The sequence below is a fragment of the Paenibacillus sp. F411 genome (genome assembly GCF_017582705.1).
Taxonomy (GTDB): domain Bacteria; phylum Bacillota; class Bacilli; order Paenibacillales; family Paenibacillaceae; genus Paenibacillus_AQ; species Paenibacillus_AQ algicola.
In genome coordinates, this window is sequence record NZ_JAGFIP010000009.1 from 115,344 (window position 1) to 173,014 (window position 57,671).

Below are 57,671 nucleotides of genomic sequence, written 5' to 3' on the forward strand. Positions count from 1 at the left end.
AGGGCGTCCATTACTATGGACGGGTTGAGCGGGTTGAAGAGGTATACCGCCCAAGCTATATCGTCGTCTCGCCGCTTCATGCCGGCGGCGGCACAAAGCTGAAGATTCTGGAAGCGATGGGCTTCGGGCGTCCGATCGTGGCTACAGGGGAGTCGGTATACGGGCTAGGCTTAACGCCCCAGGAGCATTATGTGCCGGCCGAGACCGCCGGAGAGTTCGCGGCGGCCTGTGAGCGGCTGGCGGAATCGCCGGAGCTGGCCTTTCGTCTCTCGGATCAGGCGCGGCAGGTATTCATAGAGAAGTATACGTTTGAGATGACAGACTACCCGGGCGGGTCGAAGTCGTCACTGTAAGCTTACGCAGCAGGAAAGTGAAGTGGGAGTGGGACAACATGAAGGTATTGATAGATCCGGAGATTTTTTTCTATGGCCGGTGCGGCATGGTCCGCTACTATAGCGCGCTGTTTCAAGAGCTGGAGCGAAGAGGGGTAGAGATGGATCTGCCGCTGCTGCGGTCACAAAGCGACTTTATCTCGGGCAGGCTTCAGTGGCTGGATCGCGCCAAGCCGCTTCTGGACCGACTGCCTTATGGCGGCAAGCTCTATACGTTCGTAAACAAGATGTCCAAGGCGTGGTACCGCCAAAAGGTGAAGCAGGGACATTACGATGCGCTGTTCATGACGTCGCCCGTGTTCGAGGATTCCTTTCTGAACGACCTGCCTGGTGGCAAGCCTTCCTTCATGGTCGTCCACGATACGATGCGCTGTGTGCTGGGTCCTGACGGATTGTATGATCCTGCAGGCAGTAATGCCGATCGGCTGGCAAGCCTGATCCACCGGGTGAGTAAGGTGTTTGCCATTTCGCATCAGACCGCGCAGGATATCGTGTCTTTGACGGGGACAGAGCAGCCTCATATGACGGTGATCCATACCGGAAATTTGCTGTCCTTGAAGGCGGAAAGAGCAGTAGAGGGCCTGCCTTCCCGGTATTTGCTGTTTGTAGGAGACCGTACCGGTCGCAAAAATTTCCGTTTCCTGCTGCAGTCTCTCTCCCGCTGGCTGCGGGAGGAGGAGAGAGACCTGCAGCTGGTCTGTACGGGACCAAGCAATCCGTGGGAGCAGGATCTGCTGGGACGTCTCGGCCTGCAGGAGCGAGTGACCTTCGTGGAAGCGCCGGATGAGGTGCTGGTGTACTTGTACCGCCATGCGGAGGGATTATTATTCCCCTCCCTGTATGAAGGGTTTGGGCTGCCGGTGCTGGAGGCCATGTCCCTCGGCTGTCCGGTGGTTACCTCCGGTCAGGGCGCTCTGCTGGAGGTCGGAGGTGAGGCTCCGATCTATGTAGATCCCTGCGATGCGGCCTCGATTCTGGAGGGCGTGAAGCAGCTGATGCAGGATGAACATCGGCAGCAGAGGATAAAGGCCGGGCTGGAGCAGTCTCGCAGGTTTACCTTGTCTCGCATGGCGGATCATTTTCAGCAGGAAATGGAAGAAGTGCTGCGAGGCGGTGACAGAGTAGAGCGTTCAGGGCAGGAGGATCAGACATGATCGCCTTTTGTACCGTCATTACAATGGACTATATGGACCAGGCTGCGGTGCTGTTTCAATCGCTGGCGAAGCACCAGCAGGACTACCAAGGCTTTGCGCTGGTGATTGACGCCGATTCCGTGAGCGACCTCCCTGCGGACTTGCCGTATACGGTCGTTCTGCTCGAGGAGCTGGACATTCACAATCTGGACCAGATGGTCATTTACTACAATGCATTTGAATTGTGCAATGCGGTAAGGCCATCATGGATAAAGCACCTGATGCTGCATTACAACAGCAGTAAGGTCATCTATCTGGATTCCGACATTTATGTCACCTCGTCGTTCGACGAGGCGCTGAGCCTGCTGGATACCTGCCTGTTCAGCTTCACACCGCATATTACGAAGCCGCTGCCGCTGGATGGTCAGCAGCCGGATGATCTGCAGCTGCTGCAGGTAGGGCTGTATAACAGCGGCTTCTGGATGTTTAGGCAGCATGAACGCTCTTTAGAAATGCTGGACTGGCTCATCAGCCGGTTTGAAATTTACTGCTTCGATGACTTGAGCCGGAGAATGTTCTGCGACCAGAAGCTGCTGCCTATGCTGGTTCACCATTACGCCGAGGATTTCCGGAGGCTGGATGCGCCCCAGTACAATATTGCGCACTGGAATATGTTCCAGCGGGAGCTGTACCGTGAGGATGGCCGGTATTGGGTGGACGGTAAGCCGGTCGTATTTGTTCACCTCAGCGGGTTCAAGCCAGATCAGCCCGAGGTGCTGACACACCATCTGCACCGCATGAGTCCGGAGCTGCTGGAGGTCATCCAGCCTCTTCTGCAGGAATATGCCAGCCTGCTGACTCGCGCCGCCGCTGTGTTACAAGAGAAATCGGTCCCGGAGCTTAGGAGCTCCAAGCGGCTTGTCCGATCGCCAATCCCCGAAGTCACCAGGGAATACAAATACCTGCGCGAGCCTCGGACGGGATGGATTCTGACGGATTTTCGCAGAAAATATTATTTCCAGCATCGAAGTCTGGAAGGAGTCAAGAGACTGGAGCGGCGGGCATGGTTAAAGAAGGCGATAAAGCGCGGTCTGACCGGCTGGATTATCCGGCGATAACAGGCTGAAGGGTATAATGCACTACAAATGATCTGATAGACTCATTAAAGGGTGATTCTAAAGTCATATAATAGGCATGGAGACTTAGGTTGGCTTGCTATAGAACTAGAACTACAGCATGACAGCTTTAGTTTTTACACCATTAGATGAACCGGAGGAAACCATGTCTGTAAAAAAAGTAACAATTCTGCTTCTGTGTATGATCTTAATGCTGCCTTTCTTCAGGAATATGGAAATGCCCGAGGTAGCTGCGGAAGGCATTCAATCCATTTCTCTAAAGGAGTCGCCGTATTCCTTGGGCGAGGGCTGGACGATGAATGAGACCTTCATTGCCCAACCCCCTTATGCACTCGCAATCGGACGCCAGGAATATATCGCTGTCGGTCCGAACGGAACCATTATGAAGTCTAAGAACGGCAGGGACTGGAAGGCATTGTCTTCATTCGGGAACTACCACCTGACTGCTATTGAATGGGATGGCAGCAAATATGTGATGTTTGGCTCCAATACAAAATATGCAAGAAATGCTGGGCATACACCATCCGAGGCCTTTATGTCGAAGGATGGCTTAACGTGGAGCAAGCTGTCCTTTGAGCCGGGTGAGCCAATCGTGAGCCTTATCTGGGGTAAAGGGCAATTTGTTGCTGTAGGAAGAAATCACGTATACACCTCGAGCAACGGTGAAGCATGGACCAAGACGCTCCAGTTGAGCGCTTCTTATGGATCCCGTCCTGTGAAGTATGTCAACGGCACTTACTTTATTCTTGGGCACGAAGAGAAAAAAGTGTACATGTCCAAGGATGGCGTGAAATGGACTGCTAAGCCGCTGGATACAAAGGCGGGCATTAACGATTTGGTCTGGACCGGGAAGCATTACCTGGGGGTTGGCAACGGTATATATACCTCCAAGGACGGAGTGTCCTGGACGAAACAAAGTAAGTCGCCAAGCGGGGTGTCGCTGCAATCCATTTATAAAAGCGGAAGCAATTACATGGCGATCGGGTTTGGATCCAATTTCAGCTATGGAGAGCAGGTTCTATACACCTCAAGCAACGGAACCACCTGGTCCAAGAAGGACATATCTCATGTGCCCTACGTATATACGATGTATCCGGTAACCGGCGGATTTGCCGGTGTTGGCTCCAATAATATGGATGGAGGTCTCTCGGATGGCATTTATTCCATATTTACGAGTGACGGCAAGAAGTGGAGCTACAGACTAGCTGGAAGCAGTGACTTCAGCGCTATTGCCACCAACGGGAAAAGAACGGTAGCCGTTGGCCTGAACGGCAGTGTGATTTACACGCTGAACGGGACGCAGTGGAATAGCAGCAACCCGTTCTCCTTTGATAAGAAACAGGGAAGAGCCCATCTATTCGATGTGGCTTGGGGGGCAAACCGATTTGTTGCAGTCGGCAATGGCGGGGTGTACGTGTCTTCGGATGGGGCAAGCTGGAAGTTTGTACGCGTCCCTTTCAAACATTCATATGGAGGCTTGAGAAAAATTGCTTGGACGGGAACATTTTTTGTCGCATCAGATCAAGTCAATGGCGTGTTCACGTCGAAGGACGGTCTGAAATGGACGCAAGCAGGCAGCGTCAGTTCGTCCGGAACCTGGCTAACCTCTATGGTATGGGATGGAAAACGGGTCATAGCTGCCTTTCAAATCTACAATAATGGGAAGCAGTATACAAAAATCATGCAATCCACCAATGGTACGGCCTGGACCGAGCTCGCGCGGCTGAATGTAAGTGAGGTCCACATCGCCTGGAATGGGAAGAGCTATATTGCCGTTTATCCCTATGATGCTACAAAAATGTGGGTATCCAGGGATGGCAAGATGTGGTCCAAGGCAGGACAAGGACTGGATTACAATGATCGTTTCGAGTTTGTGACCGCATTTGACGGTCAGTTCTTTGCCTTTAATGATTCTGTGAAGGAAATAAACGGAGAATATATGATCTATAATTCCTATTACCTTTCTAAGGATGGAGTGAAATGGGAGGAATCTCGGCTGCCAGATGCTGATTCTGAGCTTGACCGGACTCATAACAGGCTGATGACCGATGGTGTTAAAGCCCATGGAAAATATATATTTGTCGGTGTGAACGGCCAGATTATGACCAAGGACCCTATTCATTAATTCAAAATAACAAGCAGCCCCGCCAAAAGTGCTTCCACTTCGCGGGGCTGCTGTTATAGAGAACCGGCACGGCGCCTGTGACGAACCGCTAGTCCGCAGCGTTACAGGCCTGCGTAACGCGCCTGTCTATTATAGCTGTCCGGGTGTTCCCGGACTCTAGTGCATACCTTGTCCCGTTTGCGGGGCCTTGGTGTACCCGTTCAGCATGCTGTTCATATCCTGCTGCATCAGCTGCGGCACCTGATAGTAGCCATGCTTGTTCTGATACAGGAAGATCTCATAGCTCATCTCGATAAAGTTCGGCACACTGTCCGCCATAATGCGGCGCAATACCGGGTTAGTCATCTCCAGCGCGGTCATGGCGAGCAGGGTAGCCAGGGCTTTCGTGTTGCCTAGCATATAAGCCGACAGCCCCTGATCAGACAGCTGATTGACCGAGGCATTCGGCTTCTTCGGCTGGCTGGGCTTGATGCCGTACACGATCTCGTTATTCTGCGTCATTGTATACTGCTGCGTGGGCACTCTTGGGTCCTGCCCTGTGGAGAAGGAGTCTACCATAGTGTTGTACGCCTGAATGACGAAGCTGTGCTGCCGCTCGTTGATTCCCTTCAGCTCAGGGTCCTGGATGTGCTGCTGGTACATTTGATACTGATCCAGCATATTGATCATGCCGGCCAGCACCTCATGAGCGTCAAAAATCTCATGCCCCCCGTGATTGTTAAACTGCGATGTGCCGGGCTGCATGTTCGGTGTCATGGCGGACTGGGGGCTGTTATTCTGCATATGCATGGATGGTGTGTTCCTCCTTGAGTTGAGTGATGTTCCCCTCTATCCTCTCCCGGTTTCACATATCCATGCATGAACATTGTGTACATAAAATAACGCTCTTGAGCCACGATAAAAGCAGATCAACTGAAGGAAGGCAGGTCAAATCATGCTACCCACCAAGCCCATTCAGCCCAGCTGCAGGTCCGAGCACGGCGAACTGGAGGCCGTGCTGCTATGCTCGCCATCGGTACTGGATGTTCCGGATTTACAAACGGCAGAGGATGTACAATGGAATGCGCCTGTCGATCAAGCCAAGGCTCATGAAAGCTTTGCCAGCGTGCGGGATACCTTACGGGCCGAAGGCGTCCATATTATTGATTATTCTACCGAGCTGACGGAGGAGGAGAGCCAGCTGAGCCGGCAGCTGATCAATCGGTTTTTTGTGCGGGATCTGGCCTGTGTATTCGGCGAGATCATCCTTCCAGGCGAGCCGGGCATCTCTATGCGCCGGCCGGAGTATATCCATGCACACCGGCTGCTGGAGACATGGTTCCCGAAGCAGTTTCACATCACGGCTAATAATAATATGCCTGCCCTGGAGTTTGGGGATTGCCTCGTGCTGAACCAGGATGCCGTCTGGATTAACGTGGGCCTTAGATCCAACATCACGAGTGTAGACGTGATCAAGGATACCCTGTTTCAGGCCGGCTTCTCCGAGATCGGTATCATAGATCTGCCGCGCCGTCCTGATACCCTGCACCTGGATATGAACTGCAATGTGGCTCATGAGGATCTCATTCTGTCCAAAAGCTATGTGCGCTACTTTCCGCTTCATGTGCTGACCCGAAGCGGCGCGCGGTACGAAATGCCGGAGCAATTCCTGAAGCGCCACGGCTTTGAGGTGTACTGGATCAAGGACTGCAAGACCGTACCGGATATTAACTTCCTGAATGTAAACCCCGAGACGCTGCTGATCAGTAAGGATGCACACAAGCAGATGCTGACTCGCCATGAGAAGCTGGACAAGAAAAACATTATTGAAGTGGACGTCACAGAGCTCGAAAAAGGCGGCGGCGGCATCCGCTGCATGACACTGCCCCTGGTGCGAAAAGCTACTTGAGAATACGGGATATGGTTTGCTTCATCCGGGTGAACGGGCATTTGGATGGGCTGCTGTTATCATCGCTGAGAAAATATTGCTTCCATTCATGATTGTCATCCTGGCCGTACCATTTCAGATCGGGATGACCGGGGAACCCGTCGTATTCCACCAGACGCTTGCGGATCAGCTGCTTCATCTTGCGACCCAGCACGGTGGAGGCGTTCATCTCATCAAACACCCAGCGGGGCTGAAACGCCAGCAGCATGCCCGGAAAATGACGGCTTCGCCGCTCCACATGCGCCGGGGTCGCGCAAAATGCAAAGTAAGGCTCCCCCTGAAAACAGAACTCCCAGCCCGGATCGGTCGGATCGGTCGGGATGCCTTCGGGCCACTCCCGGGGATCCAGTGAGGTGACCTCATTCAAAAGCTTCCAGAACAGCGACCGATAATCCTCGACAGTGCTATCCTGCAGCAGCTCTTCTGGCGTCTCCACAAATACCGCTAATGAAGCGTAGTTACCGGTGCTGCGGGATATTTCGCCGTAGGCTCCGAGCGCCTGAGCCAGCTGTTCGGCCGAGCCGGGATTCCGGGGATCGCCGATAAATGCGTACCGCAGATGGTTCATCAGAAAGCCCTGTCTTCCCGGAATGCAGGGATACGTATTGTCACTGTCCGCAATGATGGAGGCGAAGGATGTGAAGGCTTCCCGCTTCCAGGGAGGCAGGGTGTCCAGCTGCGCCTCCAGCTCTTTTTTATCCACGAGGATTTCCACTTAGTATTCCCTCCTTCTTTATACCGATACGATATTAAGAAGGAGCGGAATGGGTGACTGTCTATACATAGGTTTTTTAATGGGGAGTCGAAACAGAAGATTTGAAATTCACCGAGATAGGAAAAATTTACTGTTGGAGTGCCGAATTCTGTAGTAGACTACCAATGTTAATTTGAACAATGCTTGCTGAATCGCTAGCTAGAGGAGAGGACAACATGATGAAAAAGCTTATACTGCCCATGATGGCGTCTGCTGTACTGCTTGCAGGGTGCTCGTCCGGGGATACGGCTTCCCTTGAGAAAGAAGTGGAAGATCTGAAACAGGAGGTCGCGGCGCTCAGAGACATCCTCGGCGTCACGCCGGTTGTGTCCGCAGGGGGAAGCGGGGACCAGAGTGAAGCCAAAGCTCCAGCTGGAGAGGGTGGATACGTGGCAGGACAGCCTTTTAAATTTGAAGGTGTAACATATACCTTCACGGTAGGTGAGCGCCAATCGCAGTTAAGCGATAAGGTGCCCGCGGATGACGGCAAGGAATTTTATATCGTGAATGCAGACATTCATAATACAGGCAATGAGGACTATGCTTACAGCCAGGCCAGCTTTAGCGTGGTCACCTCATCTGGTGAAATAGAAGACAATTATTTCTTCATCGATACAAAAGATCAACATGATGAGCTGGGTCATGGCGATCTGGCACCGAACGGAAAGAAATCGGGATGGATCGCGTTCCATATCCAAAAGGGCGACCAGCCGTCCGAGCTTCGATACGAAGCCAGAACCTTTGCCGAGAACAGCAAGTTCAAAGTCCAGCTGCCATAGAACAAGAACCTCCCTTGCGGATGACGGGTCAGAGCGTGAAACCCGGTGCAGGGGAGGTTTTTTCATGCTTCTCAAGGCGCTGTCGTGGGTGACTAGATGCTGAGCATACCGACCAAAGGCCAGATGCTCTTGACGACGTTCATTCCGATCTTGATCATCGGCATATAACGGTTGACCGTATTGAACAGGCCGCCCATGCCGCCCGCCGCGCCTGCTCCAGATGGATTTGCCGTTGCGCTGCTCTCCGGCGTTCCACCGGGATTGCCCTGCGGCGGGCGCCCCGGAGGCCCGAACACTGGCCCTCCAGGGTAGCCCCCGAACGACGGCCCGCCAGGGCCGGGGCTTCCCATTGGCGGGCGCCCGCCGTATCCGAACGGGGTGAGGCCGGGATAGCCGCCAAACATCGGCCCTCCTCCTGCGAAGCCCGGCATCGGACCGAACAGGCCGGAGGTGGATGCCCGTTTCTTTGCGCGTTTCTTCGATTTGCGTTTGCGGGGATTAGGGTGTCTCGGCGGGCTTCCCGTGGCCTGAGATAACGTGACATGCTTCTTGGTTAGTGTCTCCAGGGTTCCGATGCAGTAGCTTCCATCGTCCAATAGCAGACAGACCGGCTGCCCGATCCACTGCTTTGCTGCTGTGTACGTCACTACACTTCCTCCTTTCTCGCCAGTACACCGGTTACATGAGCATTTTATTCGAATCAGCGCACACTTGTATGGACGCTTGTACGTAGCGAGCCAAAGGTTGGGCCGCGGCGGCAGCACAATCCTGAGGATAAGGTTGCCAAAATCTCACGGTTTCGTTATGCTACATTTAGAGCTGAATAGCGCGGGTGCTGGATGAAGTCCGGCTGAGATGGGAGCCTTGTGCTCCGGACCGTTCATCTGATCCAGGTAATGCTGGCGTAGAGAAGTCCATTCGAATTGTTCAAGCCATTCGTGTATTCTCGAATGGCTTTTTTTGCATATTTCAGCGTGTAGATCTGCTGCATCAATATCCAGCACAGAAAGGAACATGAGTATGAATGAGCGTTATTCCAGGCAGATGCTGTTCCCGCAGGTGGGTGCTGCAGGTCAGGAGAAGCTGCAAGCCAGCAGGGTGTTGATTGTCGGCATGGGGGCACTGGGCACGGTACTGGCGAACCATATGGTCCGCTCGGGGGTAGGCCATGTACGTATGGTGGACCGGGATTATGTAGAGCCCAGCAATCTGCAGCGGCAGATGCTATTTGATGAAGAGGATGCGGCGCAGGCGCTGCCCAAGGTGATTGCGGCCCGAAACAAGCTGGCGCGCATCAACTCCGAGATCCAGATTGAGGCCGTATTCACGGACGTAACGCCTGATAATGTGGAAGGGCTGCTGGAGGGAATGGAGCTGGTGCTGGACGGCACGGACAACTTCCACACCCGCTTTCTGCTGAACGATGCCTGCTTCAAGCACGGCGTTCCTTTTGTATATGGGGGAGCGGTCAGCTCGCGGGGCATGAGCGCCATTCTGGTGCCGGGCGTTACGCCATGCCTGCGCTGCTTCATCCAGTCCGCAGACTCTGGCGGCCAGACCTGCGATACGATCGGGGTCATCTCGCCCATCGTTGATATTGTGGCTTCCTACCAGGCGGTGGAGGCGCTGAAATATCTCGTCGGGGACACCGGGGCGCGGCGAGAGAGCCTCATTACGATGGACGTGTGGCATAACCAGTACCATGCCATGAAGCTGGGCAAGGCCAGGGAGCAATGTCCATGCTGCGGACTTCATGAATATCCTGCGCTTACGCAGGAGGCCAATACAGAGCTCAGCCTGTGCGGCCGGGAGTCGGTACAAATCTCGGGCCACGAGCCGTTCTCCCTGTCGGTGTGGGAGGAGCGGCTAAGACCTGCCGTGCGTGAGCTGAAGGTGAATGAGTACTTGCTGCGGGCGTCGTTAGCCGATGGGGAGCGGCTGGTGCTGTTCGCCGATGGGCGGGTGCTCATTCAGGGAACCGATGATTTGGTTCGGGCGAAGAGTCTGTATGCCCGTTATGTGGGCCATTAAACAATCGTGACAGGGGAGAGGAAGCAAATGATGCCAGATTTCAGGCTGTACGCTATTACAGGCGAGAATTTTCACCCTGGACGGAGCCTTCTTGAGGTCATGGAGGAAGCGATTCAGGGAGGAGCCGATATTATTCAGCTTCGGGACAAGACAAGTCATAAGGATGAGTTGCTGCAAAAAGCGAAGGCGCTGCGGGCACTGACGCGCAAATACGGCATTCCGTTTATCGTGAATGATCATGTGGAGCTGGCTCTTGAAACCGATGCCGATGGTATTCATCTGGGACAGGGAGATATGCCGATCCTGCAGGCGCGTCAGCGGGTAGGGAACAAGATTATCGGCATTTCCACCCATGCGGTGGAGGAAGCGCTGCTGGCGGGACAGCAGGGAGCAGATTACATCGGCGCGGGGCCGGTGTACGCCACACAGACTAAGGCGGACGTGGTGGCTCCGGTCGGACTATCGTATATTCGCGAGGTGGCGGAGAAGAGCCGGGTCCCGTTTGTGGCGATTGGGGGCATTAAGCTGAGCAATGTGGACGAGGTGATCCGTGCGGGCGCAACGCGCATCTGTGCCGTCAGTGAAATTGTCGGCAGTGAGAATGTGGCGGGCACGTGCCGGGCATTCTTGGCCAAGCTGGATCAAGGAGGCCAAGGAGTATGAAGCTGATAATTAACGGCGGCGAGCGTGAGGTGGATGCCCGGACGATGGCGGAGGTGATCGACCGGCTTGGCCTGAGCGGCAAGCCGGTGGTAGCCGAGGTGGACGGCCATGTGCTGGTGACCGAGGAGTGGGAAGCTTTTCCGGTTTCGCCGGGCATGGTGATTGAGCTGGTTCATTTTGTGGGAGGGGGCTAGAGATATGCTCAAGGATACATGGCGTATTGGAGACTGCGAGATGACCTCGCGCTTCTTTCTCGGAACAGGGCTGTTTCCGAGTCCGTTCGTGCAGCAGGAAGCGATTGCGGCTTCGGGAGCCGAGGTGCTGACGTTTGCGATTCGCAGAGTCAATCTGGAGTCGGTGGAGGATGACTCGATCCTGCAGCATGTGGAGCCGGATTCATTCACGTTTCTGCCCAATACATCGGGAGCCCGTACCGCCGATGAGGCAGTCCGGATTGCAAGGCTGGCGCGGGCGTCCGGTCTCAGTGACTGGGTTAAGGTCGAGATCAGCGCGAGCGACAAAACCCTGCTGCCAGACCCTATCGAGACGCTCCGGGCGACAGAGCAGCTGGTCAAGGAGGGCTTTACGGTGCTTCCTTATATTTCAGATGACCCCGTCATCTGCCGCAGGCTGGAGGAGGCGGGGGCGGCCGCGATTATGCCGGGCGGAGCGCCGATCGGCACGGGCCTGGGCATCCTGAATCCGTACAACCTGGGCCTGATTATCGAGGAAGCATCGGTTCCGGTCATTGTGGACGCAGGCCTTGGCACCGCGAGCGATGCAGCGCTGTCGATGGAGCTGGGCGCCTCTGCGGTATTGATGAATACGCCGGTAGCGAAGGCTAAGGATCCGGTCGGCATGGCGCTGGCGATGAAGCTTGCGATTGAGTCCGGGCGGCTGGCCTACCTATCCGGCCGGGTGCCGAAGAAGCGCTATGCATCTGCAAGCAGCGGCCTGGAGTCCATGATGCTGAAGCCTGCTTCCGCCGGCGACTTCGGGAGCTAGGAGGACCCCATGAACGATTGGATCATTATGGGCGGCGGCATTGTCGGCTTATCCTGTGCGCTGGAGCTACGGCTTCGCGGAGCCCGGGTCCAGCTGCTGGAGACCGGAATCTGCGGCGGCCAGGCCTCCGGCGCGGCGGCTGGCATGCTGGCCCCGTATTCCGAGAATCCGGAGTATCCGGATGAGTTCTTCATGCTCTGCCGGGAAAGCCTGAACCGGTATCCGGCCTGGCAGCAGCTCGTGCGTGAGCTGTCGGGCCGCGATTTTGAATATACCGCCTGCGGCAGCCTGTATGCGGTCTATCATGAAGCGGATCTGCTAGGCCTCAGAAGCCGCATGAATTGGCAGCGGGAGTATGGCTCAAGCGCCGTTATTTTGCAGGGAGCAGAGCTGCGGGAAGCGGAGCCCGGCTTGTCGCCTCAAGTGGCAGCCGCGCTGTGGACACCGGAGGAGAGCCATATCTATGCACCGGATTTTGTGGCTGCGCTGAAGGATGCTTGCCTCAAGGCCGGGGTTCTCATTCGGGAGGGACTGGAAGCGGTGCAGCTGAAGGAATGGGAACAGGGCATCAAGGCAGTGGCCCAAGGTGGAGAAGTCTTTCAGGGAGACCAGCTGCTGGTCTGCACGGGAGCCTGGGCAGGCGAGCTGGCAGATGAGCTGGGCATTCGGATTCCAGTTCAGCCGATCCGGGGACAGATCTGTGCGTATGCCTGGGGAGAGGAGCGCACGCCCTTGCGCCACATGGTGTTCTGCAATCAGGGCTATCTGGTGCAGAAGAGCAATGGGACTCTGGTGTGCGGAGCTTCCGAGGATATTGCGGGGTTCGATACCAGCGTGACGGACAAGGGCATCCAGCGCCTGCTGAAGTGGAACAAGAAGGTGCTGCCTGCTCTGGAGCAGGCCGAGCCGTTCCACCGCTGGGCGGGCCTGCGCCCGTCCACGCTGGATGGCCGCCCGCTGCTGGGCCGCCTGCCCCAGGCGGAGCGCGTGCTGTTTGCGGCAGGACATTACCGCAACGGCATTCTGCTGAGCCCCGTCACCGCGGCACTGGCGGCCGATTACGCGGAGGGCAAGGAAATGCAGGCTTGGCACGAGGCGTTCCGGCCAGACCGGTTTGGAGCAGCCACCCGGGCTTAGTGAAGCGGTGAACGTTCTTTATGAGGTGGAGAAATGAGGCTCTTGCGTTGCGGAGCACAATCTCCGCCTTTTTTTGGCTGTATCGGTACCTCGGGTTCGATATGTCAAGGGTCTCGCTATATTTTACCGACGAATCAGATAAGGCATCCGGGAGCTATGCTATGATTGTCAGGAGCACAACGATATCTGAGGGTAGGTTGAGGTAGCAATGAATCGATTAACCATAGGCATGTTCGCACATGTGGATGCAGGCAAGACCACACTGGCCGAGCAGATGCTGTACCATACAGCGAGTATTAAGGAGCGGGGGCGTGTCGACCATCAGGATGCGTACCTCGACAGCCATGCTATTGAACGGGCACGGGGCATTACGGTGTTTGCCGATCAGGCGATGATGACCTATCAAGGGACGGTCTATGATCTGGTAGACACCCCGGGACACGTCGATTTCTCCCCGGAGATGGAACGGGCCGTGAGCATTATGGACGCTGCCATTCTGGTGGTCAGTGCCGTTGAAGGGGTGCAGGGCCATACCGAAACGGTATGGCAGCTGCTGCATCAGCACGCTATTCCAGTGTTCTTCTTCATCAACAAAATCGATCGGGAAGGCGCAGATGTCGCCCGGGTGATGGACGAAATCCGGCAGCATCTGACCGGGGATGCCCTGCTGCTGGAAGGGCCGCTAGATGACAACAGCCTCAGCGAGTCGGAGACTCTGCTTGAACAGCTGGCCGAGCGGGATGAGGAGCTGCTGGAGGCGTATTTGGCCGGAGAGCGGGACGGGGCCTTCTGGCTGCAGGCACTTCAAGGCCTGGTGAAGGGGCACCGGCTTTTTCCGTGTGTCCAAGGCTCTGCGCTGCAGGATCAAGGGATACAAGAGTTTTTAGAGCAGCTTCATCTGCTCGCCACAGCACATTATGACGAGGCGGCCGACTTCGGAGGACGCGTCTACAAGATCCGCCATGATGACAGCGGCATCCGCTGGACGTATATCAAGGCAACGAGTGGGATCCTAGCGGTGCGCGATGAGCTGCGTTGCTGTGTGGAGGCGAGTGATCCGTACGAGAAAGTGACACGTCTGGCAAGAGTTAACGGCAGCAAGCTCCAGATGGTCGAGCAGGTCCGGGCTGGCGAGCTGTTCGCGGCCGCCGGGCTTTCCTGCCCAGCGGCCGGGGATGGTGTAGGCATTGTGAAGAACAAGCTGCATTATGATATGGTGCCGACACTGACCTCCAAGGTGATATTTGAGGCATCGCTGAACGTGAAGGAGGTGCTGCAGGCCTTTTACATGCTGGATGCCGAGGACCCTTCGCTGGCCGTCATCTGGGAGGAGAGCCTGAAGGAAATCCATGTTCATGTGATGGGAGTCATTCAGCTGGAGGTGCTGCAGCAGCTGGTGGAGGAACGTTTTGGCTTACGAGTGAGCTTCGGTCCACCGGAAATACTGTACAAGGAAAGTATTATGGAGCCGGTCATCGGCTACGGTCATTTTGAGCCGCTTCGGCATTATGCGGAGGTGCATCTGCGGCTGGAGCCGGGAGCGCGGGGCAGCGGCATCACATTCGAGAGCGTCTGCCATGTCCAGCAGCTCAGCAGCGGGCACCAGAATCTGATCCGGACGCATCTGTATGAGCGGGAGCATCATGGCCTGCTCACTGGCATGCCGCTGACGGATGTGCATATTACTCTGCTGCAAGGAGCCGGTCATCTGGAGCATACCCATGGCGGCGATTTCCGGGAAGCGACGTTCCGCGCGCTGCGGCAGGGGCTGGAAAAAGCGCATAATGTGCTACTGGAGCCGTATTACGATTTCAAAATCAAGGTGGAGCTCGAAGCCATGGGACGAGTGCTGTCGGATGTTCAGCGGTGCTCCGGCACTTTTGAAGCGCCGGAAATGTCGGCTTCCCATGTCGTCATCCGGGGCAGGGTGCCGGTGTCTACGTTTATGAATTACAGCACGGAGCTGGCTTCGTTCACGCACGGCAAAGGGGTGCTGCAGCTTCGGTTCGGCGGCTATGGCGACTGTCATAACGAGCAGGAGGTCATTGAGCGCAAGGGCTATATTAAAGAGGCTGATCCGTTGTATACTTCCACCTCGATTTTTTGTGCGAAAGGCAGTGGATATGCAGTTCCTTGGGATGAAGCGGAGGCTAAAATGCACCTGCTGTAGCCACAAAAGCCAAGATGAAAAACATCAAAAAACAGCCTCGAGGCAGCAATCCTGCGTTCGAGGCTGTACTTGTTCTACGGCTGCATGCCGTTATCAATCCGGTTCATGAACTCTTCTGCCGCACTGTAGCCCAGCTGCTTCAAATACCAGCTGTTCGCAGCAGCTTCAATCAGGCCGCCGACGTCGCGGCCGGGCTGCAGCTGAATCTCGATGTAGGGAACCTTGACGCCAAGATAATCGCTGTACTTCTGCTCGACCTCCAGCTCATTGTTCAGCGCCCGGTCCTGCCAGGACGTCAGCTCGATATCCAGCACGATGCGGGATTCATCCTGAAAGGCCGTGCGTCCGTATTGCCGCACCACATTAATGAGACCAATGCTGCGCAGCGCGAGAAATTCGCGGGACGTCTCGTTATGAGTACCCAGCAGGGTAGCCGGTCCCAGCTTCTTCAGCACAACAATATCGTCGGCGACCAGCCGGTGACCCCGGCGGATCAAGGTGTGGGCGGTTTCGCTTTTGCCAATGCCTGATTTGCCGCGGAGCAGAATACCGATGCCGGCCACATTGAGGCAGACCCCGTGGATGGAAATTTCCGGTGCGAGCTCCTTCGTCAGATAACGGTCGAGCTTCGCGATAAATTCGGTCGTGGACTCTTTCGTCCGCAGCAGCGGAATGCCTTCCTCCTCACAAAACAGTGTAAGATACGGAATGTCCTGCTGATCAGCCGTGACGATAAAGCAGGGTGGATGATAATGAACAATATTCCGGATATGCAGCACGCGCTCTTCCACCGTGAGCGTGAGCAGATAGGTAATCTCCTTGCGTCCAAGCACCTGTACCCGTTCCATTGGAAAAAAATCAAAGTAACCGACAAACTCCAGCCCCGGCCGGTGCACTTTGGAGCGGGCAATGCTTCGGTCGGTATGACCGCTTCCAGCCAAGACCTCCAGTTGAAAGGCGTTGGCCAGGCTCTGAACCGTGATGGATTTCATGGTGACTCCCTCCTGCAGCTTGTCTTTCTTCTCACTTCCCTATATTCCACAGCCAGGACGCAGATTCCTGCCGGGTTCACGTTCTTTGCAGGAGCGGTCCGTGCTGGTCTGGACGGCAGAACATGGTATAATCACAGCAACAGCACTAACATGTAGGAGGCAAAGGGATGAGAGAAGAGCTATTGACACAGCTTGAGGACTGGCATGAGGAGGACGAGTTCCAGCGCATTGCAGAGGCTATTGAAGAGATTCCGGCTGAAGAACAGGATTATGAGCTGATCAGCCAGCTCGGCAGAGCGTACAGCAACCTGGAGCGCTATGAGGATGCCATTACCCAGTTTCTGCGGATCGAGGAGGAAGGGCAGGAGGATCCCTTGTGGCATTACCGGATCGGACTGGCCTACTACTATGCGGAGCGCTATGATGAAGCCGAGCAGGCCTTTCGGGAAGCGGACCGCCTTGAGCCGGGCGATGAGGATACGCTGGAGTTTCTGGAGTGGATTGAGCAGGAGCGGGAAGCGTCTGCGGAGCCGGACCTCGATGAAGAGGAGGCAGAGCCCGCCGAGCAGGCTGTGACAGCCGGAGCTCCATCCTTCCGCACCTATCAGCCGGCGGCTGCGCTGGACCTGGAGAAGGACCCGCTCAGCTTCTGGAACGATGACGCTCCGGCGGCAGAGCTGTACCGATTAGACACTCCCTCAGAGGAGCTGATCGCTTCCGTGGAGGAGGAGCTGGTCTTCAAGCTGCCAGAGTCCTACGTGTCCATGATGAAGCTCCACAATGGCGGAGCGCCCCGAAACCGGTTCTACCCCGTGGAGGCTGCGCCGGGACAGGCCATCGAGATCACCGGCATCCTTGGCATCGGACGGGAGAAGAAGCACTCTCTGTGCGGCTCCTTTGGCAGCCGCCATATCATTGAGCAGGGCGGCTACCCTGAAGTCGGAGTCGTGATCGGCCAAGGTCCTTCAGGCTATGATTGCATCATGCTGGATTACCGCGAGACCGGCAATGACGGCGAGCCGGCAGTGATCCATGTGGATCGGGGTCATGGCTATGCGGTGACGAAGCTGGCCGAGAGCTTTGCGGATTTCATCAACAGGTGGGCCCGGGGCTAAGCCGAGGGGGATAGAAGCTCCTTATTCTTGTATACACCGTGCGTGAACAATAACAGGCTGTCTCCCAAGGGTTTTAGGTCCCGGGGGACAGCCTGTCCGCAATTAAGGGGAAAGTATCTGTGTTCTTCGAAACCAGAGAAGGAGCAGCGCAGCCAGTCCCTCGGCAACGGGAAATGACAGCCATACGCCGTTAATGCCCAGCACCCGTGGCAGCAACCAGAGCAAGGGCAGCAGAAACACGAAGCTTCTCAGCACAATTAACAGGCTGGCGGACTTGATCTCTCCGATGGACTGGTAGTACGTAAGATAGACGAAGTTGAATCCGAGAAACAGATAGCCGATGAAGAACAAGGAAATGCCTTGTACCGCCAGCGCCTGCACGTCCGGCGATTCCAGCCCGAACAAGGAAACGAGCAGCGAGGAGGCGGTCAGACCCGTGGTCAGCAGCAGGATGCCGATAATCAGGGAGGTTGTTTCCCCGATTCTCACGCTCTCGCGAATCCGCCCCTGCTGCTTCGCTCCATGATAGTAGCTGATCATAGGCTGGAGAGCGGCTTCAATACCGAAGAAAGTCAGAAACATAAAGCTGTGCAGATAGTTAATGACTGAGAATGCAGCTACGCCGTTCGTTCCGAGCAGGTTCACTACAGCGAGATTGTATCCGGCCACGAGCACAAGCACTCCTGTTTCTGTAAAAAAGCTGGGGAAGCCGAAGGCAAGCATGCTGCCTAGAGACCTCCAGGACCACTGAAAGGACAGTCTGCCCAGAAGGGTCTTCTTTTTGAAAAAATGCATCAGCAACACGAGGATGCCGAAGAAGCTGGCGGTTACAGTGGCCAGCGCCGCACCCCTCACTCCAAGGCCCAGCGTAAAAATCATGATATAATTCAGGCCAATATTGACTACAGCCGTCAAGCCCAGTGCCACCATGGACAAGCCTGGGCTGCCGTCATTGCGGACGAAGATACTCAGCACCTGCTGCAGCGCCATCAGCCAGCCCAGCTGAAACAGGATCTTGAGATAATCGGAGGTATGCGGGAGCGTATCCTCATTGCTGCCAAGCAGCAGGGCGATGTCTTCAATATTGAACGCTCCGATGAGGCCGAGCGCGATAGACAGCGCCAAGGAGCTGGTGACGGCCAGGGTGAAGACGCTTCGCGCCTTCTCCGCCTGGCGTCCTCCGATATGAATGGAATAAAGCGTGCCTCCGCCAATCCCGATCCACAGGGCGATAGCAAAAATAAGCGAGAACACCGGCATCGCCAGATTCACGCCGGCCAGCCCCTCCGCGCCGACGCCGTTGCCGACGAACACCCCATCAATCAGGATGTTCACCGACATGAGCATCATCCCGAGCAGCGAGGGGAAAAAATAACGAAAGAACACCTTCTTAACGGAGTCCTGCTGTAAGCTTTGGTGAGTTTCCATCTGAATGCTTCCTCCTGTCATGAGCTACAAGAGAAATGATAAACCTTCAAGTAACTTGAAGGTCAATCTTTTTTTATGACAGGGATTTGAATCCAGGTTAAATATTCGTTATGGTTCTGAATGACCGATTCATCGAGCAGCGTGATTTCTACAGGAGCCCCGCGGGGAACATATCCGTCCTTCTCCAGAGTGCTCAGCAGGGTGGTATAAGCAGCCTTGGGGGTTTCATAAGGTCCACTGCGCGGATAACAGGCATATATCCCTTCCTCTAGATAGGAAGGCTCCGTGTGCTTGCGTGCAGCACGGTCATGAAGCAGCTCGAACAATGCACGGTACTGGACGGCCCCCTCTTGCTTCAGGCTGCCCAGATCGACCATGGCACCGAAATCTCCTGTAAAAAAGCCCTCGTAGCGAATTCCGGCGGACGATAGCTCCTCCAGATCGCGAACATACAAATCATTAAATTGCTGCGTCAGATCAATCGGCGTGTCGTTATAGAAGTAGGAGATGGCTCGGGCCGGAAACCAGCGATAGGTCAGATTCGGCCGAGCCCGGAGTGCCAGCCCCTCCTCCAGTGTGGCAACCTTTCTGCGAATGGTTGAGGCGGCGGCCTGCAGGGAGGCGATCTCCTGCTCCACCTCTTGAAGCCTTCGTTCCAGCAGCTCTTTCGTATTCTCGGGAGTGCGCCGGGCCAGCTGCTGCTGGATATGCTGGATCGAGAAGCCGTTTTTCTTCAGAAAAATAATCGTGTCCAGCACTGGAAACTGCTCTACCGTATAGTAGCGGTACTGGCTGACGGGATCGGTATATTTGGGCTGAAAGATGCCTACCTCATCATAGTAGCGAAGCGTCGAAGCGGACAGCTGAAACAGCCGGGCGACCTCTCCGATGCGAAATCGATTTTTCATAGTCACAATGCTCCTTGGGTGTACAGGTTCAATACTTTAAGGTGAAGTGGAGGGATGCAGCATGGCGCTGTCACAGGTTGATCATGATGGACGGAAGGATAAAATGCAAGTCGCCCGCTTGGCCATGGGCTGCTTCTGGTCCCCGGAGGCATTGTTCGGTGCGCTGCCAGGCGTCATATCCACCCGGACGGGCTATGCCGGCGGCAAGCTGAAGGGGCCAACCTATCGGCAGATGGGAGATCACAGTGAAAGTGTGGAGCTTTATTTTGATCCCGGCCTGATTTCTTATGAGGAGCTGCTGCGTATCTTCTGGAGGCATCATACTCCAGAGGTCATTAATGACTATAAGGGCCGGCAGTACCGCTCTCTGCTTCTGTACAGTGGAGAGAATCAGCGGAAGGCGGCGCTGGATGTTTTGCAGGAGCTGGCAAGCGCAAGCGGCAGAGCGCCTGCAACGGAGCTTCTGCCCTTTGAGGCCTTTTATCCTGCCGAGGATCGGCATCAGAAGTACTATTTGAAGCGATTTCCGGATGCGATGGGTAAGCTGGAGCAGCACTTTGCTTCTCTGGAGGACCTGCAGCGCTCTACGCTTGCAGCACGGTTAAATGGCCTGGCGAAGGGCTTTACGAACCGGGAGCGCATCCTGCTGGAGCTGCAGCAGTGGGATGTGAGCGGTGAGGAGAAGGAGCGGATACAGCGGCTGATTACCTCGATCCGGTGGTAGGTAGCCTGGAGCAAGGAAGCCTCATGGGCTTCCACGCATAGAAGCAAGCAATGCAAAGCCCCGCGGGACCGCCCTAAGATCATCAGATCCAGGGACGGCCCCGCGGGGCTTGATCGGTTTACAGTCCAGGCAAAATGCCGGAGAACAGGCTAAGGACAAAGACGGTAGCCAGAGCGGTCAGGCCGGCAATGAAGCCGCCGAGTGTCCAGGCTTGAAGCGTCTGCGGCACGGTCAGCTTGCCGAAGCGGCTGACTACCCAGAAGCCGGAATCGTTCGGCAGGGACAAGCCGATGCCGCCTGCACAGATGGCGAGACCGAGCAGAATCGGGGATACGCCCAGATCGACAGCCATAGGTCCGAGGATGCTGGAGGTGGTCACAAGAGCCACCGTCGCCGATCCCAGCGAAGCACGCAGAATTTGCGAGAAGATAAAGGCCAGTAGCAGGACTGGAATGCTCCAGCTCTGCATCGTCTGAATCAGGTAGTCGCCGATGCCGCTCTTGTTAATGACGGCTCCGAACGCTCCGCCGGCTCCTGTAATCAGGATAATGATCCCGGCCGAGTTGATGGCCTCAGAATAGAGGCGGCTGTAAGGAATCGAGATATAAGGGCGGAGCAGGAACAGGGCAGCGAATACACTGATCAGCAACGCGACATTTTTCTCGCCGACGAAGCCGAAGAAGCTGGAAATGGACGTATCCGGCAGCAGCAGCTTGGACACGGTGTTTGCCAGAATGAGTACGATGGGCAGCGCTAACATAAAGAAGCTGAGGCCCGTGCCGATTTCCTTCTTCGGCTGGTCTGCGGGATCGACCGCAATTTCTTCCATGTCTCCGGAATGCTTCATGCGCTTGCCAATCAGCATCCCGTACAGGTAGCCGCCCACCAGTGTGGCGGGAATGGCCACGATGATGCCGTACAGGATGAACAGGCCAAGCTCTGCGCCGGTATTCTCGGCAACGACCAGCGGTCCGGGAGTCGGGGCAATCATGTTATGGGAAACGATAAGGCCGACACCCAGCGCGGTGACGAAGGAAACGACCGTAATGCCGGTCTTGGAGGACAGACTGCGAATCAGGCCGCTCAGAATGACAAAGGCAGCATCAAAAAAGACAGGAATCGATACCGCGGTGCCTGTCAGCGCCAGACCGGCGGGAGAACGCTTCACGCCGAACACCTTCAGCACGGACTGGGCAATTTTCTCCACCGCTCCGGATGCGCCGAGGAACTGGCCGAAGATTACGCCAAGGCCAATCAGAATCCCGACGCCGGTCAGCGTGTTGCCGAAGCCGGTCGTTACGGTAGATGCCACTTCATTCAGCGGCATGCCAATGACAAGAGCAGTTACGAGGGCGACGCTGACGAGCGCGAGAAAGGGCTCGATTTTTAACTTCAGAATGGCGAAGAACAGTGCCGCCAGCGATAACAGGAAAATAACGATGAGCAGGTTACCAGTAACCATGGATAAGCCCCCTTAAATATGAGTCAACGTATATTACGGCTGGTTCGTGCCTTCCAGCATTGCTGCAACATCCCGCAGCGTTGTAACCGCCCCGACATTGCCGGGAAAAATAATGTAAGGCAGATGAGGGAATTTGCTCTCCTCCCCTGTCGTCCATACCGGGATACCGGGAGCTACCTGCCCGGCTACCGTCGCTCGGCGAACGCCCAGGCCATTCGTGCCGATATCACTGGAGGTGATGCCTCCCTTGGCGATCAAGTAACGCGGAGTGACGGCAAAGCGCTGGACAATGGAGGTTACCGCGCGGGAAATATCGACCGACAGCTGCAGCTCCTTCTCCTTCATGTTCTGACCCAGGTCAAGCCGCTCGCGCCGCGTATAAATGACGGTGGTCACACCGGCCTGAACCTTCTCTTCCGCTTCCCGCTGAACACGGTCAATTTCTTCCTGAAAGTCTTCCGGCTCCAGTACGAGATGGGCATCCAGCTCCAGAAAATGCAGAGTGGATAGCTCTTTAAGCTTCTCCAGCTGGTCGGTCGTCTTCTGCACATGGGACCCGATCATGATGAGGCCGCCGGTGGAAGCCTCTGGATTTACGAGCTCGGGTGCGGTAAGCAATGGCCGGGAAGAGATGTTCCCGATCACCTTGGTGAAGGCTGCCGCTGTGCGGTACAGGAACGTCTTGCCCTGGCGCAATGCGCGTATTAGAGCGATAGTAAATACACGCACGTCCTGCTCCTCAGCGGCATCGACCACGACCTTGTTGAAGCGACTCACATTCATGAGTAGAGACGTGATCTCGTCGATTGCCAGACTGCGGATCATGGAGAGCGGAATCAAGGTGACGTCCTTCGCAGAAAATCGTCCGTCCGTCTTCTCTTCTACATATTCCGCAAGGGAGCTTGAGCGGTAGCCGAAGGTGCGGTCTTTCGCAAATTCGGTTTCGCCCGCCGGAATCAGCTCATCCTCCTGATGTACATAATGCACGCCTTCAAGCGTTAGCCGTCCGCCTTCAAAGAAGAAGGGAAGCAGGATTTCGCCGTCGATAGGATTTCCTTCTCCTTGCAGCGTCTCATACAGCACCTCGGTCTCCAGCGGATAATGCCCTCTCAGCGTGGAATCGCCCCGGCTGATGAGCAGGAAGGGCTGATTCAGCTTGCGGCTGACCGCGGCCGCGCGCTCCGCGATATCCTGATGCACCTGGCGCGTCTCCTCTTCAGAGAAGGCGCGGGAGTTCGTCAGAATAAAGAACAGGCTGCCAGGCTCAAGAAATCCCTGCTCGATCGATGCCTCGCTCCAATCGGTGTACACGGACACGCCGTGCACCGTTTGGACTCCGGTCGGATCATCATCCAGCACGATAATCTGGTGCCTGAAGGAAGAGATCTCTTTCTCCCACAATGCGTTCACCGCGTCCGGAGAAAGAGAAGGGTAACGGGACAGGGCTATACTGGCCTGGATCCTCATTGGCTGTCACCGGACACTTGGAAATTGGCAATTTTCTCATAGTATTGGACCAGACCGCCGTGATCATCCGCAGCCTTTCCATCCGCCTTCAGGGAGTGGAACATTTCCAGCACCTGACTGGTGAGCGGTAATGGAACGCCGATGGCATGCGCAGTGTCCATGACGTTCGTCAAGTCCTTCGCGTTGATGTCAATCCGTCCGCCGGCTACGAAATTACGTTCCAGGATGAGCGGCACCTTGGCATCCAGCACGGCGCTTCCAGCGAGACCGCCGCGGATGGCTTCATACATCTTCTGCAGATCAATGCCGGCCTTAGCTGCCAGAATGAGCGCTTCGGACATGGCTGCAATATGGACATTGACCAGGATCTGATTCGCCAGCTTGGCCGTGGTTCCGCAGCCATGCCCGCCAACGAGCGTAATATCCTTGCCCATATGCTCCAGAACCGGCTTCGCCTGCTGGAAAGCGCTTTCCGGACCGCCGACCATAATGGCCAGCGTGCCGTCTACGGCCTTCGGCTCGCCGCCGCTGACCGGCGCATCCAGCATCTCCATGCCTGCAGCCTGCAGTGCATCGGCAATTTCCTTCGATACGACAGGAGAGATCGAGCTCATGTCTACGACGATGGCTCCCGGCTTCGCGCCGTGAATAACCCCGTGCTCACCCAGGATTACGCTCTTCACATGCTCCCCGTTCGGCAGCATCGTAAAGATCAGCTCACTCTGCTCGCCGACCTCCTTCGGAGAAGCTGCGGCAATAGCACCGCTTGCGGCCAGTTCCTCTACAGCGCTTACATTAATATCGTATACGGTCAGCTTATAGCCGGCGCGGATCAGATGCTGTGACATCGGCTTTCCCATGATGCCAAGTCCAATAAATCCAATTTTCACAGAAATAACCTCCTTGGTACTATCCATAGATTCTGCTTCGAACATAGCGTCCGGCAGATTTATTTGTTATCGCTTACAATTGGTATTGTACACAAATATAATTATTTTGTATACAAAAATATCTATAAAGTATACATATTTTATTCTGTTAAACATTATGCCCACGCATTATACTGGAAATGACAGGCTTTTTTTCAAGCTGTATGGTTTCCTAAGGTACTTTCTCTTGAGGAATGGTAATGAAGTTCAAGTTCAATGAAGCAGGTTCGTCAGAATTGACAATTAAAGAATATAAGATTTAGGAGACGACAAGGCATATGATCAAGAAGTCATCTGTAGCGTTTATCAAAGCCTACGAAACGATCCGGGACCAGATTCTGAACGGCGAGCTGCCGCGAGGCACCAAGCTGATTGAAGAAAAGCTGGCTGAAGAGATCGGGGTCAGCCGCACCCCCGTGCGCGAATCCATCCGCAAGCTGGAGCAGGAGGGCCTGATTCAGCAGAAAAGAGTGGTGAATCCCACGGAAACGGATCTGCGCAACCTGTTTCAGGTCCGCATATTGTTGGAAGGCTTTGCCGCGCGCAGTGCCGCTCAATTTCTGGGCGAAGAGGAGCTGGTGGAGCTTCGCAGCTGCGTCGATATCGGACGCCATGGAAGCCCGGAGGAGATTATGACGGCGAACGCGCGCTTTCACGATATTATTGTCCAGGCTACACATAACCCGTTCATGATTGATACGATTGCAAGAATGCAGTCAATCATTTACCTGTTCCGCAAAACGGTCGTGTACCACAAGCGCCCCTTCCTCATTGATGAGCATGAGCAGATCTGCGAGGCGATCTCGTCCCATGACGGCGACCTGGCGGAGCGGCTGATGAAGGAGCATTTGCAGTCGGATCTTGAGTTTTGCATTCATTTATTGAAATAGCTGTATCTGAAGCGTCCTCTATATTTGCGGGAGGGCGCTTTTTTATGTTTTTTTTACAGCTTTAACGCAGATCTTTACCCTTTGTTTATGGAGATCCGTATTATGATGACCTCAGCAAGCCATGGAGGACAACAAGGTCATCCGCTTGCAGGGCACTATCCATATAGCTGGGACTGGAAAGGAGAACAATCAGATGCGGGATGTGAGAACAGAGGGGGAAGCTGTATTTACGCTCGTATCCGCTCATACACGAGCCGGGCTGGCATTCGTACAGACGTTAGCAGAGCATCATATCCCCGTGGCTTTGCTGAACGGAGGCCCGGAGGAATGGGCAGGCTTGGCATCCATGGCAGAACATGAACGGCTGCTGATTTCTGTGAACGCCGCCGATCCATTTCCCGCCTATCCCCCAACGCCTATCGGCAGCGTGTTTCTCTTCGAGAATTCTCTGCCCATGATCTGCAGCTACCTGCAGTCCATTAAAGGCTGGACCGGGAATTCGATTTATGTGATTACGGAGCATTGCCGCTACCGTACTCTTTACAGTCAGCTGGGTGCGGATTATGTCATTTACAGTCAGAGCGGGGACGTATCCTTTTTGCTGGATGCTGTCCGCTAAATGAAATCGGGAGGAAGCTTAGATGCTGGATATCATGATGGTGCTATGTCTGCTGCTATTGTTTACGCTGGTGTGGGGACTGCTGAGTTGGGCGAAGAGAACAACAGAGGAAGGGAGCTGGACCTCGTGATGTGGCTTCTGGGCATTGTCACTTTCTTGGTGGCCGTATACCTGGTATATGCGCTGATTTCACCCGAGAAATTCTAGGCAGGATCTGAAGAAATGGAGCTGAAAATATGTTTGCATTGCTAAGCATGGGTATCACGCTGGGCCTTGTGCTGCTGTTGGCTCAGCCGGCCGGGCACTATATGGCTTCTGTTTTTAATGATGCTCCGTCTCGGCTGGACCGCTGGTTTCGCTGGATTGAGCGTCCCCTGCTGAGTCTGGGCGGAGTGAAGCACAGCAACCAGACCTGGAAGCAGTATGCCGGGTCTGTGCTAGTCAGTAATTTGGTCATGATCCTGATGGTGTATACACTGTTCCGCTTGCAGCAGTATTTGCCGCTGAATCCTGCAGGGATCCCCAACATGGAACCGGCGCTGGCTTTCAATACAGCGATCAGCTTTATGACAAATACGAATTTGCAGCATTACAGCGGGGAGAGCGGCTTATCTTATTTTTCCCAGATGGTTGGGATTGTCTTTATGATGTTTACCGCACCGGCTACGGCATTATCTGTATCCATCGCTTTTATTCGGGGGCTGGCGGGTCTGCCTCTAGGGCATTTCTTCTCTGATCTGGTTCGCTCTATTACCCGGATTCTGCTGCCCGTGTCGTTTCTGTTCTCCCTCATCTTTGTTGCGCTGGGGGTTCCTCAGACGCTCGATCCGCCTGCGGTCGTTCAGACCTTGGAGGGAGGAGTGCAGCATATTGCCAGAGGGCCGGTCGGATCTTTTCTTTCTATTAAAGAGCTGGGCAATAATGGCGGCGGCTTTTTCGGAGTAAATTCAGCGCATCCGTTCGAGAATCCGAATGCGCTTAGCAACGCTCTTCAGATTATTCTTATGCTATTTATCGGTACAGCACTGCCCTTCACTTATGGAATCATGGTAGGCAGCATCAAGCAGGGAAGGATTCTGTTCATGTCGATGGGCCTGCTGTTTCTGCTGCTGCTGGGTGGTGCCCTGGCTGCGGAAAGTCAGGGTAACCCGGTGTTCGACAGCTATGGCTTTCAGCAGGCCGGAAGTATGGAAGGCAAAGAAGCCCGGTTCGGCATTGCCCAATCCACACTGTACGCTGTCGTTACGACGGCCTCGGAAACGGGTGCAGTCAACACGATGCATGATACCCTAACCCCGCTGGGGGGGATGGCTGCTCTGTCTGCTATGCTCCTGAATACGGTCTTTGGCGGTGCAGGTGCCGGGCTGATGAACGTATTGATGTATGTCATTGTAGGCGTTTTTTTGTGCGGCTTAATGATCGGGCGTACCCCGGAGTTTCTTGGTAAAAAGATTGAAGCGCGTGAAATGAAGCTGCTCGCGGTCACCTTGCTGATTCATCCTGTGCTTATTCTCATCCCCACTGCGGCAGCACTGGCGGCAGTGCCGGAAACGATATCCAATCCCGGATTTCATGGCATTACACAAGTGCTTTACGAGTATGCCTCGTCTGCAGCAAATAACGGCTCCGGCTTTGAGGGGCTTGCGGATAATAATCTCTTCTGGAATATGTCGACAGCAGCGGTGATGTACCTTGGCCGGTTCTTGTCAATGATTACGCTGCTGGCGGTCGCCGGTTCGCTGGCCTCCAAAGCAAGAATTCAGGAAACCTCGGGCACTCTCCGTACAGACAGCCGAGGGTTTATGGTTATTTTGTTGGGAACCGTCCTGGTAGTAGGAGCTTTGACCTTTTTTCCGGTTCTCGTACTGGGTCCCATCGCAGAGTATTTAACGCTTTAACCATGATTGTCTGGAGGACATCCGAATGAAAAATGAGACCTTTAACACCAAAGCGCCTCTGCTGCGCAACGCCTTGAAAGAATCCATGATTAAGTTGAATCCAGCCGTTATGATCCGTAACCCGGTCATGTTTGTCGTGGAAATCGGCTTGCTGATTACCTTGATCCTCGTGATCGCCCCGGATGTATTCGGAGGAACCACATCCCGGGGGTTTAACCTGGCTGTAGCGCTTATTCTGCTAAGCACACTGCTGTTTGCTAATTTCTCGGAGGCTTTAGCGGAGGGGCGGGGGCGGGCTCAGGCAGACGCCTTAAAGAAGACCAAGCAGGATCTTCTGGCCCGCAAAATAAGCAGCAGCGGCGCGATTCAACAGGTGCATTCGTCAGAGCTGCGAAAAGGAGATATCGTGATTGTCTCTCAGGGAGAGTGGATTCCGGGAGATGGTGAAGTCATCGAGGGACTGGCCTCCGTGGACGAATCAGCCATTACTGGAGAATCCGCGCCGGTCATTAAGGAATCCGGGGGCGACTTCAGCTCGGTGACTGGCGGAACACGAGTAGTGAGTGATCAGATCAAGATCATGATGACCGCTGACCCCGGAGAGTCTTTTCTCGATCGGATGATTCTATTGGTGGAAGGGGCTAAAAGACAAAAAACACCTAATGAAATTGCACTAAACACAGTACTGACCAGCCTGACGCTGGTGTTCCTGATGGTGGTCATTACGATCCCCTGGATCGCGTCTTATGTAGATATCCGGCTGGAGGTGCCGATTCTGATCGCCTTGCTGGTTTGCCTTATCCCTACCACGATCGGGGGGCTCCTGTCTGCCATCGGGATCGCCGGTATGGACCGTGTCACCCAGTTTAATGTGATTGCCACTTCCGGCAAGGCGGTTGAAGCATCCGGTGATATTCAAACGGTTATTCTGGATAAGACCGGCACAATTACGTACGGTAACCGGATGGCCAGCGAGTGGATTCCCGTGGGGGACAGTGATGAGCAGTCTCTGGCACGATGGGCAGGCATCTGCTCCTTCATGGATGATACCCCGGAGGGGCGCTCGGTACTAGCGCTGCTGGATACACAAGGCATAGCTCTGGATATGACGGCTTACAAGGAAGCGGAGTGGATTCCGTTCAGCGCGGAGACTGCAATGAGCGGCGTCCATCTGGCGGATGGCCGCAGCATTCGAAAAGGCTCTGTACAAAGCATCAAGCGGTGGGTTCTTTCTCAAGGCGGGCTTGTGCCCCAAGAGCTGGAGCTTAAAGCAGAAAAAGTGGCTCGCGCAGGTGGAACGCCCTTGGCGGTGGCAGTGGATCAAACCATATACGGACTTATTCATTTGAAAGATACTGTTAAGCCAGGGATGAGGGAGCGGTTTGAGCAGATGCGCCGCCTTGGGATCAAGACCATCATGTGTACAGGCGATAACCCCGTGACGGCAGCAACGATTGCATTGGAGGCTGGGGTAGATGACTTTATCGCAGAGTGCCGGCCGGAGGACAAAATATTAGTCATCCGCAAGGAGCAATCGGAGGGCAAGCTTGTGGCGATGACCGGTGATGGCACCAATGATGCGCCGGCATTAGCTCAGGCAGATGTAGGCATTGCCATGAACAGCGGGACGGTGGCCGCGAAGGAGGCAGCCAACATGATCGACTTGGATTCGGACCCCTCCAAGCTGATCGAGGTCATTGCGATTGGCAAGCAGCTGCTGATGACCCGAGGAGCGCTGACTACGTTTAGTATTGCGAACGATATCGCTAAATATTTTGCAATCATTCCCGCTATGTTCATGATCGCGATCCCTGAGCTCGAGTTGTTGAATGTGATGAGGCTGGGCTCGCCGCAAACGGCGATTTTATCCGCGCTGATCTTCAACGCCGTGATCATACCGCTGTTAATTCCGCTCGCCATGAAGGGCGTAGCTTACAAGCCGGTGTCATCCTCCCGGCTGTTGCGGCGCAACTTGATTATCTATGGCCTGGGCGGGGTTGTGGTGCCTTTTATCGGGATCAAACTGATTGACGAAATCATCTCATTATGGATATGAGAGAGGAGAACGCTATGAAAATGGTATTGTCCAGTATCCGTCTGAGTCTGTCCCTTATGCTGTTATGCGGCCTCGTCTATAACGTCGCGGTTACTGTGATTGCACAGACGATGATGGCGAAGCAAGCGGACGGCAGTCTTATTTATAATCCGCAGGGAACCGCAATCGGATCAGAGTTAATTGGTCAAAGCTTCACGGACCCATCCTGGTTCCAGGGACGACTGTCTTCTATAGAATACGCTGCTGAGGGCTCGGGAAGCCCCAACTATGCGCCTTCTCATCCGGAGCTGCACCGCCGGATGCAAGAGCTTTCTCTGGAATGGAGGAAGAGTAACCCGGACGCAGGGGAGAGCGGCCTGCCCCAGGAGCTGATGACGAACTCGGCCTCCGGCCTGGACCCTCATATTCATCCCGAAGCCGCGCGGGCTCAGGTGCCCCGCATCAGCGAGCTCAGAGGCCTGTCGGACTCGGTGCTTTATCAGCTGATCCGGGAGCACACTTCGGGTCGTCAGCTTGGATTTTTGGGTGAGCCGGTTGTGAATGTGACTTTGCTCAATCTGGCGATGCAGGAGCTGAATTAAGCCTGCCATCGTGGTCGGTCTGAACGGGTTTATTTTTGATAGTAGAGTAGGTGACTTGATATGGAAGCCTTCCGCAGGAAATCACCGGAAGAAATTCTGCAATCCATTCAGGCCTTGCATAAAGGAAGACTGAAACTCGTGATCGGTCCTTTTCGTGGGGCAGGCAAAACCTATCAGATGCTGCTGGAAGGACATACTCTGCTGAAACAAGGCATTGACGTTGTCTTCTGTACAGCCACCAGCCTGCGCCATCAGGAAACGATGGAGCAGCTCGGTGAGCTGGAGCAGATTGAGGGCATTGCCTGGATGCGGAATGGAACTCTTCAGAAGGATCTGGATCTTGAAGCCATCCGGAAGCGCCGTCCAGAGGTCGTGTTAATTGATGAGCTAGCTCATCAGAACCGTCCTCAGGCCTTGCTCCCTACACGCCTTCAGGAGATCGAGGAGCTGCTGAGCCAGGGCATTAGTGTCATTACAACCGTAAATGTATTCGAGCTTCATGGTTATGCACAATGGGCGCAGCAGCTTACGGGCATGGTAATTCGGCAAACCGTATCCAGCCGCATTCTGGACATGGCGGATGAGCTTCGTCTGATTGATGTCACCCCGGAGACCATTCTGGCTCGCCTGGCCGACGGCACCCTTGTGACGGAGCACCCTGAAGCCGCCTGGCATGAGCCCGGCCACTTAGCCAAGCTGAGAGAGCTGGCACTGCGGCTGGTAGCGGAAGAGGTTAACGAACGGCTGGTAGAGCACAGGAAGGAGCAGGGGCTTGGGGGACCTTCCGGAGCCTCGGAGCATATTTTGGTATCTATACAGTATCACTGGAACGGATCGATCTATATACGGCGGGCGCAGCAAATATCAAAGCGGCTGAATGGCCGTTTGTCCGTGGTTACATTTGTACATGCTCAGAAGCCGCTCACCCCTGACCAGGAAACGTTCAAAAGCTCGCTGCTGAAGCTGGTGCATAAATTACAAGCGGGCTTTGAGGAGCTTCAGCTGCCTTCAAGGAGACAGATTGCAAGGGCTCTCGTTGATTATGCGCATAAGCATGGGGTGACCCGAATTGTACTGGGGCATTCCCGGCAAAGCACCTGGCAGGAGCTGATCAGGGGTTCAGTGGTTCATGCACTGCTGGACCGGCTTCAATATGCAGATCTGTACTTTATGGCGGATACAGCAGAGAACTACGGAGAGCGGATTCTGCCAGCTCCCAGCGTGACTGCACCTGCTCATCACTCCTACCGGCGTCTTAGCGGACTTGAAATCCAAGAGCGCATTCATCAGATTACGCGGGGAAAATTTAAGGTTTATATCGGTGCCGCCCCAGGTGTAGGCAAAACGTACACCATGCTGAAGGAAGGAAATTTGTGGAGTGAGAAAGGCATTAAGGTCGTGGTGGGATTCTTGGAGACCCATGGACGACAGGAGACGGCGGATCAAGTCGGACGCCTGCCGGTCCTCCCACGAAAGGTCATCGCTTACCGCGGGGCTCTGCTGGAGGAGCTCGATGTATCGGCTATCTTGGAGTGCAATCCCGAGGTCGTGTTGATTGATGAGCTGGCACACAGCAACGTACCGGGAAGCAGCAACCAAAAGAGATATCAGGATATTCAGGATATTCTGAACGCAGGCATTTCGGTCATTTCTACAATGAATGTACAGCACCTTGAGAGTCTTCAAGACCGAGTGGAGCATCTGACGGGTGTCAAGGTGCGGGAAACGGTGCCTGATGGCTTGCTTCAGCTCGCCGATGAGGTTCAGCTGGTGGATGTAGCACCGGACGCCCTGCGTCAGCGGATACGAGAAGGCAAAGTATACGCTATGGACAAGGTAGAGCAAGCGCTGCAGCATTTTTTCAAAATGGGCAATCTGATTGCACTGCGAGAGTTGGCCCTCCGGGAGCTGGCGGATGATGTAGATGAACGGCTGGAGGCCTGGGAAGAGGGCTATTCCCTGAGGGGGCCCTGGCGGGGGCAAGAAGCTATTCTGGTCGTGCTGACCCCGAATGAGCACGCAGAACGGCTGATTCGTCACGGCTTCCGTATTGCCTTTCGGCTGAAAGCCAGCTGGCGCGTCTTGCTGGTTACCACGCAAGAGCTTACGGCAGAGCAGAAGCAGCGCTGCCTGAAGCTGGAGGAGCTTTCCGAGCGTCTTGGTGGCAGGTTTGAGGTGCTGCAAGCGAAACATCGCCGTGAAGCTGTTCGGGAGCTGTTATATCAGGCCCGCGCCTGCTGCTGCACTCAAATTGTCATTGGGCGTACCCCCGGATCAGGAGGATCCGGCGTGCTGTCGCGAAGTCTGGTCAAGCCGCTCTTGAAACATGCACGACATCTGGATATTCTGGTCGTTCTGCAGACGGCTGGAATTCATCAAAGAATCATGAACTAGCATTTGATGGGCGCACCGTATCGAAAAGATTGCCATATTGACATAAAATGTATATGATGTTGCTGACGCTGGTTCGAGGTGGGAATGATATGAGTTATCGAAAAACAGCAGGTGCATATGCCTGCGTCACTTTGCTGGTGGCCAGTCTTACTTTCTTGCTATGGATGCTTGGATTTTCCTTTGATCTGGTCAATATTGCCCTGATCTATTTATTACCGGTCCTCTTGAGCGCTGTTTATGCGGGCAAGGGACCTTCTTTGTATGCGGCGGCTCTGAGCGTCCTGGCTTTTGACGTTTTCTTCGTGCCGCCGGTGCTGAGTGTCACCGTGGAGGATCTGCGGTATTTGATTTCGTTTGTTATTTTTCTTGCGGTGGCCGGATTAACAGCCAGCCTGGCAGACCGGTTAAAGCAGCAGCTGCAGTACGCCAAAAGAAGAGAAGCACAAACGGCCCTGTTATTGGCACTTAGTAAGGAGATGGGCCAGCTGACAGAGATTCCGTCTCTGTTGGCCAGCTTATCGGCACAGATTGCACGGCATGTGGAATGTGAAACTGCCTTTTACCTAGTCCATGAAGGGCGAGGACTGGAGCGGGTCGTTCAGGCGCCGGGCTTCTCCCGCTGGGAGGTTACGGAGAAAGAAGCCGTCCTTGCAGAGTGGGTGTTCACGCATAGAACGACAGCAGGCCGGGGCGCGGAGACTTTACCGGAGGCATCCGGTCTGTTTCTGCCGATTTCTTCCGAGGACAGCATCTTCGGCGTCATGGCGGTGAACTTGAAAGGGAAAAAGCTGGCGGAAGATGCACGGCCGCTGCTGGAGGCACTGGCAGGCTTGGCGGCCAACACCATGGCCAGAATCCGGCTAAGCGAGGAGGCCAAGCTTGCCCAGCTGACAGCAGAGTCAGAGAAGCTCCGTAACGCCATCCTGGACTCGGTCTCCCATGAGCTTCGGACTCCGCTGGCGACCATTACCGGCTCTGTGACGGCTCTCATTGAGGGGGAGCGCATCTTCTCTTCCAGCGACCGCTTAGAGCTCCTGAGCACGGTTGAAGAAGGGGCGAGGCGTATGAACCGCTTGGTCTCCAATCTTCTAGGGATGGTACAGCTCGAAAGCGGCATGCTACAGCTGAGGCAAAGCTGGTGCGACATCGAAGATATTGTCGGCGTGGTGCAGCATCAGGTGAAGGAGCTTCAGCGGAACCGGATGCTGCACATTAGGCTTCAGCCGGATTTGGGATGGCTTCGCGGGGACCAGGGACTGCTGGAGCTGGTGCTGGTCAACATTTTGAGCAACAGCTTCAAATATTCCCACGATTACAGCCTAGTGACTGTAGACGTTCGCTTGGAGCAGGGCTGTATGAATATCAGGATTGCTGATGAAGGGATCGGGGTTGATAAATCCGACCAGGAGAGGATTTTTGATAAGTTTTACCGTGCCAAGCATAGCCAAAATGTACCGGGAACGGGGCTTGGCCTGGCTATTTGCAAAGGAATTATTGATCTTCACGGGGGGAGCATTAAGGCCGAGACGAACGATCAACAAGGACTTACCGTGACCGTTCGCCTTCCGGTTCATGACCGCTGCACGGCGGTGCCCCTCGTACCATAAACCAGGAGTGAAGCTTGATGAGTACCGGGCAAGGAGCCAGAGTGCTGATTATTGATGATGAGCTGCAGATTCGAAGGCTGTTAAACGTGGCGCTGCAGGCTCACGAATACGAGGTTGTTCAAGCGGAGACGGGCATTCAAGGCCTGGAGAAGGCTTCGACCTGCCTTCCTGATCTCATTCTGCTGGATTTGGGTCTGCCTGATCTGAGTGGATTGGAAGTGATGGAACGGCTGCGAGAGTGGACAACGGTTCCGATTATCGTGCTGACAGCGAAGGAGCGGGAAGAAACGAAGATTGAAATGCTGAACGGAGGAGCAGATGATTACGTTACAAAGCCCTTTGGCATGGGGGAGCTTATAGCACGCATTCGCGTCGCCCTGCGCCATGCAGCAAGGACCGCTCAGGAGCCGGTGCTGCAGTTTGAGGGCTTGACCCTGGATTTGGCACATCGACATGTCGAGCTGGGGGGAAAAAGAATCAAGCTTACGCCCACAGAATACGATCTTCTTAAAGTGTTGGCTTTGAATGCAGGAAGAGTCATGACGCAGCGGCAGCTGCTGCAGCAGGTGTGGGGCAAGCATCATTATGAAGCGGAAAGTCATTATCTGCGCATTTATGTCGGCCATCTCCGAAAGAAGCTGGAGCAGGACTCTACCCGGCCTCAGTACATTGTTACTGAACCGGGCATCGGATATCGGTTTATGGAAAAAAAGCATAGTGACTAGCAGGCTCTTAAACAAGCACATCACATGCTAGAGGCATAAACTATAATGATAGCCAGGTCTAATGCAGAGGCTAGACATAGACGATATTAGAGTAGAACACACAATTTAAGGAAAATGGTGAACAGACATGCGCAGATTAAGTATTATCTTGAAGTTCTCCCTTGCGATGACCGCATGGTTTGGGCTGACCGGGGCGGAGGCAGCCTCCCGATTTGACCAGTCGACGACGATCTCAACCTGGCTGTGGGATACGGCCACCATTGTAGAGGAAGAGCAACAGGAGACCGTGATCTCCAATCTGGTCAGTCACCATGTGGATGTGCTCCAGCTTCAGATTCAGACTGATATTCAGCTGGAGGTGTATCAGCGATTTATCCGCAAGGCTCATGCGGCCGGCATTGCAGTCCATGCTCTTGACGGCAGTCCGTATTGGGCGGACCGGAATGGTCCCAAGCTGCAGCAGGCTTTTTTGTCATGGCTGACGACATATCAGAACCAGGCCGCTCCGGAAGAAAAGTTCAAAGGCATTCACCTGGACGTGGAGCCTTACGGCCATGACAAGTACGAGCAGAAGAAGAACATGCTGTGGACAAACTACCAGACGATGATGCTGACCTTTAAGGACTATACGGACCAGCATGATCTCGTGTTCGAGATTGATATTCCGTTCTGGCTGTATGGCATTCCATATAACAATCAATATGGCAAGGGCAATGTCGCAGAATGGGTTTGCGGCCATGTGAAGCATATTACAATTATGGCTTATCGGGATACGGCCTTCCTGAATGATGGCGTTGCAGGAGTCGCTGCGGCAGAGATGAAGCTGTTTCGCAAGTATGGGGTACAGGGCGTGATTGCCGTCGAGACCGGCAAGCTGCCGGAGGGGAACGACTTCGTGACCTTTTATGGAGATGGCAAGGAATATATGTATGGACAGCTGGAGCAGGTTTACCAGAAATATAAGAAGGATCCTGCCTTCCACGGGATCGCGATTCATCACTATGAAAGCTGGATGGAAATGAAGTAGTTGTTTTCAGAAAAAGTTTGTCAATCTGGTATTAAATGATGTTTTGGCATACTTATTCACATCTTCGCATATTGACACCTGAGTCCTACTACCTATAAGATGTGGTAGGAGGTGTCTTATGAAGTCGAAAGCTAGATATATATTACTGATCTTGTCTATTTTTCTGGCAGGGCTTGTGACTGCCGTTGTCCTTATACCTGAGAGAAATTCAGATGTCACAACCGATGATCGACCCGAAAAGATCCGGTTTCCCTATGTCAGCAAAGTGGAAAACGGTTCTTTTCATGTGCGCACAAATACGGGCTGGGAGCCGTTTTTCGTCAAGGGTGTCAATATTGGGGCCGGCAAGCCGGGCGCCTTCCCGGGTGAGCTGGCGATTACCTATGAGGAATATCTTCGCTGGTTTCAATACATATCAGACATGAATGCCAATACGATTCGTGTGTACACCACGCTCAGACCACAGTTCTACAATGCGCTGCTCGATTTTAACCAGAGCAATGAGGCTGCCGGCAAGGATCCCCTGTACCTCATTCACGGGGTGTGGGTAGATGAGAATGACATCCTGACGATTGAGGATGCGTTTGGCGAAGAAGACAAAATTGTGAATGATGTGATCCGCAGCGGGAAGGAAATCGTAGATATTTTACACGGTGACCGCTATCTGGCTCCGAACAAGGGGCATGCAGATGGAACGTATACATCGGATGTATCAAGCTATGTGATCGGCTGGATCCTGGGGATCGAATGGGAGCCGGCTTTTGTAGTGGGCACAGATGAAAATAATACAGCACGTGACCAATTTGAGGGCAAGCACCTTTTTACAGAGAATGCCTCTCCGTTTGAAATTTTCCTGGCCGAGATGGGCGACGGCATTATGGCCTATGAGCAGGAGAAGTATGGAATGCAGCGTCCGGTGGCCTTTTCCAACTGGGTTACTACCGATCCGCTGACGCATTCAAGCGAGCCTTATCCGAACGAGGATTTGGTAGAGGTTAATGTCGAGCATATCAAGACCAAGGAATCCTATGAGACGGGGATGTTTGCATCGTATCACGTGTATCCATACTACCCGGACACCTTTAGTTTTCAGAAGGAATACATTGAATATATGGATGAGCGGGGACAAGCCAACCCCTACCGTGCTTATCTGGAGGACCTGAAGCAGGTGCACAGCATTCCGATTGTCATCTCCGAGTTCGGCATTCCAGCCTCCCGCGGTAAGGCTCATGAGAACAGGGTGACCGGCTTTAACCAGGGCTTTATTGATGAAAAGACCCAGGGCGATATGATTATGCACATGATGACCGATATTCATGATGCAGGTCTCGCCGGAGGCATTGTATTTGCCTGGCAGGATGAATGGTTCAAGCGAACCTGGAATAACAATGATCTGGATTTGCCGGACTCCCGTCCGTTCTGGAGCAACACGCAGACCAACGAGCAGCATTTCGGCCTGCTGGCGTTTGACCCGGGCAGCCCGGGCAATCTGGTGGAGGTAGACGGAAATGCGATGGAGTGGCAGGGGGAGAAGCCTTTTTACGAGGATGAGCGGCTGAAGCTGTACGTCCGGAGTGATGAAGCTTATATGTATTTTAGGGTGGAAGCCGAGAATTATAATTTTGAGCAGGATACGCTGCTGCTGCCGATGGACACGATATCGGGGCAGGGCAATGACGGGATGAAGGATATGAAGGTATCCTTCAGCGAGGCCGCGGATTTTGTGCTGCAGATTCAGGGGCCGGACAACTCGCGCCTGCTTGTCGATGCCTATTATGACAATTATTATTTCCGCTATGCGGTGCTGACGGATCTGTTAGAAAGACAGGCTGAATATCATACCAAGAACTCGGGCCTGTTCAATCCCATCTTCCTTGCGCTGAACAAGCAGATCAAGATTCCGACAAGCGGAGAAGTTATTCCGTTTACCGGCTATGAGACGGGGAAGCTGCTGTACGGCATCAGCAATCCGGAGCATCCGGAGTATAACTCATTGAGCGATTTCTATTACCAGGACGGCCAGCTGGAGATCCGTATTCCATGGCAGCTCCTCAATGTGATGGACCCTTCGCGCAAAATGATCATGGATGACATGCATGCACGTGGAACCATCGCTTCATTAAAGACAGACAGCTTTCACATTGGCATTATGCAGCCTGATGAGAATGCCCCCTCGAACGTGCCGATGTCCCGCTATACCTGGGAGGATTGGGAGCGACCTAGCTACCATGAGAGGCTGAAGCCGTCCTATTATATTTTGCAGGAAGGCTTTAAGGGCCTGTCCACGGTAAAGGAGTAGGAAGACATGAAGAACAGAGCCTTCAAGCTTCGCTATATCCTGCTCGCAGTGCTTGTCATTCTAGTTCTTACGCCCTTTGTCTGGTGGCTGCTGAAACCGGCCAAGGCGCTGGATGTCGTCGTGGTCAACAAGACCTTCCCGATTCTGCAGGACAGCAAGGACAAGCCACAGCTGGATTATAGCAAACAGCGCGGGCTGTACTGGGTGCTGAATCATAAGCGGATTGACAATCCCAAGACCGGCAAGGCCTACAGCATGGATACGGATTACTCCGGCAATGCCCTGAGCAATGGCAAGCTTGTTCATAAGCCGCTGCAGATCAATAACGTGCCCGACATGATCTATCTGCTGGATGCCTACGGCACCGGAGGCTCCAGAGAGAGTGGAGTAGAGGAGCCGGGAATATCCGGTCTCACCCGGGACGAGATCGCTTGGGTATCGAACAGCTACGCCAGAGGCACCACGCTGCTTGGCGAATATAATATTGCCGGTGAGCCGACGAGTGACGCGGTATCCAAGGAGCTGGGCCGCTTGTTCGGCGTGTCCTTTACCGGGATGGCCGGCAAATTCTTCTCGGATTTATCCTCCGAGATCGACGTTCCGGACTGGATCCGCAACATTTATCAGAAGCAGTACGGCAAGGCCTGGTCTCTGAGCGGCGCCGGCATCGTGATCGCCGGCAACGACCAGATTGTCATTCTGCAGCGGGATATCGGGTTTACGGGAAGCTCGCTGCAGGTTGGGATGAATGAGGACCTGAACGGGAAATACGAAACGGAAGCAGTGAACTACTATAACTGGTTCGAAATCGTGGAGCCGGATGCTCCTGAGGATGTGATCGCCTGGTATAGCCTGGACCTGACGGAGGAGGGCAAGAAGCAGCTGGAGCCTTACGGGCTGAAGGGAACGTTTCCCGCCATCGTAGACCGCCGCGAAGGGGAACAGCGCTCAGTGTATATGGCAGGAGACTTCTCGGATTACAGAGGTCCGGATAAGCTGCATGGCTTTATCGGGGCAGCACCCTTGTACAAGCTCTTCAGCATTGAAAGTGAAGGGGATTTGGGCTACTTCTACTGGCGCTTCTATGTTCCCTTCATCACTAACGTGATGGAGGAGATCGAGGCTCAGGAGGAGCCCCAGTCCTTTGTCGTCAAGGCAGATGAAGCCTCCGGCGTGAAGCTGGTTTCCGCCATTGAGGAGGGCCAGTTCTCGGTCTACCGAAACGGAGTATGGGAGAAGAGGCACATCCAGGGCGTTAATGTAGGCTCAGGCATTCCTGGCTACGCTCCGGGCACTTTTCCGGAGGATGCTGCTTTTTATACCGAGTGGTTTCAGCAAATGGCGGATATGAATGCCAATACGTTGCGCGTGAAGGACCTGATGCCGCCTGTTTTCTACCGGGCTCTGGATAATTTCAATGTCAGCCATCCGGATCAGACGCTCTATTTAATTCAGAACATATCACTTGCGTCTGATCCGGCTCCGCAGGATGTCTTAAGTAAGGAGGAGCAGGGTGCGTTCCAGCAGATCATGGAGAACACGGTACATGCTCTGCATGGCAATCATGAAAGCTCGGGTTCGAACGAGACAGAACGTTATAGTAATGATGTGTCAGGTTATGTCCTTGCCTATACGCTGGAGCCGGCATGGAGCAAGAGCTCGGTAGCAGCTGCCAATACAGCGCATGCCGGCTACACCTATGAAGGTGACTTCATGTATTCAACGGATGGAGCGACGCCGGTCGAAGCCTGGCTGGCTTCCATGCTGGACAAGCTGGCAGGCGTAGAGCTGCAGCAGTACGGCATGCAGCATCCATTGGCAGTCGTGCTAAACCCGGAGCTGGATCCGGTGTATGTCCGTAAGGCCGGGCTTACGTCCACGCCTGACGGACAGGTGGAGCTGGACCATATAGGCACCACAGCCCAATTCAAGGCACAGCTGTTTGGTGCTTATAATATTTATCCATCCAAGCTTGAGGAAGACGGCAAAGCAGACTTCTTTGCAGGCTATCTGAATGACTTGGTGAAGGAAGAGGACCGCTATCACATCCTGGTCAATGAATTTGGAATTCCGACCACGAACGGCATCACGGAAGAGGATCAGGGCCGGGAGCTGGCGGATATGATTCAGAGCATTCAGGATAGCGGAGCTCTGGGCGGACTCGTTTACGAATGGGCAGACGAATGGGGAAGCAGCAGTCCGGACACTGCACCGTACATGATTCCGAAGAAGCGGGGAGCGTTGTGGCATAACACGGACGATCCCGCGCAAAATTACGGCATTGTGGCGATGGAATCGGATCGCAATGTGCCTTTGACCTTGAATCTGAAGGGCTCAGGTCCGCTGGATTCTATAGGCATGGGTGCGGATGAATCGTATTTCCACATTCAAGCACAGTTCAAGCAGCTGCCGGATTGGGACAAGCAGCAGCTCATGATGTATATCGACACGTTCGACCGCAAAAAAGGCGAGTATATGCTGGAGCCAAACGTCAATGAAAACTGGTCAGGGACTGAATTTAAGCTGGTCATCCCGCAGCCGGATCAAGCTGAGCTGCTGGTGATCCCTACGTACAACAAGAGCCGCGGCACTTATTTTACAAAGGTTACGACAGACGGCATCTTTGAGCGGCTATCACCGCTCCCGGATCAGGGAGCTTCCGCTCGCGCCAAAGATCTGTCTGTCCTTACAGCAGGCAGCTTTGAACGAGGGGATACGCATCTAAACCTCCAGGAGAACACTTTAAAGGTAAGAATTCCATGGGCCCGGCTCAATTTCACCGATCCTTCCAGCCTGCTTGTGATCAGTGACGAGCAGCAGCAGGGAGTGCCGGGATCAGATGAGGCTATCTCCGTCAAGATGACGGACGGCATGGTAGTTTCACTGGTGGTCATGGACAAGCAGACACGTAAGGTAGAATATCAATTTCCGGAAAGTGTCACCTCACAGGGATACCGCACGTTCACCTGGAAGACTTGGGACGTGCCCCAATACACCGCTCGAAGCAAGAGCAGCTATGAATGGATTCGTGAGGCATACCAGGATGAATTCAGCCCCTGAAGCGGCTGAAGAGGAGCGGAGAGAGAGGCGGTAGGAGTGAGAGAAGCATTTATATTACTGTGGATATCTTCCGGGCTTGTCATGGTCTTTTTCATAGCCATTGTTCTTATGTGGATGAGCGCGCATCATCGAATGAAGAAGGAGCAGCAGCTGAGTGCAGTCTTTGAACAAGAGCTGAACGAGCTGCTTAACGGCAAAGGACGGGAGTCACGAATCCGAACCGGCGAGTGGAGCCGGCTGCTCCGCGGCAAGGCATTCCGCTACGAGCTGCTGATCTCCTGTCTTGCCCGCAGAGGGGAAGACGAGCTCTACAAGCACCAGGAGCTGCTGTATACGTTCTACGACAAGGTCGGTATTATAGATTTCTTGGAGCGGCGGCTGCACTCGAATCAGGAGCATCTGCAGGCGCTCGCCTGTCAGTATATTGGTGATCTGCGGCTGAAGTCATTCGGAGACGAGATGTCGAGGCTGTCTTCAAGCAAGAGCAATCATGTGGTGTATCATGTGCTGCTGGCCCTGGCCAAGCTGGGAGATCTGGAGCGCTTGTCGGGTACGCTGGTGAAGCAGTCCTCTACCCTGTCCCTGTCGTTCCGTACCCTGCTGGAGGTACTCTCCGAGTTTAAAGGCTCCAAGCGGGACCTGTTCAAGCTGACGCTGGATCAGAGTGATGATTATCTGAAGAGCATCCTCATTAAATCCGCGGCCGATGAACAGCTGGAGGGCTTGGAGGAGTATTATCTGGAGCACCTGAACAGCAGCAATATCAATCTGCGCATTGCTTGTATCCGAGCTCTCGGCGGGTGGAAGGATTCCTCCATAGAGCCGGAGCTTGTCCGGCAGCTGGAGGACCCGGCCTGGGAGGTTCGAGCGGCGGCGGCCAAGAGCCTGGAGGGTACAAGGACACGCGCTAGCTTGCAGGCGCTGGTCCAGGCGACTGGCGACCCTGAGTGGTGGGTCCGGCATAACGCCGCCAAGACGCTTGCAGCTTCACCGGACGGAGAAGAGTATGTTCGGCGCATTATTAACGGCGAGGACCAGTTTGCCCGTGAAGCAGTTATCGGTGTAATGGAGATCTCTGTATAACGATCAACATGACGAATAGGGAAAGTTGGTAGCGATCTAATGTATTATTTCTGGAAGTTCTTGTTGTATTTCAGTGAATTCTGCATGATTTATACGATCGGCATTAATTTGTTTTATAATTTTCAAATGTTTATTTCGGTCCTGGATTTGTCCAGCTACAAGAAAAAAATGAAATCCTCGGATTATGAGCGGTATACCGAGTCCAAGAATATGGTGCCGATTTCCGTACTCGTGCCTGCATACAACGAAGAAATGACGATTGTAGATAACATTAAATCGCTGCTGGCCTTGAACTATTTTGAGTATGAAATCGTGATTGTCAATGATGGCTCGCAGGATGCCACAATGGCCCGGATCATTGATGAGTTTGGCCTGGTACAGGTCAAGCAGCCCTATAAGAAAAGTCTCGAAACTCAAGAAATTCTCGGCATTTACCGGAATCCGCAATATGAGAAGCTGGTGCTGGTGGACAAGCTGAACGGCGGTAAGGCGGACGCGCTGAATGCGGGGATTAATGTTTCGGCGTATCCGTTTTTTGCAAGCATTGATGCCGATTCTGTGCTGGATCAGGACGCGCTGGTCAAGCTGGCGATGATGTTCGTTGAGCGCCCCGATACTGTAGCCCTGGGCGGCATTGTCCGCATTGCGAATGGCTCAAAGCTGCACAACGGGGAGCTCGTGGAAATGAAGCTGCCCAAGAGCAAGGTGGCCGGGCTTCAGATTGTGGAGTACCTGAGAGCTTTTCTGACGGGCCGTACCAGCCTGAGCAAGCTGGATTCCATTCTGATTATATCGGGGGCGTTCGGGGCCTTTAACAAGCAGGCAGTCATTGATTGCGGCGGATATAAATTGAAGTCGATCGGCGAAGATATGGACATTATTATGAGGCTGCACAAGTTTATGAAGGACCGCAAGCAGCCGTATCAGATCAAGTTTCTGGCGGATGCAGTGTGCTGGACCCAGGCGCCGGAATCGCTTAAAGACCTGCGGGTACAGCGCCGCAGATGGCAGATTGGCCTGTTTGATAACCTGTTAAGCTATAAGCATATGATGCTTAATCCTAAATACGGCAAAATCGGTCTGATTACGCTGCCATACTACTGGATTTTTGAGCTGATTGGTCCTGTTATTGAATTTCTGGGATATATCTTTATTCCATTAGCTTATTTATTCGGCCTGCTGGAATTCAGCAGCTTCCTGATGTTCTTTATGATTGCTTTCCTGCTGGGCACGACCTTGTCCCTGGGAAGCATCCTGCTGGAGCAATTCTCCTTCCGGAGATATTTGCGCTTCAGCGATCTGATGAAGCTGGTTGGCTATGCATTTATCGAGAACCTGGGCTTCCGGCAGCTGACCATTCTTTACCGCGTAGAAGGCATTATCCGCTTCCGCAAAACCCGTCATGCCTGGGGACAAATCAAGCGTCAGGAGTTTGCCTCTGGCAAAAACAACGCTGCAGGATAACAGAGAACAGACCTGAAGGGGCCGCATGCGGCTCCTTTTTTTACTGCTGCTGGCGTGATGATGGTCAGAAGGACGCAGATCCCGCCGGCCGCCGTTGCGATCTTTCCTCTTGTTCCGGGTATAATAGAGCATAGATGTGTATTCACATAGAAATGACTCCATGTAAGAACGACTGTGGAATTTCAATACGAGGATCGCAAAGGAGCCTAGAACGCCATGACACAATCACAGCAGCCGGCAGCAGCCGGATGGAAGCTTGATAACAGCTATAGCAGGCTGCCGGACCTCCTGTTCACGAGACAGGAGCCAGCGCCTGTCAAGGCACCGAAGATCATCCTGTTTAATCGTGAGCTGGCAGAGACGCTGGGGCTGGATGCCTCCAGCCTTCAGAGCCCGGAAGGAGCGGCCGTGCTGGCCGGAAACGAGCTGCCTCAAGGTGCGGAGCCTCTGGCTCAGGCCTATGCAGGGCATCAGTTCGGCTATTTCAATATGCTGGGGGATGGACGGGCAGTGCTGCTCGGGGAACAGCTTACGCCAGCCGGAGGCCGCTATGATATACAGCTGAAGGGATCGGGGCGTACACCTTACTCCCGGGGCGGAGACGGGCGGGCAGCCTTGGGGCCCATGCTGCGGGAATATATCATCAGTGAGGCGATGCACGGCCTGGGCATCCCGACGACCAGAAGTCTGGCCGTGACGGCTACCGGTCAAGAGATTCAAAGAGAGCTGTCGCTGCCGGGGGCTGTATTGACCCGGGTGGCGGCCAGCCATATCCGGGTTGGAACCTTTCAATATGCCGCGCAGTGGGGAACATCGGAGGATGTACGCACCCTGGCAGACTATACGATTGCCCGGCACTATCCTCATGTAAAGGATGCAGAGCAGTCTTATCTTTCTTTATTGCAGGAGGTCATCCGCCGCCAAGCCTCACTCATCTCGCAGTGGCAGCTGGTCGGCTTCATTCATGGCGTGATGAATACGGACAATATGACGCTGAGCGGAGAGAGTATTGATTACGGACCCTGTGCCTTTATGGATGCTTACCATCCATCGACCGTGTTCAGCTCCATTGATTCGCAGGGCCGCTATGCCTATGGCAAGCAGCCGTACATTGGAGCCTGGAATCTGGCGCGGCTGGCAGAAGCGCTGCTTCCCTTGATCCATGAGGATGTGAACAAGGCTGCGGAGCTCGCAGAAGAAGAAATTGCAAAGTTTGGCGTCTGGTTTGAGGATAGCTGGCTGCACGGCATGAGAGCCAAGCTGGGCCTGTTTAACGAACATCAGGACGACCAGGAGCTCATAACCGACCTGCTGGATCTGATGGCTGAGCACCGGGCTGACTTTACCAACACCTTCCGCGCCCTGACTCTGGGAGAAGACACGGAGATGCAGGCGATCGAGGCGTTTCAGCGCTGGCAGGAGCGGTGGAAGAAACGGCAGCGCCAGCAGGAGGAATCTCTGGAAGCGGCCTGGCGCTTGATGCGGGGCAGCAATCCGGCAGTCATTCCGCGGAATCACCGCGTGGAGGAAGCGTTACAGGCAGCAGAACAGGGCGATCTGAGTGTGATAAAGCGGCTGCTGGAGGTGTTGTCCCATCCCTATATCTATTCTTCGCAGCAGCAGCCCTACTGCGATCCCCCTGAGCCGACCGGCCGCGCCTACCGCACCTATTGCGGGACATAAACATAATCCCCCCCAGAAAGAAGCAGACCATTGCGGTCCGCTTCTTTTTTTGTGCGCAGCAGGCGAAAATGTTCCTTGTTCATGCGAGGATATTCCGATGCGCTGGGATATTCTGTAATGCTATAACTAAACCATAGAGCCGCTAAGGAGCGGGAATCTTATACGGAGTCATTTTAAACCATACCTATAAAGGGGGCATACACGTGAAAAAGAGTAAAAAATGGATGAGCCTGATTCTCGGGCTGACACTGACCATGGGTCTGGCGGCATGCGGAGGCGGGACCGAAACCGGCTCCACCGGCACGACAGAGCCGAACAAGGACAGCGGCAAGGCACCGGCCGAGGAGCAGACAGCGAAGGTGGATGAAATCTACTTCCTGAATTTCAAGCCGGAAATTGCACAGGTGTATGACAAGATTGCCAAGGATTACGAAGCGGAGACCGGCATTAAAGTGAAAGTGGTGACCGCTGCTGCCGGCACCTACGAAACCACGCTGAAGTCCGAGGTGGCCAAATCCGATCCTCCGACGATTTTTCAGATTAACGGTCCGGTCGGATATAACAACTGGAAGGACTATGCCAGCGATCTGAAGGACACCAAGCTGTACAGCTTCCTGTCTGACCCAAGCCTTGCGGTGACGAGCGGAGAGGGTGTATACGGCATCCCTTATGTGGTTGAAGGCTATGGCATCATCTACAATGACGCTATTATGAAGAAATATTTCGAGATGGCCGACAAAGCCGTCAGCATCTCTTCCGCCGCAGAAATCAACAGCTTCGACACCCTGAAGGCGGTGGTTGAGGATATGACCGCGAAAAAGGATGCCCTGGGCATCAAAGGCGTATTCGCCTCCACGTCCATGGCTCCGGGCGAGCAATGGAGATGGCAGACGCACCTCGCGAACCTGCCGCTGTATTATGAGTTCAAGGATATGGACGGCTATGACAGCACCGTGCTGGCCGGACTTGATGCCAAGGAAATCGAGTTCAAGTATGGAAGCAACTACAAGAATATTTTTGACCTCTACATTAACAACTCTGTCAGCAAAGGCACGATGGTCGGAAGCAAGTCCGTAGCTGATTCCATGGCAGAATTCGCGCTGGGTCAGGCAGCCATGGTACAGAACGGAAACTGGGCATGGTCCCAGATTAACGAAGTTGGCGGCAACACGGTGAAAGCCGAGGATATCAAATTCATGCCGATCTATACCGGCGTAGAAGGCGAAGAGAACCAGGGTCTGGCTGTCGGAACCGAGAATTATTTCGCCATTAACAGCAAGGTATCCCAAGAGAAGCAGGAAGCTTCTATCGCATTCCTGGAGTGGCTGTTCTCCAGTGACAAAGGCAAGCAGTATATCGTGAACGAGCTCGGCTTCATCGCACCATTCAACACCTTCGGAGATGATGAGAAGCCTGCAGATCCACTGGCAAAAGAAGTGACACGCTGGATGGATGAAGGCACAACGTCCGTAGCCTGGACCTTTGCCGCCTTCCCAAGCGAGGAGTTCAAGAACCAGTTCGGTGATGCGCTGCTGCAATATGCCCAGGGCAGTGCAACATGGGAGCAGGTCGCCAGCACGGTAACAGAAAGCTGGAAAGCCGAGAAGGCCAGAACAAGCCAATAACCCTGTGAATTTTTCGGGCCACTGCGTACAGTATGCTGCGCAGTGGCGCTTCTTTACTCTTTTTGGATTCTATGTGATCGGAGCGTCGATATGGAGAAATCAATCAAAAGATACGTCTTGTTCTTTACCCTGCCGACCCTGCTTGCCTTTGCTGCCCTGTTCGTGGTTCCCTTCGCGCTGGGCATCTATCTGTCCTTTACCGAGTTCACGACCGTTAATGATGCGACATGGGTAGGGCTGAGCAACTATGGCAAAGCCTTTGCCAATCCGGATTTTCAGAATGCACTCTGGTTTACAAGCAAGTTTACCGTCGTCTCCATCATTACGGTCAATGTGCTGGCCTTCCTGCTGGCCTTGCTGCTGACACGGGGCAGAAAGGGCACGAATCTGTTCCGGACGGCTTTTTTCATGCCGAATCTGATCGGGGGCATCGTGCTGGGCTACATCTGGCAGCTGATTCTGAACGGAATTCTGTACCGCTATGAGGTGACACTGACGTTTGACGCCAAGTACGGCTTCTGGGGACTGGTCATTCTCATGAGCTGGCAGATGATCGGGTATATGATGGTTATTTACATCGCGGGCATCCAAAGCATCCCTAAGGACCTGTTCGAGGTCGCCAAAATCGAAGGCGCAGACCGCTGGGCAACCGTGCGGCACGTGACCATTCCGATGATTATGCCGGCCATTACCATCTGCCTGTTCCTGACGATGATCAATTCCCTGAAGCTGTTTGACCAGAACCTTGCGCTGACCGCAGGCGCTCCCTCCAAGGAGACCGCAATGCTTGCCCTGGATATTTACAACACCTTCTACGGCACGCCGGGCTTTGAAGGAGTGGGGCAGGCGAAGGCTGTCGTGTTCTTCGTGCTCGTGGCCCTGATCTCCATGATCCAGCTGTCTATCACCAGAAGAAGGGAGGTTGAGCAGTAATGCAAAGAGAAACGGTCCGCGACAATACGATCTTTGTGCTGTTTCTGGTTCTGATGGCCGTGTTCCTGTCCCCGATCCTGATTGTGCTCATGAACTCCTTTAAGGGAAAATTTTTCATCAGTGATGCGCCGTTCAAGCTGCCGGACAGCACCACCTACGTCGGTCTGGAAAACTATATCAGCGGCCTGGAGAAAACAGGCTTTCTGAACGCGTTCGGCATGTCCCTGCTCATTACGGTGCTGTCGGTGCTCGTCATTGTCTGGTTCACGTCCATGACGGCCTGGTACATTACACGGGTGAAGACCGGGTTCACCAAATCCTTGTATTTTGCTTTCGTCTTCTCCATGATCGTGCCCTTTCAGATGGTAATGTTCACGATGACCAAGGTGGCCAATGTGCTGCACCTGGACAATCCGCTCGGCATTGTCATCATTTATTTAGGCTTTGGCGCGGGGCTGTCTGTCTTCCTGTACTCCGGGTTCGTCAAGTCCATCCCTGTAGAGATTGAAGAGGCCGTGATGATGGACGGCGGCAATCCGCGGCAGATGTTCTTCCGGGTTGTGTTTCCCATTCTGAAGCCGATCGCGATTACGGTCGCCATCCTGAATGTGATGTGGATCTGGAACGACTATTTGCTGCCCTATCTCGTGATTGGTACAGAGTACAAAACCATTCCAATCGCCATTCAGTACCTGCGCGGCGGCTATGGCTCGATTGATATGGGTGCGATGATGGCGATGCTGACGCTCGCTATTGTGCCTGTGGTCATATTTTATCTGTTCTGTCAACGCTATATTATTGAGGGCGTTGTGGCGGGGGCAGTCAAGGGATAAAGGGTGCGGCCTTCAGGCCGCCCTTTTTTTGTAGAGAGCGGGGCAGGAGGACTGCTGTTTTTGTCGAAAAAGAGATAGAGATAGGCCGGAGGAGGTTTCGCCGTATGTGGCTTCAGAAAAGCTTACAGTCCAAGCTGCTGCTCGGCATGATTGTATGCGCTATCATCCCATTGACCATTTCCATCATCATTTCCTACCGCACGACCTCCAGCTCGGTCCAGAGTCAGATCGTGGATATTAACCAGCAGGCGATGGACAGCAGCACCTACTATGTCAAAAGATATTTGGATAACCTGGATCAGATTACGCTGTCCTTTTATTTTGATCCCGTGCTGATGGGGTATCTCCGATCCCCGTCGTCTGCGGATTACGCCGAGCGAATGTATATATCGAACCAGGTGTACTCCATCTCCAAGGAGCGCCCGGAATTTCGGGCTGTCCGCTTCGCCAGCTCCCAGACGGGAGAGGTGTATTCGGACTCGGCTTTTTTGAGGCTGGGAGAGGGGGATCCGCCCGGCTCGATCTCCACGCCGGAGGACGATCAGGCCGGCTGGGGGGAAACCTACGGCTATGAGGTCGTGACGATGAACGGGGAGCGCCTGCTGGCATTCCACAAGCCGATCATTGATTATCCGCGGACGCATCTGCTCGGCATTCTGACGATTTATATCGGTCCTGATGAGCTGGGACAGCTCGTCCGGCCGGGCGAGGTTTCCACAACGGAAGGAGAGCAGGTCTTTCTGCTGATCCGGCGGGATCATGAGCTGCTGTATGCTTCGCAGGAAGGACAAGAGTCTTTGCTGGGCCTGGAGATGGACCCCGCTCCTTGGAACGGGGACAAGGGCTATGTCCAAGGGAAATGGGCGGGACAGGAGGGCGTGCTTGTCTATGTTACTGACGATTACAAAGGGATGCCGCTGACGCTGGTAAAATATATCCCGTCTGCAGTCATGCACGAGGCGGCCAATGAAGCACTGCGGAAATCGCTTGCGATTCCCTTGATGATGACCCTGCTGGTGCTCCTCTGCTCCTCGCTCCTGTCCTACATGTTTATGACGCCGATCAAGCGGCTGGTGCGCAGCATCGCCCAGGTTCAGGCCGGCAACTTCGACATGCAGCCGATTCCGGCACGGCAGGATGAGCTGGGCGTACTGGAGCATCGGTTTCAGAGCATGGTCCGGGGTCTGGATGATCTGATGAACCGGGATTACCGGCACCGGCTGGAGCTGACGACCGCGCATTTAAAAATGCTGCAGGCACAGATCAATCCGCACTTTTTATACAATTCGCTGCAGTCCATCGGTACTCTGGCGCTGCGCCAGGGCGCACCGGAGGTGAATGAGAAGATTGCGGAGCTGGGATATATTTTGAGATACAGCATGGATCTGAAGACGGAAAGCGTACCGCTGCACAAGGAGATTGAGCATATTGAGAATTATATGTCCCTGCAGCTGGGAAGATTCAGAGACCGCCTGTCGTATGAGCTGTCCTGTCCGCCGGAGGCACTCTCTATCCTGGTACCGAAGATGATTCTGCAACCGCTGGTGGAGAACAGTATCGTACACGGCATGGAGAAGGGCACCGGCAGAGGCGCCATTCATATGGCGGTGGAGCTGAAGGCGGAGGCGCTGGTCATTTCCGTCATGGATAATGGAAAAGGAATTGAGGCGTCCGTGCTGGAGGGGCTGCAGCGGGAATATGGGGGAAGGCAGCCGACATCCGGCAAGGAATCCGGTATTGGGCTTATCAATGTATTGGAGCGGCTGCGCCTTCGCTACGGCAGCCAGTTTACTTGGGAAATTCGAAGCATTCCTTATAAAGAGACGATCATTCAATTACATATCCCGCTGGAGGAGCGGAAGGACATGCAGCCCGCTGCTTCAGCACAGGAGGTGCACTCGGTATGAAGGTACTCATTGTCGACGATGAAGAGCATGTGCGGGAGGCGATCGAGCTCTCGGTAGATTGGGGACATTACGGCATTGACCAGCGCCTGCTGGCTTCCAATGGAGCAGAGGCCCTGGAGCTGCTGCGTGAGCATCGCCCGGAGGTCATGTTCTGTGATATGAGCATGCCCCGGATGGACGGGACGGAGCTGCTGCAAAGGATTCGGGAGGAGAACGAGAATGTGCAGGTCATTGTCATCAGCGGCCATGATGATTTCCGGTACACCCAGGCAGCGATTCGCGCCTTTGGCATAGATTACTTGCTGAAGCCGTTCCGCCGCGCAGACCTGGAGAAGGCGCTGGAGAAAGCCATATCGGTGTGGGAGGAGAAGGAATCCCTGCGCTCCGGCCTGCGGGAGTCCGCATACCGGATGAAGCAGGTAGACGCGATGCTGGAGGAGCAGCGGCTTGCGGGCTACTTGCGGGGAGAGATTGCATATCATGACGGCATCCGTCCCTGGTTCCGGAAATGGTGTGATACCGAGCAGCTGTGGGTAGCGCTTATGCTGCCTAGGAACCAGCTCGAAATTATAAACCGGCGGCTCGATGGAGATGCCGAGCTTTATGCGTTTGCGGTCAGCAATATCGTAGACGAGGTGCTGCACTCCTGCAGGGTCTGGAGCTTCTGCCGGCTGGATGCCTATCAGTGGGTGCTGCTGATTGGAGCGGACTCGCAGGGAGCCGACGGGTCCATGTTCCAGCTGTATGTCCGGCGGATTTCCGCCGCTTGGGAGCGCACTTTCGGATTAACCGTATTTACAGGGCTATGTGAGGAGAAGACCATCGTGAAGGACCTTCCCGGAGCACTGGGCAGCGCCCGGGTTGCCCTGCTCAAATCCCCGGTGCTGCCGGGAAGCGCTGCTCCTTCCGGACCTGCACCTCGGCTGTCCGAGCAGCAGCAGCTGCTGGAGGCCGCGCTGCAGAGCGGCAACAGAAGCTATGCGGCCGAGCTGATCCAGTCCTTCGTCCGCTCGGTGCGGCAGCGGGGCGCGTTGACGCTGAAGGAGCTGCAGGCCTACACGCTGGAAGCCAACCTGATGCTGGACCGAGCGGGCGGGCACGATCCCGCGGGACGGGAGCTTCCCGGCCTGCAGCTTCCGCTGTGGATCAACGATCTGGAGGAGTGGGGGCGCCTGCTGCTTCAGCAGTGGTGGCGGCTGATGGAGGAATCAGGAAGCGAGGGTGGCGGTAGCCGCGGCGTAGAAGCGATGCGGGAGTACATGAATGGGCATTATTACGAGGACATCTCGCTGTCGAGCCTGTCTGAGCGGTTTCATTTCAGTCCGCAGTATATTTCCAAGAAGTTCAAGGAGATGTATAACACTACGGTCGTGACCTATTTGACCGAGCTTCGCATGGAAAAGGCGGCATCGCTGTTGTCCCATACCGAGATGACCGTGCATGATATTGCTCAGCGGGTCGGGTACGGAGATGAGAACTATTTCGGCAAGGTGTTCAAAAAGCACACCGGCTTCTCACCGCTGCAATACCGGAAGCAGCGGCCGCAGCAGGAGGCTCACATATGAGCCGAAAAGCTTGGGCTATGCTGACAGCCGCACTGCTGCTGCTCGCAGCGGGCGTGTATGCCTGGACGCTGCCACCATCCCCGCCTCAGGCTGCCACAGGCGCAGAGCAGGAGCGGAAGCCCCGAACGACGCTGCGCCTGCTTCAGTTCAAGGTTGAGATACGGGAGCAGGTGCTGGCCATGGCAGAGGATTATATGCGGGAGCACCCCGATATTGTCATTGAAGCCCAGGTGCTGAAGGACTATGATACGACGCTGATCACGCGGTTTGCGGCGGGAGAAGCACCGGATATTTTCACGGTCAAATCCTACTCTGATATTCAAGACTGGGCTCCGCGCCTGGCAGATCTGTCCGGGGAGCCGTGGATGGAGCAAATCTCACCGGCTGCCGTGCAGGGCATGACGGTTGATGACCGAAAGCTTGGCTTCCCGATGTCCATTGAGGGCTACGGATTTATCTATAATAAGGAGCTGTTCGCTCAAGCCGGCATTAAAGAGGTTCCGCGCACGCTCGGTCAGCTTCGGACGGTCAATGAGAAGCTGAAGGCAGCGGGTATTCGTTCCTATGCGGAGGGCTATAAAGAGTGGTGGATTCTGGGCCAGCACTTGTTGAACCTGCCGTTTGCTTATGAGGAAAACCCGGTGTCTGCGATTCAAAGCCTGAATCAAGGCACCCGGCAGCTGGGTGAGCTGAAATATATGGACGGCTTCTTCGATGTGCTGGATATGACGGTGAAATACGGGCAAGGCAGCCGCTCGACCTTGATCAGCTATGATGATCAGGTGGCTAATTTTGCCGCAGGGCGATCTGCGATGATGCAGCAGGGCGTGTGGACGATGGAGACGATCGGGCGGATTAACCGTGAGCAACACATCGGCATGTTTGCGATTCCGCTCAGTGAGAATGCGGAGGAGACCGCGCTGCCGGTCGGCGTGCCCGGTTATTATGTGCTCAACCAGAACTCCCCGCATTTGGAAGAGAGCAAGCAGTTTTTGGCATGGCTGCATCAGAACGGGGACAAATATCTGGTGCAATCCTTCAACAGCATACCGGCCTTCACAGACCTCACCGCTGACAATCTGGGTCCGCTGGCCGCGGATTTGGCGGACTATGTTCGTAGAGGGCAGACGATTCCATGGGCTCATGCCCTCTGGCCTTCGGGCTCGCAGACGGAGCTGGCGAAGCCGCTTCAGGATTATGTTGGCGGCGGCGTAAGCCGAGAGGAGACGCTGCAGCGGCTGCAGCAGGTTTGGGACACGCAGGCGCGCTTGTCTGGTAATGGGGAAACGGTGGAGGGGCCGTGAAGGGTCGGTACGATTCTTGGCAGACTGCCCCCAAATGCTTGAACGGGGAAAGAGCTCCGGATACGGTTCCCTTGAACCGCATCCGGAGCTCTTAGAGCTGTAAAGGTGAAGTGTCATGCATCCTGGCTGTGTACTGTCGCAGAAGCGTAAAGTCTCTCTGAACTTCTTACGGCACCAGCACCTCTAGATGCCGTGGCAGGATGCTGAGCGTGATGGGCAGAATCGGCCCTTCTTCGCCGTCTACGTTGGTGCGAACCGGCTCTGTGGAGGAGACGGTCACGCTTTTGGCGGTGAAGTAGTGGACGTCCTTATGATTCTTGAGGCTGCCAAATAGCAGCGAGAGGCTGGCGGTCATCGTCTTGAACAGGTTCAGATCCTTGATGACAAAGCAATGCAGCAGTCCATCGTCCACCGAGGCCTCGGGAGCAAGCCGTTCAAATCCTCCCACCGAATTGGTCAAGGCAGCCAGAAACAATGGAGATTCGCCTTCCCACACTTGATTATCGTAATGAATCGTCATGGGCACCGCATGGCTGTGGACCAGCTCCTTCAGTCCCTCTTTCAGATAAGCGAGCGAGCCCAGGCGTGATTTCTCCTCGGAGGTCACCGCGGACAAGGACTCTGCCAGTGCACCGGCAGCAGCGACGTTGGCAAACAGCTGATTGTTGATCGTGCCCATGTCTACCCGCTGTACTTTGGAGGAGGCCAGCGTCTGGATCGCATCCTCGGGACGCAGCGGAATCGACAGCGCCCGGGCGAAATCATTCACCGTACCCAGCGGAACAAGCCCAAGACGCGGTCGGTGACTCTGGTTCATCATGCCGTTGATCGTCTCATGCAGGGTTCCGTCGCCGCCAATGGAGACGACGAGATCAAATGCTTCGGTACAGGCCGAGATGCAGTACCGGGTCGCATCAAGCTCCTGCGCCGTTTCCTGGATCAGGACCTCATAGCCTTGCTCCGCCAGCACACGTTCCACCTCTACGACTCGGCGCGGAGCTTCTTCTTTTCCGGAAGATGGATTGACAATGATCATAGCCCGTTTCTGGTTCATATACACGTTCCTCTCTGCATACGTTCTAATGATCATATACCCTCTTTTTCACTCTTTGATGAGGTGCCTTCTAAATAAGTAGGTGCAAGGGAATAAGGGGGGTGATATGATAGAAATAAATCCAATATTAAGATGAGGTGACAGCATTTGATAGGTCGCAGCGGTAACCCTACATTAAGCGATAATACGTTTGAGCGGCAGCAGTCTCAAGCGGGAGACAAGGTCATGACCATTGACGGCACCGTCCACAGAACGATGATTACTTTGGTCTTGCTGCTGGCAGGCGCGTTTAGCTCCTGGAAGATGTATTTTGACGGGGAGAATGTGTTCCCTTTCATGATTGGCGGCCTGATTGCCGGCTTTATTCTGGCTCTGATTGTATCCTTTGTACCGAGAACCGCACCATTTCTTGTTCCGCTTTATGCCGTAGCCGAGGGCTTGTTCCTGGGAGCGCTGTCTGCAAACTATGAATATGTCTATGACGGCATTACCCTGCAGGCTGCTCTGCTGACCATGGGCGTATTCGTGGCGCTGCTGCTCGTGTACAGACTGCGGATTGTGAAGGTTACGGAGAACTTCAAGCTGGGCGTCATCGCAGCAACCGGGGGCATTGCACTGGTGTATCTGCTGAGCCTGGTGCTGGGCTTTTTTGGTGTCAGCATTCCTTATCTGCATGAGAGCAGCCCGATCGGCATCGGGATCTCGGTCGTGATCGTCATCGTGGCCGCGCTGAATCTCGTGCTGGACTTTGACTTTATCGAGAACGGTGCCCGCAGCGGGGCTCCGAAATATATGGAATGGTATGGCGCGTTCGGCCTTGTCGTTACGCTGGTATGGCTGTATATTGAGATGCTGCGCCTGCTGTCCAAGATTTTTAGCCGTGATTAGAGGGCAGGGGGTGGGTGATATGTTCACCTGCCGGTAAACATAAAGAAGCAGTGGATCTAGGGGTGACCCTGGTCCACTGCTTCTTTGCTATATGATCTCCGCAGTCCCACTCTAACTGGCGCGGGACGGGGGCGCAAACTGCTGCGCCAATTCCTCCGGCGGCATCGGCTTGCTGTAGAAATAGCCCTGCGCGTTGAAGCAGTTCATTTCCTTCAGCAGCCCCACCTGATCCTCTGTCTCTACGCCTTCGGCGACAATGCTGAGATTCAGCTGCCGGGCCATGGAAATAATCATCTCCGCAATGGCTCTGCTGTCTTTATCCGTGGTCAGCTTGTTGATAAAGGAACGGTCGATCTTCAGACATTCAATCGGCAGACTCTGTAAATAACTGAGCGAGCTGTAGCCTGTACCGAAGTCATCCATGGATACGGCGATCCCCGCCTTCCTCAGATCATTCAGAATGTGAATAACGTGCTCCTCATTATACATCATCGCGCTTTCGGTAATTTCCAGTTCCAGCAGATCGGTGTCAAACTGAAGCTCAGTAATGGTATCCATAATCGATTCAAAAATGGTCGGCTTCATTAAATGCACCTGTGAAATGTTCACCGCGACCGGAACGACGCTCAGGCCTTCAGCCTCCCATTGCTTCACCTGGGACATGGCGGTGCGGAGCACCCAGAGCTCCAGAGGCACAATATACCCCGACTTCTCCGCGACCGGAATGAAGCGAGCCGGCGAAACCATGCCCAGCTGTGGGTGATTCCAGCGCAGCAGAGCCTCCACCCCGATCATTTCTCCGGTCCGCATGTCCATCTTGGGCTGATAGTAGAGCTGCATTTCCTGCCGGGCAATGGACCCTTCAAGGTCATTCTCCAGCGTAATTTGTTCAATGCTGCTCTGATCGCGCTGTGCATCATAGAACCGGTATTGAGAGCTGCCGTTCTGCTTGGCATCATACATGGCGGCATCCGCCCGCTTGATCAGCGCGTCGGCATCGGTTCCATCCTCAGGATAGCGGGCAATGCCGACAGAGGCGGACAGCTTGACCGTATGATGGCCGACATGAAAAGGCTGCACGAACTCCTCTACAAAGCGTCTGCCAACAGCCTCGATGTCTTCTTTGGCGGAGAGCTCCGGGACGAGCACCGTGAATTCGTCACCGCCCATGCGCGCGATGGTGCCTTCTGGAGGAAGACAGCTCTGGAGCTTGCGGGCCGCGGTCTTGATGACCTCATCCCCGAATGCATGTCCGAACAAGTCATTGACTCGCTTAAAGCGGTCCATGTCAATGAAGAAGACCGTGAATGCCTCATACGGCCGATTGGCTTCCTCGGCAGTGCAGGAGGACAGGAAGTTTTGAAACGAGCGGCGGTTGGACATGCCTGTCAGCTCGTCCTGATACGCCAGCTGCAGGATCGTTTCCTGGTCTTTTTTGGCGGAGGTAATATCCTTGATGATGCTGTACGCGCCGCGAAGCACACCCTCCACCATAATAGGAAGGGAGGTAACGCACAGCGTCAGCAGGGTGCCGTCGGCCGCTTTAGCTTCAATGTCAATGACAGCCGATTTGCCCTGCAGCACCTGACGGTAATGGGCTTCAGCCGCTGCGCGGGAGCCGGGCTCCACCAGATCCACGAGCGGAGAGGAAAGAAGCGGCTTGCCCAGGCGCCGGGACAGCAGCTCGCCCTGATGATTAAGCATACTCACATGTCCTTGAGCGTCAAAGGCCAGCACGCTGTCCGGGTTATGCTCAAAGAGAGACATGTAATGCTGTTCGGCCTCCATCAGCCGCTGATTCTGCTGCAGCTGGCGGCTTACACTCATTGTGTCAGGAATCATAAATATACCAATCGCAATAAACATCATCACGAGATGAGGCACCAGCACGGAAAGTCC

Annotated in this window: 47 protein-coding genes (2 of these 47 cut by a window edge); 36 read left to right on the forward strand and 11 right to left on the reverse strand. The window is 54.5% G+C overall.

The features are described from left to right. The 4 genes from JJQ72_RS11310 to JJQ72_RS11325 form a co-directional block, all read left to right on the forward strand. On the forward strand, nt 1–353 hold the 3' portion of the coding sequence (locus JJQ72_RS11310) for a glycosyltransferase (RefSeq protein WP_208203734.1). 1,036 nt of this gene lie to the left of the window's left edge; 353 of the gene's 1,389 nt are visible here — the last part of the coding sequence; the start codon falls outside the window, past its left edge; its stop codon occupies nt 351–353. A 38-nt stretch (nt 354–391) separates the two neighbouring features. Beyond that, the gene (locus JJQ72_RS11315) at nt 392–1,546 is read left to right on the forward strand and encodes a glycosyltransferase family 4 protein (RefSeq protein WP_208203735.1); all 1,155 of its coding nucleotides are present in this window, start codon (nt 392–394) and stop codon (nt 1,544–1,546) included. After that, nucleotides 1,543–2,643 carry a hypothetical protein gene (locus JJQ72_RS11320; protein ID WP_208203736.1) on the forward strand — a complete coding sequence of 367 codons (1,101 nt, stop codon included), beginning with the start codon at nt 1,543–1,545 and terminating at the stop codon, nt 2,641–2,643. The genes JJQ72_RS11315 and JJQ72_RS11320 overlap by 4 nt, the downstream gene beginning before the upstream one ends. A 163-nt stretch (nt 2,644–2,806) precedes the next feature. Beyond that, nucleotides 2,807–4,786 (forward strand): beta propeller repeat protein, encoded by a 1,980-nt coding sequence (locus tag JJQ72_RS11325; protein WP_208203737.1) that lies wholly within the window; start codon nt 2,807–2,809, stop codon nt 4,784–4,786. A gap of 156 nt (nt 4,787–4,942) precedes the next feature. Here JJQ72_RS11325 and JJQ72_RS11330 read toward each other — a convergent pair whose 3' ends face one another. Continuing rightward, nucleotides 4,943–5,575, reverse strand: coding sequence for a spore coat protein (locus JJQ72_RS11330; protein WP_208203738.1), 633 nt, complete (start codon nt 5,573–5,575; stop codon nt 4,943–4,945). Nucleotides 5,576–5,720: 145 nt separating this feature from the next. Here JJQ72_RS11330 and JJQ72_RS11335 point away from each other — a divergent pair, with 145 nt between their 5' ends. Beyond that, nucleotides 5,721–6,674 carry an arginine deiminase family protein gene (locus tag JJQ72_RS11335; protein ID WP_208203739.1) on the forward strand — a complete coding sequence of 318 codons (954 nt, stop codon included), beginning with the start codon at nt 5,721–5,723 and terminating at the stop codon, nt 6,672–6,674. Here JJQ72_RS11335 and JJQ72_RS11340 read toward each other — a convergent pair. After that, nucleotides 6,667–7,428: a YqcI/YcgG family protein gene (locus JJQ72_RS11340; protein WP_208203740.1), complete on the reverse strand. Its 762-nt coding sequence runs from the start codon at nt 7,426–7,428 to the stop codon at nt 6,667–6,669. The two genes, JJQ72_RS11335 and JJQ72_RS11340, sit on opposite strands and share 8 nt — an antisense overlap. 215 nt (nt 7,429–7,643) lie before the next feature. Here JJQ72_RS11340 and JJQ72_RS11345 point away from each other — a divergent pair, with 215 nt between their 5' ends. Further along, nucleotides 7,644–8,246 carry a DUF4352 domain-containing protein gene (locus JJQ72_RS11345; RefSeq protein WP_208203741.1) on the forward strand — a complete coding sequence of 201 codons (603 nt, stop codon included), beginning with the start codon at nt 7,644–7,646 and terminating at the stop codon, nt 8,244–8,246. 92 nt (nt 8,247–8,338) lie between these two features. On the opposite strand, the gene JJQ72_RS11350 is transcribed toward JJQ72_RS11345, so the two are convergent. Further along, the gene (locus JJQ72_RS11350) at nt 8,339–8,893 is read right to left on the reverse strand and encodes a hypothetical protein (RefSeq protein ID WP_208203779.1); all 555 of its coding nucleotides are present in this window, start codon (nt 8,891–8,893) and stop codon (nt 8,339–8,341) included. A gap of 373 nt (nt 8,894–9,266) precedes the next feature. Here JJQ72_RS11350 and JJQ72_RS11355 point away from each other — a divergent pair, with 373 nt between their 5' ends. The 6 genes from JJQ72_RS11355 to JJQ72_RS11380 all read left to right on the forward strand — a co-directional run bounded on the left by JJQ72_RS11355 (nt 9,267) and on the right by JJQ72_RS11380 (nt 15,252). After that, complete coding sequence (locus JJQ72_RS11355) at nt 9,267–10,277, forward strand: ThiF family adenylyltransferase (RefSeq protein WP_208203742.1); 1,011 nt, start codon at nt 9,267–9,269, stop codon at nt 10,275–10,277. Nucleotides 10,278–10,307: 30 nt separating this feature from the next. Continuing rightward, nucleotides 10,308–10,940 (forward strand): thiamine phosphate synthase, encoded by a 633-nt coding sequence (gene thiE, locus JJQ72_RS11360; protein WP_138227929.1) that lies wholly within the window; start codon nt 10,308–10,310, stop codon nt 10,938–10,940. Beyond that, nucleotides 10,937–11,134, forward strand: a complete 198-nt coding sequence (gene thiS / locus JJQ72_RS11365; RefSeq protein WP_208203743.1) for a sulfur carrier protein ThiS — start codon at nt 10,937–10,939, stop codon at nt 11,132–11,134. The genes thiE and thiS overlap by 4 nt, the downstream gene beginning before the upstream one ends. A 4-nt stretch (nt 11,135–11,138) precedes the next feature. After that, nucleotides 11,139–11,945, forward strand: a complete 807-nt coding sequence (locus JJQ72_RS11370) for a thiazole synthase (protein WP_208203744.1) — start codon at nt 11,139–11,141, stop codon at nt 11,943–11,945. Between the two features lie 9 nt (nt 11,946–11,954). Beyond that, a complete protein-coding gene (gene thiO / locus JJQ72_RS11375) occupies nt 11,955–13,082 on the forward strand; it encodes a glycine oxidase ThiO (protein WP_208203745.1) in 1,128 nt (375 codons plus the stop codon). Between the two features lie 208 nt (nt 13,083–13,290). Further along, a complete protein-coding gene (locus tag JJQ72_RS11380; RefSeq protein ID WP_208203746.1) occupies nt 13,291–15,252 on the forward strand; it encodes a GTP-binding protein in 1,962 nt (653 codons plus the stop codon). 74 nt (nt 15,253–15,326) lie between these two features. On the opposite strand, the gene hprK is transcribed toward JJQ72_RS11380, so the two are convergent. After that, a complete protein-coding gene (gene hprK, locus JJQ72_RS11385) occupies nt 15,327–16,244 on the reverse strand; it encodes an HPr(Ser) kinase/phosphatase (protein ID WP_138227447.1) in 918 nt (305 codons plus the stop codon). A gap of 167 nt (nt 16,245–16,411) precedes the next feature. Between hprK and JJQ72_RS11390 the strand changes: the two genes are divergently transcribed. After that, entirely contained in the window at nt 16,412–17,359 is a 948-nt protein-coding gene (locus tag JJQ72_RS11390; protein WP_208203747.1) for an SMI1/KNR4 family protein, read from the forward strand. Between the two features lie 102 nt (nt 17,360–17,461). On the opposite strand, the gene JJQ72_RS11395 is transcribed toward JJQ72_RS11390, so the two are convergent. Together JJQ72_RS11395 and JJQ72_RS11400 are read right to left on the reverse strand one after the other, a co-directional pair. Next, on the reverse strand, nt 17,462–18,787 hold the full coding sequence (locus JJQ72_RS11395) for an MATE family efflux transporter (RefSeq protein ID WP_208203748.1): 1,326 nt from the start codon (nt 18,785–18,787) through the stop codon (nt 17,462–17,464). A gap of 62 nt (nt 18,788–18,849) precedes the next feature. After that, nucleotides 18,850–19,695: a MerR family transcriptional regulator gene (locus JJQ72_RS11400; protein ID WP_208203749.1), complete on the reverse strand. Its 846-nt coding sequence runs from the start codon at nt 19,693–19,695 to the stop codon at nt 18,850–18,852. Between the two features lie 61 nt (nt 19,696–19,756). Here JJQ72_RS11400 and msrA point away from each other — a divergent pair, with 61 nt between their 5' ends. Then, entirely contained in the window at nt 19,757–20,419 is a 663-nt protein-coding gene (gene msrA, locus JJQ72_RS11405; RefSeq protein ID WP_138227445.1) for a peptide-methionine (S)-S-oxide reductase MsrA, read from the forward strand. Nucleotides 20,420–20,537: 118 nt separating this feature from the next. On the opposite strand, the gene JJQ72_RS11410 is transcribed toward msrA, so the two are convergent. The 3 genes from JJQ72_RS11410 to garR are packed head-to-tail and all read right to left on the reverse strand — an operon-like array spanning nt 20,538 to nt 24,265. Further along, a complete protein-coding gene (locus JJQ72_RS11410) occupies nt 20,538–21,881 on the reverse strand; it encodes a GntP family permease (protein ID WP_138227444.1) in 1,344 nt (447 codons plus the stop codon). Nucleotides 21,882–21,914: 33 nt separating this feature from the next. Beyond that, the gene (locus tag JJQ72_RS11415) at nt 21,915–23,348 is read right to left on the reverse strand and encodes a four-carbon acid sugar kinase family protein (protein ID WP_208203750.1); all 1,434 of its coding nucleotides are present in this window, start codon (nt 23,346–23,348) and stop codon (nt 21,915–21,917) included. Then, entirely contained in the window at nt 23,345–24,265 is a 921-nt protein-coding gene (gene garR, locus JJQ72_RS11420) for a 2-hydroxy-3-oxopropionate reductase (protein ID WP_138227442.1), read from the reverse strand. The genes JJQ72_RS11415 and garR overlap by 4 nt, the downstream gene beginning before the upstream one ends. Before the next feature lie 290 nt (nt 24,266–24,555). Between garR and JJQ72_RS11425 the strand changes: the two genes are divergently transcribed. The 21 genes from JJQ72_RS11425 to JJQ72_RS11525 all read left to right on the forward strand — a co-directional run bounded on the left by JJQ72_RS11425 (nt 24,556) and on the right by JJQ72_RS11525 (nt 53,830). Next, the gene (locus tag JJQ72_RS11425) at nt 24,556–25,167 is read left to right on the forward strand and encodes a GntR family transcriptional regulator (protein WP_138227441.1); all 612 of its coding nucleotides are present in this window, start codon (nt 24,556–24,558) and stop codon (nt 25,165–25,167) included. A gap of 193 nt (nt 25,168–25,360) precedes the next feature. Further along, entirely contained in the window at nt 25,361–25,786 is a 426-nt protein-coding gene (locus JJQ72_RS11430; RefSeq protein ID WP_208203751.1) for a hypothetical protein, read from the forward strand. 129 nt (nt 25,787–25,915) lie between these two features. Beyond that, nucleotides 25,916–25,993 carry a K(+)-transporting ATPase subunit F gene (gene kdpF / locus JJQ72_RS20870; RefSeq protein WP_407669175.1) on the forward strand — a complete coding sequence of 26 codons (78 nt, stop codon included), beginning with the start codon at nt 25,916–25,918 and terminating at the stop codon, nt 25,991–25,993. A gap of 29 nt (nt 25,994–26,022) precedes the next feature. After that, on the forward strand, nt 26,023–27,684 hold the full coding sequence (gene kdpA, locus JJQ72_RS11440) for a potassium-transporting ATPase subunit KdpA (protein WP_208203753.1): 1,662 nt from the start codon (nt 26,023–26,025) through the stop codon (nt 27,682–27,684). A 25-nt stretch (nt 27,685–27,709) separates the two neighbouring features. Beyond that, on the forward strand, nt 27,710–29,740 hold the full coding sequence (kdpB, locus tag JJQ72_RS11445; RefSeq protein ID WP_208203754.1) for a potassium-transporting ATPase subunit KdpB: 2,031 nt from the start codon (nt 27,710–27,712) through the stop codon (nt 29,738–29,740). Nucleotides 29,741–29,754: 14 nt separating this feature from the next. Further along, the gene (gene kdpC, locus JJQ72_RS11450) at nt 29,755–30,321 is read left to right on the forward strand and encodes a potassium-transporting ATPase subunit KdpC (RefSeq protein ID WP_138227437.1); all 567 of its coding nucleotides are present in this window, start codon (nt 29,755–29,757) and stop codon (nt 30,319–30,321) included. 60 nt (nt 30,322–30,381) lie between these two features. Continuing rightward, nucleotides 30,382–32,715: a histidine kinase gene (locus tag JJQ72_RS11455; protein ID WP_208203755.1), complete on the forward strand. Its 2,334-nt coding sequence runs from the start codon at nt 30,382–30,384 to the stop codon at nt 32,713–32,715. An 89-nt stretch (nt 32,716–32,804) separates the two neighbouring features. Continuing rightward, complete coding sequence (locus tag JJQ72_RS11460) at nt 32,805–34,322, forward strand: DUF4118 domain-containing protein (RefSeq protein WP_208203756.1); 1,518 nt, start codon at nt 32,805–32,807, stop codon at nt 34,320–34,322. Nucleotides 34,323–34,339: 17 nt separating this feature from the next. Further along, nucleotides 34,340–35,047, forward strand: coding sequence for a response regulator (locus JJQ72_RS11465; protein ID WP_208203757.1), 708 nt, complete (start codon nt 34,340–34,342; stop codon nt 35,045–35,047). Nucleotides 35,048–35,174: 127 nt separating this feature from the next. Further along, a complete protein-coding gene (locus JJQ72_RS11470) occupies nt 35,175–36,074 on the forward strand; it encodes a hypothetical protein (RefSeq protein ID WP_208203758.1) in 900 nt (299 codons plus the stop codon). A gap of 118 nt (nt 36,075–36,192) precedes the next feature. Continuing rightward, complete coding sequence (locus JJQ72_RS11475) at nt 36,193–38,373, forward strand: family 2 glycosyl transferase (RefSeq protein WP_208203759.1); 2,181 nt, start codon at nt 36,193–36,195, stop codon at nt 38,371–38,373. Between the two features lie 6 nt (nt 38,374–38,379). Continuing rightward, the gene (locus tag JJQ72_RS11480) at nt 38,380–41,433 is read left to right on the forward strand and encodes a hypothetical protein (RefSeq protein WP_208203760.1); all 3,054 of its coding nucleotides are present in this window, start codon (nt 38,380–38,382) and stop codon (nt 41,431–41,433) included. A 36-nt stretch (nt 41,434–41,469) separates the two neighbouring features. Continuing rightward, nucleotides 41,470–42,516, forward strand: a complete 1,047-nt coding sequence (locus JJQ72_RS20760) for a HEAT repeat domain-containing protein (RefSeq protein ID WP_175415378.1) — start codon at nt 41,470–41,472, stop codon at nt 42,514–42,516. 39 nt (nt 42,517–42,555) lie between these two features. After that, nucleotides 42,556–43,980 (forward strand): glycosyltransferase family 2 protein, encoded by a 1,425-nt coding sequence (locus JJQ72_RS11490; protein ID WP_208203761.1) that lies wholly within the window; start codon nt 42,556–42,558, stop codon nt 43,978–43,980. Nucleotides 43,981–44,196: 216 nt separating this feature from the next. Continuing rightward, nucleotides 44,197–45,663: a protein adenylyltransferase SelO gene (locus tag JJQ72_RS11495; protein WP_208203762.1), complete on the forward strand. Its 1,467-nt coding sequence runs from the start codon at nt 44,197–44,199 to the stop codon at nt 45,661–45,663. Nucleotides 45,664–45,866: 203 nt separating this feature from the next. After that, nucleotides 45,867–47,288, forward strand: coding sequence for an ABC transporter substrate-binding protein (locus JJQ72_RS11500; protein ID WP_208203763.1), 1,422 nt, complete (start codon nt 45,867–45,869; stop codon nt 47,286–47,288). Between the two features lie 90 nt (nt 47,289–47,378). After that, nucleotides 47,379–48,221 (forward strand): carbohydrate ABC transporter permease, encoded by an 843-nt coding sequence (locus JJQ72_RS11505; RefSeq protein ID WP_138227427.1) that lies wholly within the window; start codon nt 47,379–47,381, stop codon nt 48,219–48,221. Beyond that, entirely contained in the window at nt 48,221–49,054 is an 834-nt protein-coding gene (locus JJQ72_RS11510; RefSeq protein ID WP_138227426.1) for a carbohydrate ABC transporter permease, read from the forward strand. Before JJQ72_RS11505 ends, JJQ72_RS11510 begins: the two co-directional genes overlap by 1 nt. A gap of 104 nt (nt 49,055–49,158) precedes the next feature. Further along, entirely contained in the window at nt 49,159–50,961 is a 1,803-nt protein-coding gene (locus tag JJQ72_RS11515) for a sensor histidine kinase (protein WP_208203764.1), read from the forward strand. Beyond that, entirely contained in the window at nt 50,958–52,526 is a 1,569-nt protein-coding gene (locus JJQ72_RS11520; protein ID WP_208203765.1) for a response regulator, read from the forward strand. Before JJQ72_RS11515 ends, JJQ72_RS11520 begins: the two co-directional genes overlap by 4 nt. Further along, entirely contained in the window at nt 52,523–53,830 is a 1,308-nt protein-coding gene (locus tag JJQ72_RS11525) for an ABC transporter substrate-binding protein (protein WP_208203766.1), read from the forward strand. The genes JJQ72_RS11520 and JJQ72_RS11525 overlap by 4 nt, the downstream gene beginning before the upstream one ends. A 166-nt stretch (nt 53,831–53,996) precedes the next feature. Here the strand turns inward: JJQ72_RS11525 and JJQ72_RS11530 are convergent, their stop codons facing one another. After that, nucleotides 53,997–54,884 carry a diacylglycerol/lipid kinase family protein gene (locus tag JJQ72_RS11530; protein ID WP_138227421.1) on the reverse strand — a complete coding sequence of 296 codons (888 nt, stop codon included), beginning with the start codon at nt 54,882–54,884 and terminating at the stop codon, nt 53,997–53,999. Nucleotides 54,885–55,031: 147 nt separating this feature from the next. Here JJQ72_RS11530 and JJQ72_RS11535 point away from each other — a divergent pair, with 147 nt between their 5' ends. After that, the gene (locus JJQ72_RS11535; protein ID WP_138227420.1) at nt 55,032–55,772 is read left to right on the forward strand and encodes a Bax inhibitor-1/YccA family protein; all 741 of its coding nucleotides are present in this window, start codon (nt 55,032–55,034) and stop codon (nt 55,770–55,772) included. A gap of 111 nt (nt 55,773–55,883) precedes the next feature. Here JJQ72_RS11535 and JJQ72_RS11540 read toward each other — a convergent pair whose 3' ends face one another. Next, nucleotides 55,884–57,671, reverse strand: partial view of a putative bifunctional diguanylate cyclase/phosphodiesterase gene (locus JJQ72_RS11540; RefSeq protein ID WP_208203767.1) — the 3' portion only. 651 nt of this gene lie beyond the right edge of the window; the window shows 1,788 of its 2,439 coding nt (coding positions 652–2,439); its start codon lies beyond the right edge, outside the window — the gene reads right to left on this strand; the stop codon is at nt 55,884–55,886.

Excerpts from the sequence above, each read along its gene's own strand:
- JJQ72_RS11315 (WP_208203735.1), top strand. The coding sequence starts at position 392 with ATGAAGGTATTGATAGATCCGGAGATTTTTTTCTATGGCCGGTGCGGC.
- JJQ72_RS11320 (WP_208203736.1), top strand. The coding sequence starts at position 1,543 with ATGATCGCCTTTTGTACCGTCATTACAATGGACTATATGGACCAGGCT.
- JJQ72_RS11325 (WP_208203737.1), top strand. The coding sequence starts at position 2,807 with ATGTCTGTAAAAAAAGTAACAATTCTGCTTCTGTGTATGATCTTAATG.
- JJQ72_RS11330 (WP_208203738.1), bottom strand. The coding sequence starts at position 5,575 with ATGCATATGCAGAATAACAGCCCCCAGTCCGCCATGACACCGAACATG.
- JJQ72_RS11335 (WP_208203739.1), top strand. The coding sequence starts at position 5,721 with ATGCTACCCACCAAGCCCATTCAGCCCAGCTGCAGGTCCGAGCACGGC.
- JJQ72_RS11345 (WP_208203741.1), top strand. The coding sequence starts at position 7,644 with ATGATGAAAAAGCTTATACTGCCCATGATGGCGTCTGCTGTACTGCTT.
- JJQ72_RS11355 (WP_208203742.1), top strand. The coding sequence starts at position 9,267 with ATGAATGAGCGTTATTCCAGGCAGATGCTGTTCCCGCAGGTGGGTGCT.
- thiE (WP_138227929.1), top strand. The coding sequence starts at position 10,308 with ATGCCAGATTTCAGGCTGTACGCTATTACAGGCGAGAATTTTCACCCT.
- thiS (WP_208203743.1), top strand. The coding sequence starts at position 10,937 with ATGAAGCTGATAATTAACGGCGGCGAGCGTGAGGTGGATGCCCGGACG.
- JJQ72_RS11370 (WP_208203744.1), top strand. The coding sequence starts at position 11,139 with ATGCTCAAGGATACATGGCGTATTGGAGACTGCGAGATGACCTCGCGC.
- thiO (WP_208203745.1), top strand. The coding sequence starts at position 11,955 with ATGAACGATTGGATCATTATGGGCGGCGGCATTGTCGGCTTATCCTGT.
- JJQ72_RS11380 (WP_208203746.1), top strand. The coding sequence starts at position 13,291 with ATGAATCGATTAACCATAGGCATGTTCGCACATGTGGATGCAGGCAAG.
- hprK (WP_138227447.1), bottom strand. The coding sequence starts at position 16,244 with ATGAAATCCATCACGGTTCAGAGCCTGGCCAACGCCTTTCAACTGGAG.
- JJQ72_RS11390 (WP_208203747.1), top strand. The coding sequence starts at position 16,412 with ATGAGAGAAGAGCTATTGACACAGCTTGAGGACTGGCATGAGGAGGAC.
- JJQ72_RS11395 (WP_208203748.1), bottom strand. The coding sequence starts at position 18,787 with ATGGAAACTCACCAAAGCTTACAGCAGGACTCCGTTAAGAAGGTGTTC.
- JJQ72_RS11400 (WP_208203749.1), bottom strand. The coding sequence starts at position 19,695 with ATGAAAAATCGATTTCGCATCGGAGAGGTCGCCCGGCTGTTTCAGCTG.
- msrA (WP_138227445.1), top strand. The coding sequence starts at position 19,757 with ATGGCGCTGTCACAGGTTGATCATGATGGACGGAAGGATAAAATGCAA.
- JJQ72_RS11410 (WP_138227444.1), bottom strand. The coding sequence starts at position 21,881 with ATGGTTACTGGTAACCTGCTCATCGTTATTTTCCTGTTATCGCTGGCG.
- JJQ72_RS11415 (WP_208203750.1), bottom strand. The coding sequence starts at position 23,348 with ATGAGGATCCAGGCCAGTATAGCCCTGTCCCGTTACCCTTCTCTTTCT.
- garR (WP_138227442.1), bottom strand. The coding sequence starts at position 24,265 with ATGGATAGTACCAAGGAGGTTATTTCTGTGAAAATTGGATTTATTGGA.
- JJQ72_RS11425 (WP_138227441.1), top strand. The coding sequence starts at position 24,556 with ATGATCAAGAAGTCATCTGTAGCGTTTATCAAAGCCTACGAAACGATC.
- JJQ72_RS11430 (WP_208203751.1), top strand. The coding sequence starts at position 25,361 with ATGCGGGATGTGAGAACAGAGGGGGAAGCTGTATTTACGCTCGTATCC.
- kdpF (WP_407669175.1), top strand. The coding sequence starts at position 25,916 with ATGTGGCTTCTGGGCATTGTCACTTTCTTGGTGGCCGTATACCTGGTA.
- kdpA (WP_208203753.1), top strand. The coding sequence starts at position 26,023 with ATGTTTGCATTGCTAAGCATGGGTATCACGCTGGGCCTTGTGCTGCTG.
- kdpB (WP_208203754.1), top strand. The coding sequence starts at position 27,710 with ATGAAAAATGAGACCTTTAACACCAAAGCGCCTCTGCTGCGCAACGCC.
- kdpC (WP_138227437.1), top strand. The coding sequence starts at position 29,755 with ATGAAAATGGTATTGTCCAGTATCCGTCTGAGTCTGTCCCTTATGCTG.
- JJQ72_RS11455 (WP_208203755.1), top strand. The coding sequence starts at position 30,382 with ATGGAAGCCTTCCGCAGGAAATCACCGGAAGAAATTCTGCAATCCATT.
- JJQ72_RS11460 (WP_208203756.1), top strand. The coding sequence starts at position 32,805 with ATGAGTTATCGAAAAACAGCAGGTGCATATGCCTGCGTCACTTTGCTG.
- JJQ72_RS11465 (WP_208203757.1), top strand. The coding sequence starts at position 34,340 with ATGAGTACCGGGCAAGGAGCCAGAGTGCTGATTATTGATGATGAGCTG.
- JJQ72_RS11470 (WP_208203758.1), top strand. The coding sequence starts at position 35,175 with ATGCGCAGATTAAGTATTATCTTGAAGTTCTCCCTTGCGATGACCGCA.
- JJQ72_RS11475 (WP_208203759.1), top strand. The coding sequence starts at position 36,193 with ATGAAGTCGAAAGCTAGATATATATTACTGATCTTGTCTATTTTTCTG.
- JJQ72_RS11480 (WP_208203760.1), top strand. The coding sequence starts at position 38,380 with ATGAAGAACAGAGCCTTCAAGCTTCGCTATATCCTGCTCGCAGTGCTT.
- JJQ72_RS11490 (WP_208203761.1), top strand. The coding sequence starts at position 42,556 with ATGTATTATTTCTGGAAGTTCTTGTTGTATTTCAGTGAATTCTGCATG.
- JJQ72_RS11495 (WP_208203762.1), top strand. The coding sequence starts at position 44,197 with ATGACACAATCACAGCAGCCGGCAGCAGCCGGATGGAAGCTTGATAAC.
- JJQ72_RS11505 (WP_138227427.1), top strand. The coding sequence starts at position 47,379 with ATGGAGAAATCAATCAAAAGATACGTCTTGTTCTTTACCCTGCCGACC.
- JJQ72_RS11510 (WP_138227426.1), top strand. The coding sequence starts at position 48,221 with ATGCAAAGAGAAACGGTCCGCGACAATACGATCTTTGTGCTGTTTCTG.
- JJQ72_RS11515 (WP_208203764.1), top strand. The coding sequence starts at position 49,159 with ATGTGGCTTCAGAAAAGCTTACAGTCCAAGCTGCTGCTCGGCATGATT.
- JJQ72_RS11520 (WP_208203765.1), top strand. The coding sequence starts at position 50,958 with ATGAAGGTACTCATTGTCGACGATGAAGAGCATGTGCGGGAGGCGATC.
- JJQ72_RS11525 (WP_208203766.1), top strand. The coding sequence starts at position 52,523 with ATGAGCCGAAAAGCTTGGGCTATGCTGACAGCCGCACTGCTGCTGCTC.
- JJQ72_RS11530 (WP_138227421.1), bottom strand. The coding sequence starts at position 54,884 with ATGAACCAGAAACGGGCTATGATCATTGTCAATCCATCTTCCGGAAAA.